A 56,225-nucleotide genomic window follows, 5' to 3' on the forward strand; every position below is an offset into this window, starting at 1 on the left:
GGCTGCGCAGGCTCAGGCCGGAGCGGTCCAGCACCTCGGCGACCTTGCGCCGGACCACCGGCAGCTCCTGCACACTGGTCCGGTACGCGGCGGTGGAGAACAGACCCAGGAAGCGCCGCTCGCCGACCACCTGGCCGGCCTCGTCGAAGATCTTGAAACCGATGTAGTCGAGGTACGCCGAGCGGTGCACGGTGGCCCGCGAGTTCGCCTTGGTGATGATCAGCAGCCGCTTCTCCATCACCTTCTCGTGCGCCTCGGGGGTCATCGACGACAGCGACCGGGCCTCCGGCGAGTCCGACCGCAGGATGCCCAGGCCGGTGCCGAGCACCGCCTCCAGCCCCGGGCCCCGCCCGTCGCCGTCGACCAGCCGGTACTCCCGGTAGCCGAGGAAGGTGAAGTGGTCGTGGGCCAGCCAGCGCAGCAGCTCCACCGAGTCGGTGATGTCCTTCTCCGGCACCGGCGGGCGGTTGTCGGAGGTCCGGGCGGCGGCCAGCTCGTCGGCGAGCGCCAGCGCCCGCTGGCGCATCTTCGGCCAGTCCTCCACGGCCTCACGCACATCGGTGAGCACCCGCTGCAACTCGCGACGCAGCTTCTCCCGCTCGTCCGGGTCGCGCACCGGGTCGATCTCGATCCGCATCCAGCTCTCGACCAGGTCGCCGGCGATCGCGTCGTCCGGCTCCACGTCGGCGGAGACCTCGGTCAGCCGGCCGAGCGGCTCCCGTCGCACCACGACCAGCGGGTGCACCAGCAGGTGCACGTCCAGGTGGTGGGAGTTCAGCAACGCGGTCACCGAATCGACCAGGAACGGCATGTCGTCCGTGACGATCTCGATGACCGTGTGGTGCTGCTCGGCGTCGGGCTCGTGGATCCGCAACTTCAACTCGCCCGGCACCCGTTGCTGGGCGAGGTCCCGGTGCGCGCGGGCCGCGTCGAGCATCTCCTCCGCGGTGAACCCGATCAGCTCCTCGTCCGGCGCGAAGCGCCAGAACCGGCCCACCAGTGTCGCCGCGTCGTGGTCGTCGCCGGCCAGCGCCACCGCCTGCGCCACCAGGCGTTCCGCGTTGGGCACCGGCTCGTCGAGTTCGGTGTCCTCCGCCTCGTCGCCGAGCGCCTCCATGGGCAGTCCCAGCTCGTAGAGGGTGTCGATACTCGAACCGGTCATCCCGGTCACTCCTGTGTCGAGTCGGCCGAAGCCGTCCCCGTCGGTCGCCGAATCGAAGCTGTCGTCCCGGCCGGTGTCAGCCTGCCGGAGGTCGGGTCCCGGTTTGATCGCCGGACGCCGGTCCATCGGTGCCACTCCCCTCGACCCACCGCGTTGTGGGTCACTCTGCCGCCCAGCCTAGGCCCTGCCGCTCTGTCCGTTCGTCGGCGGACCACCGGCCGGACGTCCGGTTCGGGACTCTGTCCTTTCACCCGTTGCAGACGCGTGGTCGGCCGGTCGCGGAGTACCCCGACTCGCGATGTTCATCACACTGCCGCGGGAGCCTGTTCACGCAGCGTGCGGCCGCGCGGGTCGGTGCGGCGGGCCGGACCGTACTAGCGTGCGAAGCGGCACCGTGACCGCGGAGGAGTAAGGCTTCATGACCCTGTCGTACCCGTACCGCCGTTTGCGCACGCGTCCCCGTCCGACACTCTCGGCGCTGGCCGTCACCGCGCTGCTGGCCGGCGTGCTCGTCGGGTGTTCCGACGGGGACGGGCCGGAGCGGACCGTGGACGCCTTCCTCGACGGCTGGCGCTCGGGGGACCTGAACGCGGTCGGCTTCATCGACCCGACCGGGGCGCGGCTGCCCGCCGCCGACGTCACGAAGGAGATCAAGGAACTCTCCGGCGAGTTGGCCGCCACCCCGCCCACCCTGCGCCGCACCGGCGAGCCCGAGATCACCAAGGACATCGCCACCGCGAAGATCCGGGTGGAGTGGAAGCTGCCCGGGGACACCACCTGGGCGTACGACCGGCCGGTGCGGCTGCGGCAGGGCCGCGACGACCAGTGGCAGCTGATCTGGGAGCCGACGCTCGTCCAGGAACAGCTGGAGAAGGGTGACCGGCTGACCGTACGCCGGGAGCGGCCCACCCGCGCGGCGGTGCTGGACGCCGCCGGGCAGCCGATCGTCGCGCCCCGGCCGGTGGTCCGGGTGGGCGTGCAGCCCTCCCAGGTCCCCGACCCGGCCGCCCTGGCCCGCCGGCTCGACGCCGCGTTCAAGGCGATCCGGCCGGCGATCACTCCCCCGGTGGACGTCTCCGACCTGCCCCGCCGCATGAAGGAGGCCGACCCGGACGCGTTCGTCGAGGTGGTCACCCTGCGGGAGGAGGCGTACCGGCAGATCAAGCCCCGCATCCACGACTTGCCCGGCACCCTGTTCCCCACCGAGCAGCGCGACCTCGCGCCGACCCGGGAGTTCGCCCGGGCCCTGCTCGGCTCGGTCGACGAGGCGACGGCCGACGACCTCGCCGCCCGCCCGGACGCGGTCGCCCGGGGCGACCAGGTGGGTCACGGCGGCCTCCAGGGCCGCTACGACGACCGGCTGCGCGGCGTCCCCGGGGTGGCCGTGCTGATCCAGCGGCCCGGTCCGGACGGCAAGCCGACCCCCGGCCCGGAGGTGCACCGGCAGGAGCCGCAGCCGGGGCAGCCGTTGAAGACCACCCTCGACGTCGCCACCCAGAACGCGGCCGACGGCGCGCTGCGCGGCGAGAAGCGCCGCTCCGCCCTGGTGGCGGTGCGGATCAGCGACGGCGCGGTGCTCGCCGCCGCCAACGGCCCCGGCGCGGCCGGCGAGAACCTCGCCTTCACCGCCCAGGTGCCGCCCGGCTCCACCTTCAAGATGGTCAGCGCGCTCGGCCTGCTGGACCGGGGCGCGGTCACCGCCGACACCGTCGTGGACTGCCCGAAGACCCGTGAGGTCGACGGTCGCTCGTTCAAGAACTCCGACGACTTCGTGCTGGGCAGGGTGCCGTTCCGGACGGACTTCGCGAAGTCCTGCAACACCGCCTTCGTCACGCTGGCGCCGCAGCTGGGGCCGGACGGGCTCGCCGTCACCGGCCGTACCCTCGGCCTGGAGGGGCAGTGGGAGCTCGGGATCGACGCGTTCACCGGCAAGGTCTCCGCCAACGGCGGCCCGACCGAGCAGGCCGCCGCGGCGATCGGCCAGGGCACCACCGTGGTCAGCCCGCTCGCCATGGCCGGCGCCACCGCCGCCGTGGCCCGGGGTCGCTTCACCCAGCCGAAGCTGCTGCTCGACCCGGCGCCGGCCAAGACGGCCGAGCCCGGCCCGCAGCTCAAGGCCGAGTCGGTCGAGCCGCTGCGGGCGATGATGCGCGAGGTGGTCACGGCCGGCACGGCGAAGGCGCTCGCCGACGTCGCCGGCGGCCCGGTGCACGGCAAGACCGGCACCGCCGAGTACGACGACAACCCCGCGCACACCCACGCCTGGTTCGTCGGCTGGCAGGGGGACGTGGCGTTCGCGGTCTTCGTCGAGCAGGGCGGGTCGAGCACGTCGAGCGCGGTCCCGATCGCCGACCGCTTCCTCCGCGCCCTGAACTGACCGTCCCGTCCCGTCCCCGGCCCGTCCCCGGTTTGCGGCGTGTCGCGGTGTCCCTCGGCCCGGGATACCGCAACACGCCGCAACCGGTGTGGATCAGTCGCCAGGACGCGGGCGGTGGTGGCCGGGGGGAGAGGGAGGGAGCTTGGCTCAGGCGATGCCGGCGGGTGGCTCGGTGGGTTCGTCGCCGGCCTCCGGGGGCGGCACCCGGCGCAGCAGGCCGGGCCCGGCCGAGGCGGGCGGCCCGACCGGCTCCACGACCACCGGGACCATCTCCGGTGGCGCGGCCGGCCTCGGCACCGGGCGGGCGTCCGGGCTCCCCGCCGCTTCGGGCACCGGATAGCCCGGCGCGGGGTCGACGTCGGCCGCCCTCACAGCACCGTCCGCCACCGCGCCGAGGCCGTCCGACAGCGCGCCCCGAGCGGCCGAGAGGGAAGCGCCCGGCGCGGCCGACCGGGAACCGGAGCCGGCGGGCGGGCCGGCGGGGTGACCGTCCGCCGCCGAGTCGGGGCCGGCGACGACGTCCGGCCGCCGCGCGGTCCGTACCCGGGGCACCGCCGACGGCGGCGGCAGCAGCCGGGGCGGCACCGCCTCCGGCGCCGAGACCGGGGCCAGCCCGGCGACCACGGTGTTGACGATCTCGGCGGCGTACGAGCCGTCCGGGTCGTAGTCGGGGTCGAAGACGGTCAGCTCGACGCCGAGGCAGTGCGGGGTGTCGACCAGGCCGGCGAGGAGGATCTCCAGCTCGGCGAAGGCGATCCCGCCCGGGTCCGGCGCGTCGACCGCCGGCATCACCGCCGGGTCCAGCACGTCCACGTCGATGTGCACCCAGTAGCCGGCGCAGTCGGCCAGCTGCTCGTGCGCCCACTGGGCGGACCGGGCCGCCCCCTCGGCGCGCAGCGCCGGCACCGGACGGGTGGTGATCCCGGCGGCCTGCAGGTCGAGGCGGTACTCGTCCTGGGCCCGGATGCCGAGCACCACCACGTCGATGTCGCGGAAGTAGGGACGCCGCCCCTCGATGGCCGCCAGGTCGGCCTGCCCGCGCCCGGTGACCAGGGCCAGGTCCTCCCCGGCCGCCGCGCCGACGTAGGAGGCGTTGCCGGGGTGCCGGAAGTCGGAGTGGCCGTCGACGAAGACCAGCCCGATCCGCCCGCCGACCGCCTCGCCGAGCCGGTGCATGGCCAACGCCGAGCCGAGCAGCACCGAGCAGTCGCCCCCGAGCACCAGCGGGAACTCGCCCCGGTCGATGATCGCGCCGATCCGGTCGGCGAGCGCCACCGAGTACCCGGAGATCTCCCGGGCGTGGCAGACCCCGTCACCGGGACGCCAGTCGCCCGGGTCGTACCGGGGCGGGGTGAGGCAGCCGGCGTCGCGGGCGCGCAGCCGGGCGAGCAGCCCGTGGTCGCGCAGCGCGCCGGGCGCCTTGGCGCAGCCGGGGACGGAGGTGGACGTGGGCGGGCGCAGTCCGAGGTTCGTCGGCGCGTCGAGGACGGCGATCCGGCGCATCATGGGCTCCCGTCCTCGGTGGTCGGGCGGGCCGGCGGTGCGCCGGCCCGCGCTGGCGTGCGACGAACTCAGAACAGTGCGCTGGCCAGGGCTCGGCGGGCCGAGGCGACGGCGGGGTCGTCCGGGCCGGCGACGGTGAAGAGCGAGACCAGGTGCTGGCGCACCTTCTCCCGGTCCTCGCCGGCGGTGCGCCGGACCAGGCCGACCAGGCGGGCGTACGCCTGCTCGGCCATGCCGCTGAGCACCTCGACGTCGGCGGCGAGGAGCTGGGCCTCGACGTCGTCGGGGGCCTGCGCGGCGGCGGCGAGCGCGGCCTGCGGGTCCGCGCCGGCGACCCGGCGGGCCAGCCCGACCTGGGCCAGGCCGGCCTCGGCCGCCGCGTCCGCCGGGGACTCGGCCAGGATCTTGCGGTACGCCCGCTCGGCGGCCTCCAGGTCACCGCTCATCAGGGCGTCGTCGGCCTCGTCGAGGCGGGGGTCCTCCGGCTCGGCGACGGCGACGCCGCCGGCCTTGAGGACGGCCTGGAGCCACTGGCGGAGCTGGGCCTCCGGCACCACGCCGGAGAACGCGTCGACGGGCTGGCCGCCGACGACCGCGTAGACCATCGGGATGCCCTGCACCCGGAACATCTGGGCGATGCGCGGGTTGGCGTCCACGTCGACCTTGGCGAGCACCCACGCCCCGCCACCCTCGGCGGCCAGCCGCTCCAGCACCGGGGAGAGCTGCTTGCAGGGCTCGCACCACTCGGCCCAGAAGTCGACGACCACGGGTGTGCTGAGCGAGCGCTCCAGGACCTCGGACTGGAAGGTCGCCTCGGTCACGTCGACCACGGTCACCGCGCCGCCTGCGGGGCCGCCCGGCAGGCCGGTGGGCGGACCGGCCTGGGCCGGTGTGGTGGGACGGGGGTTGGCCGGCGGTGTGCTGCGCAGTGCGCTGAGGTCGACCGCGCCGCGGGTGAAGATCGACGAAGTCATCCGTGGGTCGCTCATGGTTACCTAGTCTCGCACGGACCCCGCGAAACTCAGATCAACCGCGACGCCGACAGTTGCCACTCTCACCCCTGCTCATGAGCCCTCCGCACCGCCCGTGACCACGGCGGAGCCGGACCACCCCCGCGCCCGGACGACAGGCGTCGGGGAAAAGTCGCTGATGCGACATCCCACCCGGCGACGACGGCGCGACCGCGGGGGCGGCGGTGGTGGTCAGAAGCGGGCGGGCTCGCGGTAGACGCCCCACTCGGCCCGCAGGGCGTCGCAGATCTCGCCGAGGGTGGCCTCGGCCCGGACGGCGTCGAGCATCGCCGGGATCATGTTGCCGTCGGTGCGGCCGACCTCGACCATCCGGGCCACCGCCGCCTCGACCGCCGCCTCGTCCCGGGCGGCCTTGCGCTCGGCCAGCACCCGGCGCTGCTCCAGTTCCACCTCGTGCGAGATGCGCAGGATCTCGAGGTCCTTGGCGACCGTGCCGGTGTGGCAGTTGACCCCGACGATCTTCTTGTCGCCCTTCTCCAGCGCCTGCTGGTAGACGAAGGCCGACTCGGCGATGTGGCCGGTGAACCAGCCGTCCTCGATGCCGCGCAGGATGCCGGAGGTCATCGGGCCGATCTGGTGCGGGCCCTCGCCGCCGAGCTGCCGGATCCGGGCGAAGATCTCCTCCGCCTCGGCCTCGATCTTGTCGGTGAGCGCCTCGACGTACCAGGAGCCGCCCAGCGGGTCGGCCACGTTCGTCACCCCGGTCTCCTCCATCAGCACCTGCTGGGTACGCAGGGCGATCTCGGCGGACTCGTCGGTGGGCAGGGCGAGGGTCTCGTCCAGGGCGTTGGTGTGCAGCGAGTTGGTCCCGCCGAGCACCGCGGCCAGCGCCTCGACGGCGGTGCGCACCACGTTGTTGACCGGCTGCTGGGCGGTCAGCGACACCCCGGCGGTCTGCGTGTGGAACCGCAGCCAGAGCGCCTTCTCGCTGGTGGCGCCGTAGACGTCGCGCAGCCAGCGGGCCCAGATCCGGCGGGCGGCGCGGAACTTGGCGATCTCCTCGAAGAAGTCCACGTGCGAGTCGAAGAAGAAACTCAGGCCCGGGGCGAAGACGTTGACGTCCAGCCCGCGCGACAGCCCCAGCTCGACGTAGCCGAACCCGTCGGCCAGCGTGTACGCCAGTTCCTGCGCGGCGGTCGAGCCGGCCTCGCGGATGTGGTAGCCGGAGACGGAGAGCGGCTTGTACCGGGGGATCTCCCGGGCGCAGTACTCCATCAGGTCGCCGATCAGGCGCAGGTGCGGCTCCGGGTCGAAGAGCCACTCCTTCTGCGCGATGTACTCCTTGAAGATGTCGGTCTGCAGCGTGCCGTCCAGGGTGGACACGTCGACGCCCTGCCGCTCGGCGGCGACCAGGTACATGCAGAAGACCGGCACGGCCGGGCCGGAGATGGTCATCGAGGTGGTGACGCCGCCCAGGTCGATGCCGTCGAAGAGCACCTCCATGTCGGCGGCGCTGTCCACCGCGACACCGCAGTGCCCGACCTCGCCGAGCGACTGCGGGTCGTCGGAGTCCCGCCCCATCAGCGTGGGCATGTCGAAGGCGACGGAGAGGCCGCCGCCCCCGGCGCCCAGGATCATCTTGTAGCGCTCGTTGGTCTGCTGGGCGTTGCCGAACCCGGCGAACTGCCGGATCGTCCAGGTCCGCCCGCGGTAGCCGGTCGGGTGCAGGCCCCGGGTGTACGGGTACTCGCCCGGCCAGCCGATCCGGTCGAAGCCCGGGTACGCCACGCCCTCCGGCGGGCCGTAGACCGGGTCCACGGTCATCCCGGACAGGGTGGTGAAGTCCGCGTCCCGCTTGCGCGCGGCGTCGTAGCGGGCCTGCCAGCGTGCCCGTCCGGCGGCGATCTCGTCGGCGTTCATCCGCGGAGCTCCTCCTCGAGTCCTCGACTGCAGACCGAGTGTAGAACGGAGTCCTGAACGATCGCTAAGGAAGTTCGTACCCGCCGGTAACCTGATCAGGCCGGGGGCGCCTCCATGGCCACGTCGTCCACCCGGATGTTGATCTCGTCGGCCCGCAGCCCGTACGCCTCGACGGCCGCCGTCACCGCGACCCGCACCGCGTCGGTCACCTGCGGCACCGGGTGGCCGGCCGCGATCACCAGCACCAGGTTGACCACCGCCGCGCCGTTGCTGACGTGCGCCGAGCAGCCCCGCCGGGCGTCACCGACCTGGTCCAGGCCGACCCTGTCGAGCACCGCGTTGAAGAACCGGGCCACGTCGCCGCCGAGCTCGGCCACCCCGGGCACGGACTTCGCGGCGGCCACCGCGATCTTCTCCACCACCTCGTCGGAGACGTGCGTCGTCCCGCCCGCCATCGCGGCCGGGGTCACCGACAGTTCCTGGGTCGCCTCGTCAGCCATGCTCTCCCCACAACGTCGCACCGCCCCACGAAGAGCCGTGAGGCGGTGCGAGCGTACTAGGTGGACGGCGGGCTCAGGCCCCCAGTTGCGCGAGCAGCTCATCCGCCGCCGCGTACGGGTCGATCGCGCCCTCGGCCACCTTGGCGGCCAGCGTCGGCAGCTCCGTACCGTCGCGCAGCGAACCGATCCGGGCGCGGAGCACGCCGAGCGCGATCGCCTCGATCTCGGCGGCGGCCCGCGCCTCCCGGCGGCGGCGCAGCTCGCCGTGCTGCTCCAGCCAGCCGCGGTGCTTGTCGATCGCGGCGGCGATGTCGTCGATCCCCTCGCCACGCGCCGCGATCGCGCGGACCACCTGCGGGCGCCACTCGCCCGGCCCGCGCTCGCCGAGGGCGATCATGCCCTGGATGTCGCGGACGGTGGCGTCCGCGCCGTCCCGGTCGGCCTTGTTGACCACGAAGACGTCGGCGATCTCCAGGATGCCGGCCTTGACCGCCTGGATCGCGTCGCCCATGCCCGGGGCGAGCAGCACCAGCGTGGTGTCCGCCAGGGAGGCCACCTCGACCTCGGCCTGCCCGACGCCGACGGTCTCCACCAGCACCACGTCGCAGCCGGCCCCCTCCAGCACCCGCACCGCCTGGGGCGTGGCCGCGGAGAGGCCGCCCAGGTGGCCCCGGCTGGACATCGACCGGATGTAGACGCCCGGGTCGGTGGCGTGGTCCTGCATCCGGACCCGGTCGCCGAGGATCGCCCCGCCGGTGAACGGGCTGGACGGGTCGATGGCCAGCACGCCCACCCGGTGCCCGCGCGCCCGCAGCGCCCGGACCAGCTCGTTGGTGGTGGTCGACTTGCCCACGCCCGGGGAACCGGTCAGCCCGACCACCTGCGCCTGGCCGGCGTACGGCGCGAGGGCCGCCGCGACCTGCGGCAGCACCTCGTCACCGGACTCGACCAGGGTGATCAGGCGGGCCACCGCGCGGGGGTCGCCCGCGCGGGCCCGCTCGACGAGCATGGGCACGTCCCGGCTGCGGCGCACCGGAAAGGTGGCCGCCGCCGGGGCGTTCTCGATCGTTCCGCTCACTGGTTGGTCTCGGCGCCGTTCGGGACGTGGATGATCAGCGCGTCGCCCTGCCCACCGCCGCCGCACAACGCCGCCGCGCCGGTGCCGCCGCCCCGGCGCTTGAGCTCCAGCGCGAGGGTGAGCACCAGCCGCGCGCCGGACATGCCGATCGGGTGGCCCAGCGCGATCGCGCCGCCGTTGACGTTGACCTTGTCCGGGCTGATGCCCAGGTCGCGGGTGGACTGGATGCCGACCGCCGCGAACGCCTCGTTGATCTCGACGAGGTCGATGTCCTCGATGCTCAGCCCACCCTTCTTCAGGGCGTGGTTGATCGCGTTCGACGGCTGCGAGTGCAGGGAGTTGTCCGGGCCGGCCACGTTGCCGTGCGCGCCGATCTCGGCCAGCCAGGTCAGCCCCAGCTCCTTGGCCTTGGCCTTGCTCATCACGACCACCGCGGCGGCGCCGTCGGAGATCGGCGAGGAGCTGCCGGCGGTGATGGTGCCGTCCTTGGCGAACGCCGGACGGAGCTTGCCCAGCGACTCGGCGGTGGTGTCCGGCCGGATGCCCTCGTCCTCGCTGATCACCAGCGGGTCGCCCTTGCGCTGCGGGATGACCACCGGGGCGATCTCGTCGGCGAAGTGGCCGTTCTTCTGCGCGGCGGCGGCCCGCTGGTGGCTGGCCGCGGCGAAGGCGTCCTGCTCCTCGCGGGTGATGCCGTGCTTCGCGCCGTGCCGCTCGGTGGACTCGCCCATCGAGCAGCAGTCCCAGGCGTCGGTGAGCCCGTCGAGCGCCATGTGGTCCTTGATCGTGACGTCGCCGTACTTGTAGCCGGAGCGCTGCCCGAGCAGCAGGTGCGGGGCGTTGGTCATCGACTCCATGCCGCCGGCCACCACGATGTCGAACTCGCCGGCCCGGATGAGCTGGTCGGCCAGGGCGATCGCGTCCAGCCCGGAGAGGCAGACCTTGTTGATGGTCAGCGCCGGGGTGGACATCGGGATGCCGGCCTCGACGGCGGCCTGCCGGGCCGGGATCTGCCCCGCGCCCGCCTGGAGCACCTGGCCCATGATCACGTACTGCACCTGGTCCGGAGCGACGCCGGCCCGCTCCAGCGCCGCCTTGATCGCGACGCCGCCGAGCTTCGTCGCCGGAAGGTCCTTGAGGTTGCCCAGCAGGCGCCCCATCGGGGTCCGCGCGCCGCTGACGATCACCGAAGCCATTGCCTGCCTCCGAGGGGGTGCCGACCTGTACGCCTTAACGATTGTTCGGTCAGACTAGCGCCATGGCTGAGAACTCCCCCGTCGAGACCGCTGCCGACTATGTCACAGACATCGGCCTGCGCCGCATCGACCACGTCGGGGTCGCGGTCGCCGACCTCGACGCCGCGATCGACTTCTACCAGCGCACCTTCGGCATGCGCTGCGTGCACACCGAGACCAACACCGAGCAGGGCGTACGCGAGGCGATGCTGGCCGTCGGCCCGACCGCCGAGGGCGGCTGCGTGCAGCTGCTCGCCCCGCTGAGCCCGGAGTCGACCATCGCGAAGTTCCTGGACCGCAACGGCCCGGGCGTGCAGCAGGTGGCGTACACGGTGGCCGACATCGACGCGGCCTGCGCGGCGCTGCGCGAGCGGGGCGTACGGCTGCTCTACGAGACCCCGAAGCGCGGCACCGCCGACTCCCGGATCAACTTCGTGCACCCGAAGGACGCCGGCGGCGTCCTGGTCGAGCTGGTCGAGCCGGCCGCCGGGGGCCACTGACCTGCCCACCCGCGCGGGTCGGGGCGTCCGCGCGCCGCCCCGACCCGTGCGACCGACCGTCGACCACACCGGATCCCAGAAGATGGGAACACGAGCAGCATTGCGCGAATCGGCGTTCCCATGGACAGCTCCACGCACGGCGCAATGCACTTTTTCACACAGGACTTCCGGCCCTAGCTACCGTTCAGTAACGTCCGGCGGCACAGGAGCGCGACCGGTGCCGGATGTGTCGATTGCCGACATGGCGGTCGGTCGCACCGGCGCCGACGATGGCAACAGCCCGTGCCCGGCGTGCGGGTGCGGACGAACGGGAGGTCACCGTGCAGGACATCCTCGAAGCGATCATGGCAGCGGAGGGCTCGGACAAGCCGGAGCGCGAACTGGCCGGCCTCGCCGGCCTGCCCGTGCCGGAGAGCTACCGGGGCATGGTCGTCCGCGCCGACGAGACCCGGATGTTCGAGGGGTTGGCCACCCGGGACAAGGACCCGCGCAAGGCCCTGCACCTGCAGGAGGTGCCCACCCCGGAACTCGGCCCGGGCGAGGCCCTGGTCGCCGTGATGGCCAGCGCGATCAACTACAACACGGTCTGGACCAGCATCTTCGAGCCGCTGCCGACCTTCAAGTTCCTCCAGCGCTACGGCCGGCTCTCCGAGCTGACCCGCCGGCACGACCTGCCGTACCACGTGGTCGGCTCGGACGCCGCCGGCGTGGTGCTGCGCACCGGCCCCGGCGTGACCAAGTGGAAGGCCGGCGACGAGGTCGTCGCCCACTGCCTCTCGGTCGAGCTGGAGGACGCGGCCGGCCACGACGACACCATGCTCGACCCGCAGCAGCGGATCTGGGGCTTCGAGACCAACTTCGGCGGCCTCGCCGAGCTGTGCGTGGTCAAGGCCAACCAGCTGATGCCCAAGCCGCGCCACCTGAGCTGGGAGGAGGCGGCGAGCCCGGGCCTGGTCAACTCGACGGCGTACCGGCAGCTCGTCTCCCACCACGGGGCGAACATGAAGCAGGGCGACGTGGTGCTGATCTGGGGCGCCTCCGGCGGCCTGGGCGGCTACGCCACCCAGATGGCGCTCAACGGCGGCGCGATCCCGGTCTGCGTGGTCTCCAGCCCGGAGAAGGCCGAGCTGTGCCGGTCCATGGGGGCCGAGCTGGTCATCGACCGCTCCGCCGAGGGCTTCCGGTTCTGGAAGGACGAGCAGACCCAGGACCAGGACGAGTGGCGCCGCTTCGGCGAGCGGATCCGGGAGCTGACCGGCGGCGAGGACCCGGACATCGTCTTCGAGCACCCCGGCCGGGAGACCTTCGGCGCCAGCGTCTACGTGGCCAAGAAGGGCGGCACCATCGTCACCTGCGCCTCCACCAGCGGATACCAGCACCAGTACGACAACCGGTACCTGTGGATGCACCTCAAGCGGATCGTCGGCAGCCACTTCGCCAACTACCGCGAGGCGTGGGAGGCCAACCGGCTCGTCGCGCTCGGGCAGATCCACCCGACGGTGTCCAGGACCTACCCGCTGGAGCAGACCGGCCAGGCGGCGTACGAGGTGCACCGCAACGCGCACCAGGGCAAGGTCGGCGTGCGCTGCCTCGCCCCCACCGACGGCCTCGGCGTCCGGGACCCGCAGATGCGGGCCCGGCACGAGAGCGCGATCAACCGGTTCCGCGGCCGCTGAGCCGTCCGGGTGACGCCGGGTCGCCCATTGCGGTGAGGAGGGCATTGCCTTTCCACCGTGACCCGGACACCCATTCGAGTGAGGCCGGACAAAGGGCCGCGGGCACCGCCCGCGGCCCTTTTCCCGCTCACCGCGCGTGACGTCCGGCCCGCCCGGGAGCTGCCAAGATCGTCATTCGGGCGGGTCCGGAGGCACGGGCCGGCGGACCATGTAATGAGGACACGAAAGCTCGGGACCGCTCTTGCGAACGACCCCGGGGAGTCTGCGAGTATGTCCCAATGCCCCAGCAGCAGTCCTCCCCTCTGGCGTTCTTCGATAACGCGAACTCGCAGCCGGATTTCACCGTCGGTCTGCGCGGCTACAACACCCACCAGGTCGATGACTTCATCGGCCGGATGACCGCGGCGCTGACCCAGTCGGAGCAGGCCCGGGCCGAGGCCGAGCAGCGGATGAACGACGCCCAGCGTCGCCTCCGCCAGGCCGAGCAGCGCCAGAGCGCGCTCGAGCAGAAGCTCACCGACACCAACAAGCAGCTCGAGGAGAACAGCCGGCCCACCCTCTCCGGCCTGGGCACCCGGGTCGAGCAGATCCTCCGGCTGGCCGAGGAGCAGGCCAACGACCACCGCAACGAGGCCAAGCGGGAGTCCGAGGGGATCCTCTCCGCGGCGCGCCTCGAGGCGCGGGAGATCACCGACAAGGCGCGCGCCGAGGCCGCCGCCATGAAGGCCACCGCCGAGCGGGAGGCGGGCAACGTCCGCACCGCCGCCGAGCGCGAGGCCGCCGAGGTACGGGTGCAGGCCCGCCGCGAGGCCGACACGCTGCGCGCCGACGCGGAGCGGGAGACCAAGCAGCTGCGTACGGTCACCGCGCACGAGGTGGCCGAGCTGAAGTCCACCGTCGAGCGCGAGGTCGCCACCCTGCGGGCCACCGCCGAGCGGGAGATCACCCAGCAGCGGGCCAAGGCCGCCCGCGAGGCCGAGGAGAAGCGGGCCGAGGCGACCAAGCTGCTCACCGACGCCCGCGACAAGCGGGACAAGGACCTCCAGGCCCTGGAGCTCCAGCTCGCCGAGCGGCGCGAGAAGGCCGAGCGCGAGGAGTCGGAGCGGCACGCCGCCCAGGTCGCGCAGACCCAGAAGCTGGTCGGCGAGGCCGAGCAGCGCGCCCACGCCGCGCAGGAGCGGGCCAAGGAGATCGAGCAGCGGGCCGAGGCCCGCCGGGTCGAGTCCGAGCGCACCGCCGCCGAGACGGTCGAGAAGGCCAAGGCGCTGGCCGAGAAGACGCTGAGCGAGGCCAAGGCCGAGGCGAAGCGGCTGCTCACCGAGGCGCGCACCGAGGCCGAGCTGACCACCCAGGCCGCCCGCCGCGAGGTCGAGGACCTCACCCGCCAGAAGGACGCCGTCACCTCCCAGCTCGGGCAGATGCTCTCCGGCCTGGCCGGCATCGTGCCGGGCGTGCCGGCCCAGCAGCAGGCCGCCGCGCCGGCCAAGCCGGAGCCGGCCAAGGCCGACGCCGAGCAGAAGGCGACCGCCGGCTGACCCACCGCACGTCGGGGCATGAGTGATACGGCGCGGGGTGACACCGGGTGACCGGTGCTACCCCGCGCCGTATGCGTTGCGTCCCCCCTCCGGGACCGGCGTGCCGGAACCAGTGAAGTAGGTCCCAACAGGGGCGTCCGTATCGCCCCAGGAGGGCCGGATGCGTGTGAGGATGGGGGCATGTCGCACGGCGAGGAACTGTTCGCTCTCGGCGGGGACGTGACCACGGAGCCCAGCTTCGAGTCCGCCCTGCGGGGGTACGAGAAACGACAGGTCGACCGGTACGTCGCTCGTGCGGAGCACGAGATCGCCACCCTGACGGCCGAGCGGGAGCAGGCGTACACCCAGATCCACAAGCTGGCCGGTCAGGTCGAGCACCTCCAGCGCGACCTGGCCCAGGTGCGCAAACAGGCCGCCGTGGTGGACCGGGCCTCCTTCAAGCACCTCGGGCCCCGGGTCGAACAGATCCTGGCCCTCGCCGAGGAGCAGGCCGACGCCATCCTGGCCGCCGCGAACGAGGAGATCGACGCCCGTCGCGCCGCCGCCGAGCACATCATCGACGAGGCCCGGGAGCAGGCGGCCCGGGCACTGAAGGACTTCGAGATCGCGCTGGCCGCGCGGCGCTCCGAGGAGGAACGGCACACCGCCGCCCGCAAGGCCGAGGCGGACGCCGCCGTGAAGTCCGCCAAGGAGGACGCGGCCCGGCTGCGGGCGACCGCCCAGGACGAGTCCAACCGGCTGCGGGCCGCCGCGCAGGAGGCGCTGACCAAGGCCCAACAGGAGGCCACCCAGCTCCGGGACACCGCCAAGGAGATCCACAGCCGGGCCCAGCAGGAGGCCACCAAGCTGCGGGAGACGGCCAAGGAGGCCCTGGCCCGGGCGCAGCAGGAGGCCACCCAGCTCCGCGAGGCGGCCAAGGAGGTGCACGCCAAGGCGCAGCAGGAGGCCAAGCGGCTCACCGAGTCCGCGGCCGAGGCGGGGCGGGCCACCCACGCCAAGGCCCTGCAGGAGGCCAAGAAGATCGTCGACGACGCCGAGGAGGCCGCGAAGGGCACCCGGGGTCGGGCCCGACAGGAGGCGCACCGGCTGACCACCGAGGCGGCCGAGACGGCCAAGCGCAGCCGCGCCGAGACCGAGGCGTACGTGCAGCGGATGCGGACCGAGACCGAGGCGTACGTACAGCAGACCCGGGCCCAGACGCAACAGGAGCTCGGCGCCTGGCGAGCCGGGGTGGAGAAGGAGGTCAACGGCCGGCGGGAGGCCGCCGACCGGGAACTGGCCCAGCGCCGCGCCACCGCCGAGAGGGAGTACGCCAAGCGCCGCGACGAGCTGGAGAAGCAGTTCAAGTCCCAGCAGGACGAGTTGGCGCAGCAGCACCGGACCCGGCACGACGAGCTGGAACGGGAGTGGACGGCACGGCGCGACGAGATCGAGCGGGGCGCGGCCGAGGTCCGCCGGGCCGCCGAGGCGGACGCGCTCACCATGCGCCGTCGGGCCGAGGAGGAGGCCGCCGCGCTGCTCCAGCAGGCCGAGCAGGAGGCCGCCGACAAGCGCCGCAAGGCCGACGAGCACGTCGCCGCCTCCCGTCGGCAGTTCGAGGAGTACGCGGCCACCACCCAGCAGCACCTGGCCACCACCCAGCAGCACCTCGCCGCGACGCAGCAGGAGGCGGCGGCGAGCCGCCAGCAGCTCGCCCAGGTGATGCTGGAGATCGCCCAGGCCCAGCAGCAACTCGCCGACCTGCGGCAGGAGACCTGGCAGGCGCGGCAGGAGTCCGACGAGATCCAGCGGCAGATCACCGAGCTGAAGCTGCGGCGAATGGCCCCCGACGGGCTCGACGGCGGGTCGTCCGACGGCGCCCGGCCGCTGGTCGCAGTGGACGGCGGACGCCCGACGGCGACCGTGGACGGGAAGACCCCGGCGAACGGCGGCAAGCCGACGGCGGGCGCGGCCACCAGCGTGGACGGTGCGAACGCCGGCGTGACCAGCACCGCGGACGGCGCGAAGCCGGCATCGGGCGGCGCGTTGAAGGCCGAGCCGGTCGGCGGGGACAGCACCGCGGCCAACGGCGCCAAGCCCAAGGCGGAGCCGGTGACCACCGTCGACGGCGGGACCGCCAGCGCCGGGGTCGACGGCGAGCCGACCGTCGCGGCGGTGCCGGGCACCGGGGGCCGGGGGGCCACCCCCACGAAGATCACCAGCACCGGGGAGAGCGGCAAGCGGCCGACGAAGCCGACCACCGACGAGCGCAGCGCCAAGCCCAGCACGGTCACCGTCGAGACGGAGTGACGCCCTGAGCGGAACCGGCCACCACGCCGGGTGACGACGGGTGGCCGGCCGGTCCGGACGCCACTACCCTGCCGGGCAGGGCCCGCTGGCAGGGGTCCGCGGCGGCAGCCTCCGGCCCGGGGCCGGAGCGGGACCCGGGGAGGTCCGGTGGAACAGGACGGGCCGGCACGCGACGGCGTCGAGGGCGAGCCGACACGGGAGCACGGCCCGGCCGACGGGTCCGGCCGGGGCGAGCCGGGCGGGGCCGGCGGACCGGAGGTCGCCGGCACGGCCGGCGCGCCGGGCGAGGCCGGCGGATCCGCCCGGCACGGCGCCGACGGCGACGGGACCTCCGGTGGACGGGCCGGGCGGGAGCCCGCACCGGAGACCGGGGACGTCGACCCCACCGACTTCGAGGCGGCCGGCCCGGTGGCGAACGGCTCGGGCCGCTTCGGCCGGCCCGGGCGACCGCTGCGCCGCAGCAGCTTCCTGGTCGGCTTCACCGGGGCGCTCGGCGTGCTGCTGGCGTACACGGTCTGGCTGGGCGTCCGCAACGCCGGCGGCATCCTCGTCCTGGTGGTGATCGCGCTCTTCCTCGCGGTGGGGCTCAACCCGGCGGTGGGCCGGCTGCGCTCCTGGGGGCTGCCGCACGGGCTCGCCGTCGCGACTGTCGTGCTCACCCTGCTCCTGCTGATCACCGCCGGCCTGGTGGCGCTGGTCCCGCCGGTGATCACCCAGAGCGGCGAGTTCCTCGCCCAACTGCCCAGCTACGTCGAGGAACTGCGCCGCAACCGCGCGGTCAACGACCTGGTGGAGCGGTACGACGTGATGGAGCGGGTGCAGGCCGCGGCGAACGCCGACACCATCGGCCGGGCCCTCGGCGGGGTGCTCGGCGGCGCGCAACTGATCTTCGGCACCCTGTTCCGGGCGCTGACCGTGCTGGTGCTGACCATCTACTTCCTGGCCTACTTCGACCGGTTGCGCGACCTCGGGTACGCGCTGGTCCCCCGCTCCCGCCGGCAGCGGGTCAGCCTGATCGGGGACGAGATCCTGGCCAAGGTCGGCGCGTACATGGTGGGGGCGTTGAGCATCGCGGTGCTCGCCGGCGCGACCACCTTCACCTTCGCGCTGATCGTCGGGCTGCCGTACCCGTTCGCGCTGGCGGTGGTGGTGGCGGTGACCGACCTGATCCCACAGATCGGGGCCACCCTCGGCGCGGTGGTGGTGAGCCTGGTCGCGTTCGCCACCGGGCTGCCCGAGGGGATCGCGGCGCTGGTCTTCTTCGTGCTCTACCAGCAGGTGGAGAACTACCTCATCTACCCGAAGATCATGCGACGCTCGGTGCAGGTGAACGAGGTGGCCGCGCTGCTGGCCGCGCTGCTCGGGGTGGCCCTGATGGGGGTGGTCGGCGCGCTGATCGCGATCCCGACGGTGGCCGCCGGGCAGCTCATCCTGCGCGAGGTGGTGCTGCCCCGGCAGGAACGACGCTGACGCGGCGGGCTCAGTCGCGCTGCGGGCCGGGCACCGGGGTGTCGGCGAAGGAGGCGACGGTACGGTCGGCGTACGCGCTGACGTCGCCGGTCTCCATCGGGCCGTCCCAGGTGGTGGGCAGCGGCAGCGACGCCGCCGGGTTGACCCGCCGGACGATCTCGTCGAGCACCGTCTCGGCGTCGCCCACCCAGAGGTGCTTCGCGCCGGGCACCCCGACCACCTCGGCCTGCGGCACCACGGCGAAGCGCTCCCTGGCCTCGTCCGGACGCAGGTAGTCGTCGAACTCCGGCACCAGCGCGGTGAGCGGCGTGCCCCGCTCGGCCCAGACCGCCAGGTCCTCGGGCGTGGAGAAGCGCAGCGGCGGGGAGAGCAGGATCGCCCCGGCCACCGCCGGGTCGCAGCCGTACTTCAGCGCCAGGTCGGTGCCGAACGACCACCCGACCAGCCAGATGTTCGGCAACTCGTGGAACTCGGCGTACTCGATGGCGGCGTGCACGTCGAAGCGCTCGCCGACGGCGGCGTCGAAGGCACCCTCGCTGGTGCCCCGGACGCTGCTGGTGCCCCGGGTGTTGAACCGCAGCACCGCCAGGTCGGCCAGGGCGGGCAGCCGCCAGGCGGCCTTGCGGAAGACGTGGCTGTCCATCATCCCGCCGTGGGTGGGCAGCGGGTGCAGGCAGACCAGGGTGCCCACCGGCTCCCGGTCGACCGGCCGGGCCAGCTCACCGACCAGCCGCAGGCCGTCGGCGGTGTGCAGCTCGATGTCCTCCCGGTGGCCGGGGAGGATCGACGACGCGCGGATCGGTGTGCTCACCGCTCAAGTCTGGCGCGAACTCGCCGCCGCCGCCCGCCCGGGCGGAAACAGCGTGATCCAGATCGCTCAGCCGTACCGGGGGGCACCCCGCCCGCGCATCAGGTTGGGCCCCCGCCGGTCCCGGGCCCGCCAGCAGCCGCTGTGCCAGTGCCGCCGGTCGGTGAGGTCGCCCGTACCGTCGGCCGGCCAGGCCACCAGGTGCGCCACCCCGGGGCGGATCTCCTGGTCGCACCCCGGGCAGCGGTACGTCTTGGTGGACGCGCCGCCGCCGATGCCGCGTACCTGCCAGTCGCCGTCGCGCCACTGCTGGACCGTGGGCACGCCCTGGCGTACCCGGTCGGAGTCCAGGTGGGCGGCGTCGTCCCGGCGGGGACGGTTGCGACGGGGGCTCACATCGTCAAGATTACGGTCAGTTCCAGGTCGACGGCCTGCTGAGGTCGTCGGCCAGCCGCGCCCCGCCGAGCACGACGGCCGCGTCCGCCTCGGTGAACCCCCGGTTGGGCCAGCCGAAGCGGGCGGTGACCGACGCCTTGTCGACGCCGAGCAGCTCCAACTCCCCGCCCTGCGGCGGGACGTAGCCGGCCCGGTCACCGATCGTCCGGTTCCCCTCGGTACGGCCGCTCGGGACCTCGCGGTGGTACTCCAGCCAGACGTCGAGGCGCTGGTCGCCGGGGCGGGCGACGGTGAGGAGCACGTCCAGCGCGTCCGGGAAGCCGATCACACTGACCTCGCAGCCGGCCAGCGACGCGTCCGGCGGCAGGGTGGTCAACCGCAGCGGCGTCGCGCACCGGCGTGCCTCGTCCAGCCGCAGCGCCGCGACCGCCTCGCGCAGGCCGCCGTCGTCGTCGGCGACGGTGTGCACCCGGGCGTACAGGCCCGGGACCGGCTGCCAGCGCAGCAACCAGCCCGGCTGCCCGCCCGGCCCGGTCGACGGCACCCGCTGCACCCGCCCGTCGAAGCCGGCCGCGGTGGCCGGCGTGTCCGGGTAGGTCATCCCCTCGTGCACCGACCGCTCCACGGCGGCGGCGTCGGTGGACAGGTCGACCGCGACGATCCGGTCACCCCCCAGGTCGAGCCGGCCGCCCTCGACGCCCCCGCCGGTACGCCAGGTCAGCAGCCGGGCCCGGGCCGGGTCCACGCCGAAGTGCAGCAGGTTCGGGTCGGTGCCGACCAGGGTCGGATCGGCGAGTGCCCCCGGCACGCCGACGACGGGCGGCGGCACCGGTGGGGCAGCCGTCCACGCCGACCGGCTCGGCACCTCGCCCAGTTGGACGGTGGCCACGCCGAGTACGCCGACCAGTGCCAGCGCGGTGGCGGTGACCACCCGGCGGCGCAGTCGACGGCGGCGGCCCCGGGCCACCGAGTCCCGCAGCAGCCGGTGGCTGTCGACCGCCCCCTCGGCGTGCTCCCGCAGCGTGCTGGTGATCCGCTCGTCGAGGTCGGTCACGGCCGGCTCCCGTTCGTCGCCGGGGCGGCGAAGCGCTCCCGGAGGTGGGTGAGCGCCCGCATGGCGTGGGTGCGGACGGTGACCGGCGAGCAGTCCAGGATCTGCGCGATGGTGGTGTCGTCGAGGTCCTCGTAGTAGCGCAGCACCAGCACGGCGCGCTGCCGGTCGGGCAGGGCGCGGATCAGCCGCCACATCTCGTCCCGGTCGGCCGCCTCGCCGCCGAGGTCGCCGCGACCGGCCCGCTCGGCGAACTCGGCGGTGGCCAGTTCCCGGCTGGACCGGCGCCGCCACCAGGAGGTGTTCGCGTTGACCAGCATCCGGCGCACGTACACGTCGGGACGGTCGGCCCGGGCGATCTTCCGCCAGTGCAGGTACGCGCGGGCCAGCACGTCCTGGGTGAGGTCCTCGGCGCGGTGCTCGTCACCGGTCAGCAGCCGGGCCAGCCGGACGAGGGCCGGCCCGCGGCTGCTGACGTACTCCTCGAAGGTCACACCCTCAAGACGCCGTCACCGACGCGGTGTGTTGACCGGGGTCAGCGGCGGGTGTGGTCGCGGAAGCCACGACCGGTCTTGCGGCCCAGGTAGCCGGCGGTGACCAGGTGCTCCAGCAGCGGCGCGGGCGCGAAGCCCGGCTCGCGCAGCTCCAGGTACAGCTCCCGCTGGATGGCCAGCGAGACGTCCAGGCCGACCACGTCGAGCAGCTCGAACGGGCCCATCGGGTAGCCGCAGCCGAGCTTCATCGCGTGGTCGATGTCGTCGGCGGTGGAGTAGCTGGCCTCCAGCATCTTCACCGCGTCGTTCAGGTACGGGAAGAGCAGCGCGTTGACGATGAAGCCGGAGCGGTCGCCGCAGACCACGCCGGTCTTGCCGAGCGCCACGCAGACCGCCTTGGCGGTGGCGGTGGTCTCGGCGGAGGTGCGGATGGTCTGTACCACCTCGACCAGCGGCATGATCGGCGCCGGGTTGAAGAAGTGCAGGCCCACCACGTCGGCCGGACGCTGGGTGGCCATCGCCACGTCGATCACCGGCAGCGAGGAGGTGGTGGTGGCGAGCACGACGCCCGGCTTGCAGATCTCGTCGAGGCTGGCGAAGAGCGCCTTCTTGACGCTCAGCTCCTCGATCACGGCCTCGACCACCAGGTCGACGTCGGCCAGGTGCTCCAGCGTCGCGGACCAGTTGATCCGGCCCAGTGCGGCGTCCCGGTCGGCCTCGCTGAGCTTGCCGCGTACCACGCCCTTGTTGAGCGAGGTCTTGACCGCCTCGAAGACCTTGGCGGACTTCTCCGCGCCCCGGGTCACCGAGACGACCTCGTAGCCGGCCTTGGCGAAGACCTCGATGATGCCGGTGGCCATGGTGCCGGAGCCGACCACGCCGACCTTCGTGATGCCGCGGGTGCCGTCGGCGAGCGCCGACTCCGTGGCCACGGGCGTCTGCTCGTCGGGTACGACCACCGGAGAGCCCGGCCGCTCGTAGGTGTAGAAGCCCCGGCCGGACTTGCGGCCGAGCAGACCCGCGGTGACCATCTGCTTGATCAGCGGCACCGGGGCGTGCCGGCGGTCCCGCCCGCCGCGCCGGTACATGGTGTCCAGGATCTCGTACGCGGTGTCGAGGCCGATCAGGTCCATCAGGGCGAGCGGACCCATCGGCAGGCCGCAGCCGAGCTTCATCGCGGCGTCGATGTCCTCGCGGGTGGCGTAGTGCGACTCGAACATGCCCACGGCGTGGTTGAGGTAGCCGAAGAGCAGGGCGTTGGCGATGAAGCCGGCCCGGTCGCTGATGGTGACGTCGACCTTGCCCAGCCGCTTGCAGAGCGCCTCCACGTCGGCCACCACGTCGGCGGAGGTGACCACCGTGCGGACCACCTCGACCAGCTTCATCACCGGCGCCGGGTTGAAGAAGTGGATGCCGATCACCTGGTTGGGCCGGGTGGTGGCGACCGAGATCTCGGTGACGCTCAGCGAGGAGGTGTTGGTGGCGAGGATGGCCTCGGGCTTGCAGACCCGGTCCAGCTCGGCGAAGATCCGCTGCTTGAGGTCCAGGTGCTCGGGGACGGCCTCGATGACCAGGTCGACCGAGTGCAGGGCGTCCAGCCCGACCTGGAAGTCGACCCGGGACAGCAGCGCGTCCCGGTCGGCCTCGGCGAGCTTGCCCTTGGCGACCGCCCGGTCGGTGGAGCCGGTCAGGGTGGACCGGCCGCGCTCCAGGGCGGCCTCGGAGATCTCCACCGCGACGACGTCCACCCCGTTGCGGGCGAACACCTCGACGATGCCGGCACCCATGGTGCCCAGACCCACCACACCTACACTGGTGAACTCGCGCGCCACGACCGGCCTCCCCTGGATCGACTCCGCGGCCAACGACATGAACGGCCGCTAAGGTTATGCGCCGGAGTCTGCCACGTGACGCTACGTTGTCGAGACGCCGTGGGATATTTCACGCAGCGGTTCAGCCCGATGTCCGGACCCCGGCCAGCGCCAGCAGCTCCGCCACGAACTCCGCCGGCCGTTCCAGGTGCGGGCTGTGCCCGCAGCCGGGGAGCACCACCTCCCGGTACGACCCGCCGGCGGCGGCGTACCGCGCCAGCACCGCCCTGGTCTGCCCGACCATCGGTTGCGGCGGGCAGGCCCGCGCACCGGGCCAGTCCGGCACCATCCCCAGCGACCCCAGGTACGCCAGGTCGAACAGGGAGGTGTCGGAGACGATCACGTCGGCGTCACCGCGTACCCAGGTGACCGGCGGCTTGACTCCGACGGCGACCAGCTCGTCGGCGATCCGGAAGCGGGCGAGGGCGTTGAACACGCCCCGCTCCCCCGGCGCCGTGCCGGGCCAGTGCGGGGACGCCACCCCGGTGCCCGGGTAGTTGTCGTCGCCGACCACGGTGCTCAGGACGCTGTCGAGCAGCAGTTCCTCGTCGTCGCCGAGGCTGGCCGGGTCGGCGACGTACGCCGTCCGCAGCACGGTGCGCGGGCTGGTCGGGCCGTCGACGCCGCGGTCCTTCGCGGCGAGCCGGGCCACGAACTCGGGGTTGGCCGTGCCGCCGCCGGTGCCGGCGAGGTCGGGGCTGGTCGGGGTGCCGTCGAGGTCCCGGGTGCCACCGAAGCCGTACGGGGAGACGGGCGCCTCCAGCAGCAGGCCCGCCACCCGGTCGGGCCGGTCCACCAGCAGCCGCATCGCCACGCCCCCGCCGAGGGAGTGCCCGACCACCACCGGTCGCGCGCCGGACGGGTACAGCCCCGGGGCGTCGAGCAGGGCGGCCACGTCGTCGGCGAAGTCGGCCAGCCCCCGGCTCCCGTCCAGCGGGGCGGGCTCGGTGTCGCCGTACCCGCGCAGGTCCGGCGCGACCACCCGCAGCGTCGACGGCAGCCGGCGGACGAGCGGCTCCCAGAAGGCGGACGAGGAGACGTTGCCGTGCACCAGCAGCACCGGCACGCCGTCCGGCGGGCCGGCGACCCGGACCCGCTGGGTGATCCCGTTCGCCGTCACGGTCCGCTGCTCGGTCTCCATCCGCGGCATGCTGCCACGGCCGGTGACCCGGGTCCATGGTGCGGCCGACCATGATCGGCCGGCCGGACCTGGCGACCACCGCCGCGTCGCACGACGGCCTCGTCGGCCCGGCGGGCGACGCTGCGACGGCGGCGCGGCATGGCGGCGGCCGGGCCGGGCGGGCAGCTGCGGCCGGCTCCACCGCGCCGGCTCGGCCGCCGCCGGTACGCAAGCTCGGCCGGCGGGTCAGGCGGGGCCGTCGCCCCGGCCGACCGAGGCCACCGGCGTGCCGCCGGACGGCCAGGCGTCGGTCGGCCCGTTGGCCAGTCCACCCACCGGCAGCGGCACCGTCGGCCGGTGGTGGCGCCGCGCGTCGCCGCCCCCACCGCCGAGGAAGCGCAGCCCGACCGGGTCGGTCGTGGCCAGCCCGGGGTCGAAGAAGCGCAGCTCGGTACGGCCGAGCCGGATCACGTCGCCGTCGGCGAGCGGCTCCTCGCCGGTGATCCGCCGGTCGTTGAGCCAGGTCCCGTTGGTCGACCCCAGATCGACCAGGACCGCCCCGGCGTCGGTCAGCCGCACCTCGGCGTGCCGCCGGCTCAGGTGCGGATCGGGCACCACGATGTCGGCGTCGGGCGTACGCCCGATCACCTGTGGACGTGGGCTCAGCCGGAAGCTGGCCCCGCGCATCATGCCCGCCGTCACCGTCATCAGCGGCGTCAGTTCCGGATGTTCCTTCATGGACAGTCAGCTCCCCACCCACCGTCACCCCGGCTCAGCCTGCCAGTTGCGCACCACCACCTCACCACCCGGCCGGCCACCTCCGCGACCCCGGCCGGACAACTCACGTTGGCCGATCCGTGACCCGTCCGGACGACCCGCTCCGGCCCGCCACCGCTTCGGCGCCGGCGGCGGACGCTTCGACGGCCGTCAGCACCCCTACCGGTGAGTAATCTTCGGGTCTAGACTTCCGCCATGACGGCTGTGCATGTCCCCGGCACCCCGGTCATCGACGACGGTCACCTGGTCTCGACGAGCCCGGCGACGGGCGAGGAGGCCGGCCGGTTCCCCGTCGCCACCCCCGACGACGTCGCCCGTGCGGTGGACCGCGCCCGCGCCGCCGCCGACTGGTGGGCCGGGCTCGGCTTCACCGGGCGGCGGGAGCGGCTGCTGCGCTGGCGCGCCCTACTCGCCCGGCGGATCGAGGAGCTGGCGCAGCTGGTGCACGTCGAGGGCGGCAAGCCGGTCCCCGACGCGATCGTCGAGATCCTCACCGCCATCGAGCACATCGACTGGGCCGCCCGCAACGCCGGCCGGGTCCTGGGGCCGCGCCGGGTCCGCTCCCGGCTGATCCTCGCCGAGTTCACCGGCCACCTCGAATACCAGCCGTACGGCGTGGTCGGTGTGATCGGCCCGTGGAACTACCCGGTCTTCACCCCGATCGGCTCCGCCGCGTACGCCCTCGCGGCCGGCAACGCGGTCGTGCTCAAGCCCAGCGAGTACACGCCGGCCGTCGGGCAGTGGCTGGTCGACAGCTTCGCCGAGGTGGTCGGGGAGCAGCCGGTGCTGACCGCCGTGCACGGCCTCGGCGACGTGGGCGCGGCGCTGTGCCGCTCGGGCGTGGGCAAGCTCGCCTTCACCGGCTCGACCGCCACCGCGAAGAAGGTGATGGCCGCCTGCGCCGAGACGCTGACCCCGGTGCTGCTGGAGGCCGGCGGCAAGGACGCGATGATCGTCGACAGCGACGCCGACCTGGACGCCGCCGCCGAGGCGTGCGTCTGGGGCGCGCTGACCAACGCCGGGCAGACCTGCATCGGCATCGAGCGGGTCTACGCCGTCGACCCGGTCTTCGACGCGTTCGTCGGCAAGGTGGTCGCCAAGGCCGAACGGCTGACCGTCGGCGCCGAGGGCGCGGACATCGGCCCGATCACCATGCCGAGCCAGCTCGACGTGATCCGCCGGCACATCGACGACGCGATCGACGCCGGTGGACGCGCCGTGCTCGGCGGGCCGGACGCGGTGCGTCCCCCGTACGTGCATCCGACCGTGCTGGTGGACGTCCCGGAGTCCTCGGCGGCCGTCCGCGAGGAGACCTTCGGCCCCACCCTGACCATCAACCGGGTCCGCGACGCCGACGAGGCCGTACGCCGGGCCAACGCCCTGTCGTACGGCCTGGGGGGTGCGGTCTTCGGCCGCAGGCGGGCGGTGGCGATCGCCCGGCGGCTGCGCTCGGGCATGGCCTCGGTCAACTCGGCGCTCACCTTCGCCGGGATGTCCACCCTGCCGTTCGGCGGGGTGGGTGACTCCGGCTTCGGGCGGATCCACGGCGAGGACGGGCTGCGCGAGTTCGGCCGGGCCAAGTCGATCACCCGCCGCCGGGCCCGGTCGTTGCTGCCGTCGATGACCTTCGAGCGGACCGCGGGCGACGTCGCCCGCCTGGTCAAGGCCGCCAAGCTGATGTACGGCCGGCGCTGAGCGGGTGTCGGCTCAGAACAGGGTCAGCTCGTCGCGCTCGATGCCGCGCAGCTTGTCGTAGTCGACCACCACGCACCGGATCCCCCGGTCGGTGGCGAGGACGCGGGCCTGCGGCTTGATCTCCTGCGCGGCGAAGACGCCGGTGACCGGGGCGAGCAGCGGATCACGGTTCATCAGCTCCAGGTAGCGGGTGAGCTGCTCCACGCCGTCGATCTCGCCGCGCCGCTTCACCTCGACCGCGACCGCGCCGGAGTTGGCGTCCCGGCAGAGCAGGTCGACCGGGCCGATCGCGGTCATGTACTCGCGCCGGACCAGGGTGAAGCCCTCGCCGAGGGTCTCCGGGTTGGCGGCCAGCAGCTCCTGCAGGTGCGCCTCGACGCCGTCCTTGCGCAGCCCCGGATCGACGCCCAGCTCGTACGAGGTGTCCTGGAAGATCTCCTCCAGGGTGATCCGCAGTTCCTCGCCGGCCTTGTTGACCACGCGCCAGACGCCCGGGGCCTCCTCCAGCCGACAGGGCGGGCTCATCCAGTTCAGTGGCTTGTACGCCCGGTCGTCCGCGTGGATCGACACCGAGCCGTCCGCCTTCACCATCAGCAGTCGGGTGGCCGGCGGCAGGTGAGCCGAGAGCCGTCCGACGTAGTCCACCGAGCACTTCGCAATCACCAGCCGCACCCGACGAGGGTAGCCGAGGACCGGCCCGTCGCCGACGAGCGGCACTGGCGTGCCGGTGCGATGCTGAGACGGTGTTCGAAGTCCTCACCGGCACCGGGCTCGCCGCCTCGGCGGGCCTGAACGCCTACATCCCCCTGCTCACCATGGGGTTGCTCGCCCGCTACACCGACCTGATCGACCTGCCCAGCGGCTGGCAGTGGCTCGGCAACGGCTGGGTCCTGGCGATCCTGGCGGTGCTGCTCGCCGTCGAGGTCGTCGCCGACAAGGTCCCGGTGGTCGACCACGTCAACGACGTCGTGCAGACCGTGGTCCGTCCGACCGCCGGTGGCCTGGCCTTCGGTGCCGGTGCCAGCTCCGAGACGGTGACGGTCAGCGACCCGGGCAGCTTCTTCTCGTCGAACCAGTGGGTGCCGGTGGTGACCGGCGTGGTGATCGCCCTCGGCGTGCACCTGCTCAAGTCGGCCGCCCGGCCCGTCGTCAACGCCACCACCGCCGGCTTCGGCGCGCCGGTGGCGAGCACCGCCGAGGACGCGACCAGCGTGGTGATGTCCCTGGTGGCGATCATCCTGCCGGTGCTGGTGCTGGCGTTCCTGCTCGGCCTGGTGGCCTTCCTCTTCTGGTTCCTGCGCCGGCGGGGCGAGCGCCGCCGCGAACGCGAGGCGGCCCGCGCCGCCGGCTTCCGCGTCTGACCCCACCCCGCTGACCCGGCTCGGCCCGATACGCCGCTGGCCGGCACCCCTGTTCGGGGTGCCGGCCAGCGTTGTGTGGGTGGGTCAGCTGTTCCAGTGTTCGGCGACGAGGTCGGCGGCCTGCTGCTCCCACTGGGCGTAGTGGTCGGGGTAGGCCGAGACCTGCACGGTCTGGGCGGCCTCGGTCAGCGGCATGTCCTGCCAGCCGTCGACCTGCTTGAGACCCTTCAGGAACGCCAGGGTGGAGTACTCGGGGTCGGTGATCTGCTCGACCGTGCCCCAACCGCTGGAGGGGCGCTGCTGGAACAGGCCCTGCGAGTCGTGATCGTTACGCTCACCCAGGTGGCCGAGGTTCTCCAGCTTCGACTCCTGCAGCGCCGTGGCGATCGACACCACCGCAGCCCGCTCGTCCATGCCCGCCTTCTTGGTGGCGGCGATGATCGCCTTGACGTTGCCGACCTGCTCATCGGACAGGTCGATACGCGACTGCGCACCCTGCACACCGTGCGGAATCAGCTTGCCCTTGTCCACGGCCGGCTTGTCAGCGGCCATGACAGCGACGGTCTTCACATCGGCAGCCGGGGCGGCGTGCGCCTCGGTCACCGGACCGGCGAACACACCACCGGCGAAAGCCAGACCAGCAATACCCAGAACGCTCTTACGAATGATCATGGTGTTCATAGCAAAGCTCCATCCGGGGGTCGACACACACGCGTCGCCGGGGGACGACACCGCATGCGGGGCACCTCGACAGGCGCTCACACAACAAAGGGGGAAAGTCGATGTCCGGCTCCTCGCGAACCCGAGGGGTTCGCGGTCACGCCAAGCACGGGGGGCTTGCGGCGCCGGGACCATGTGTAACGACCGGCGGGCCACCAACATTCCAGGCCCCGCACCCCCGGGTCAGGCCCCGGGATCAGGGCCGGTACAGCCGGGTGTGCTGCTGCGATCGTCCAGAGAATGTAACGACCCCGCCCCCGCCACCATTCCGCCACCCGAGTGCCCCCGACCACAGGACCCCGCACACCAACCAGGCACCAACCGAACAAGGACCCACCACCCCGGCACCCCTGAACCGGACAACCAGCCACAGACTGACCGACCCGCACACCACCCTCGGGTGCAGTTGTCCTCGCCAGGGCAGCAACAACCGCACCCGAAACCGGCCAACTAACCGCGTGACCCGAGGCGAACACCCCGGCCCGCGTACCCGAAACGGACACCACGGACCTCACACGCACGGACGACGGCCGACCACCGACGCGCGGCGGAGGCCGGATGCATCAGCCGGCGCGAAGACCCGCCCCCGTACCCGAAACGGACACCACGGACGCCGCACGCCCGCACGACGGCCGAACACGACGGTGGTGTGGCCCGACCGTGACCGGCGCAGGGATCAAGCCTGACCGCCCGGAGCCGGGCACGGTCGGGCCACACCACCCCCGACCACCGACAGCTCCGGCAGGCACAGCGCCCGCCCCGGCCGCCCCCTGTCGCGGCCAGCCGCACCAGTCACGGCCCCGCCACCACACGGCGCACCACCACACCACCCGGGGAACCGCGCCACACCCACAGACGCAGCCGAACAGGGACCGTTCGGGGGCCACCCACACCCCCACCGCGCTGCGATCATCACCCGGTGCACGTGAAGAATCCCCGCATCCCGCTCGCCGCCGCGGCAGCCGCGCTCGTCGCCGTCCTCGCGCTGCTCCTCGCCCCGACCCCGCTGCGGAGTCGGGTGCAGGCGACCGCCCTCGACCCGGCCACCACGACCCCGGCCGGCACAGCGCCGGCCACCACGACCCCGGCCGGCAGCCCACCCCGCCCCACCACGCCGGGCGGCACCACCACGGACCCCGGGAACACCGCCGCGGACCCGGGCAGCACCGTGGCGGACCCGGGCCGGACGGGTGACGACGCCCGACTGCCGGGCGCGACGGAGCCGGGCACCCTGCCGCCGGTCGTCGACCACGGGCCGCGTACGGGTGGGAAGGTGGCGCTCACCTTCGACGCGGACATGACCGACGCGATGCGCCGCCAGCTGCACGGCCCGAACCCGCCGTCGTACGCCAACCTGGCGATCGTGGAGCTGCTGGAGCGGCAGCGGGTGCCGGCGACCTTCTTCCTCACCGGCAAGTGGGTGCGGGAGTACCCGGAGCTGACCCGGCGACTGGCCGCCAACCCCCGGTTCGAGCTGGCCAACCACACCTACGGGCACGCGGCGTTCACGTCGGACTGCTACCACCTGACGCCGCTGCCCCGGCGGGAGATGACCGCCGACGTGGCGCGCACCTTCGACGTGATCGCCCCGTACGGCGGGCGGCAGACCCGGTACTTCCGCTTCCCGGGGCTCTGCCACGACCGGACGGCGCTGGCCGAGCTGGCGCCGTTGGGGCTGACCGTGGTGGACGGTGACGTGGTCAGCGGCGACCCGTTCGCAAAGTACTGGCAGCCGATCGTCCGGGCGGTGCTGAGCCAGGTCCGGCCCGGGTCGGTGATCATCCTGCACGTGACCGAGGCGAACGCGCCGATGACCGACGAGGCGCTGCCGCACATCCTGGCCGGGCTGGCCGAGCGGGGGCTGGAGCCGGCCCCGCTCTCCGAGGTGCTGGGCGACCCGGCCCGGGTTGCGCCCCGGTCCTAGCCTGCGGCCATGACGTACGAGCCGGCCACAGCGCCGAGGAGCAACCGTCGCACGCTGCGGATCGTCCTGGTCGTCGTCGGCGTCGTGCTGGCGCTCTGCTGTGTCGGCGGCGCGGTCGGCGGCTACCTCGTCTACGGCGCGGTCAAGGAGGCGGTCGGGCCGGTCAGCGACGCCACGACGAGCTACCTGGACGCCGTCCGGGCGGGCGACCACCAGCGGGCGTACGGCCTGCTCTGTCGGGAGCGACGGGAGCGGACGCCGCTGGCGGAGTTCACCCGGCAGCAGGAGGCCCAGCCGCGGTTGGTCGGCTACGAGGTCGGCGGCGTCAACGTCACCACCACCAACGGCCGGGTCCGGGGCAGCGCGACGGTACGGCTGACCACGGAGACCGGCAGCGCGAGCACGCAGGTGTTCACCCTGGTCAAGGAGGACGGCGCCTGGCGCGTCTGCGGATGACGGCGGGCGGATGCGGGTGACGACGGGCGGAAGCGGCCCGACAAATCCTCCCAAACGCCTACCATCGGGGCAGAGCCGAGAGGGAGGGTCGTCATGACCGCCGCGATGGAGATGCCCCGCGTCCAGGACTGCGCTGCCTCGTCCTGCGCCTACAACCACACCAACGACTGCCACGCGTTCGCCATCACGATCGGCAGCAGCGACCACGCGCACTGCCACACGTTCATCGAGATGCCGGTACGCGGCGGGTTGGAGCAGGCGATCGCCCAGGTCGGCGCGTGTCAGCGGGCCGACTGCCGGCACAACGCCGAGCTGGAGTGCCACGCCCCGGCGATCAGCGTCGGCGGGTCCATGGACATGGCCGACTGCATGACGTACCAGAGCCGCTGAGGCGGTCGGGGGACGCCCGCCGGCCCCGGGGACGCGGGGCCGGCGGGTCGCTCAGCCGGCCAGCCCGTTGGCCTCCCGGATCACGGTGACCAACTCGTCGATGATCCCGGTCAACGCGAAGTCCTTCGGGGTGAAGACCCGGGCCACCCCGGCGGCCCGCAGCGCGTCGGCGTCCCCGGCGGGGATGATGCCGCCGACCACCACCGGCAGGTCGCCCCGCCCGGCGGCGCGCAGCCCGTCCAGCACCGCCGGCACCGCCGCCAGGTGCGAGCCGGAGAGCACCGAGAGGCCGACCAGGTCCACGTCCTCCTCGACGGCGGCGGCCACGATCTGCCCGGCGGTCAGCCGGATGCCCTGGTAGACCACCTCGAAGCCGGCGTCGCGGGCGCGTACCGCGATCTGCTCCGCGCCGTTGGAGTGCCCGTCCAGGCCCGGCTTGCCGACCAGCAGCCGCAGCCGGCCGCTGCCCAGCTCGCGGGCGGTGGCGGCGACCCGCTCGCGGACCGCGCCCAGGGTGGCGTCGCCGCCGGCCCCGGCCGCGCCGGCCAGCCCGGTCGGCGCCCGGTACTCGCCGAAGACCTGGCGCAGCGCGCCGGCCCACTCGCCGGTGGTCACCCCGGCCCGCACGCACTGCAACGTCGCGTCCATCAGGTTCGTCGTGGTCGCGGCGTCCGCGCGGAGCCGGGCCAGCGCGGCGTCCACCGCCGCCGTGTCCCGACCGGCCCGCCATTCGCGTACGGAGGCGGTGGCGGCCGCCTCGACGGCGGGATCGACCTGCTCGACGGCCTCGGCGCCGGCCGCGGTCAGCGGCGACGGCTCGGTCTCGGTGAACCGGTTGACGCCGACCACCACGTCGGCGCCGGACTCGATCCGGCGACGCCGGTCGGCGAGCGAGGCGACCAGGGCGCTCTTGAGGTAGCCGGTCTCCACGGCGGCGACCACGCCCCCCATCTCCAGCACCTTCTCCAGCTCGATCCGCGCCCCGGTGACGATGTCGTCGACCAGCGCGGTCATCACGTGCGAGCCCTCGAAGAGGTCCGGGTACTCCAGCAGGTCCGACTCGTACGCCAGCACCTGCTGCATCCGCAGCGACCACTGCTGGTCCCAGGGCCGGGGCAGGCCCAGCGCCTCGTTCCAGGCGGGCAGCTGCACGGCGCGGGCCCGGGCGTCCCGGGAGAAGGTGACGCCGAGCATCTCCAGCACGATGCGCTGGATGTTGTTCTCCGGCTGGGCCTCGGTCAGGCCGAGCGAGTTGACCTGCACGCCGTAGCGGAACCGACGCTGCTTCGGGTTCGTCACCCCGTAGCGCTCGCGGGTGATCTCGTCCCAGAGCGCGCCGAAGGCACGCATCTTGGCGATCTCCTCGACGAAGCGCACCCCGGCGTTGACGAAGAACGAGATCCGCTGCACCACGTCGCCCATCCGCTCGGCGGGCACCTGGCCGGAGTCGCGCACCGCGTCGAGCACGGCCACGGCGGTGGAGAGCGCGAAGCCGACCTCCTGCACCGGCGTGGCCCCGGCCTCCTGGAGGTGGTACGAGCAGATGTTGACCGGGTTCCAGCGCGGCATCTCGCGCAGCGTGTACGCGATGACGTCGGCGGTGAGCCGCAGCGACGCCGCCGGCGGGAAGATGTACGTCCCCCGGGACAGGTACTCCTTGATGATGTCGTTCTGGGTGGTGCCGGCGCAGCGGGACAGCTCGGCGCCCTGCTCGGCGGCGACCGTGCCGTAGAGCCCGAGCAGCCACATCGCCGGCGCGTTGATGGTCATGGAGGTGTTCATCTCGGCGATCGGGATGCCGTCGAAGAGGGCCCGCATGTCGCCGAGGTGCGCCACCGGCACGCCGACCCGGCCGACCTCGCCGGCGGCGAGTTCGTGGTCCGGGTCGTACCCGGTCTGGGTGGGCAGGTCGAAGGCGACCGAGAGGCCGGTCTGCCCCTTGGCCAGGTTGCGCCGGAAGAGCGCGTTGGTGGCCGCGGCCGAGGAGTGGCCGGCATAGGTGCGCATCACCCAGGGGCGGTCGCGCTCGGGCAGCCGGCCGGGGAGAGCCTTCTCATCCATGGCCGGAGTTTAAGTTACCGTTCAGTAAAACGGGTTGTGGAAAACCACACAGGTCCATGGAGCGGACCACCGGGTACGCGGGGCGCGACATGGCCGACACCACCACACCCCCGGCAGCCGGCCGGCCCCGGCGGGCCGCACACTTGACGTCATGGATGACCAGCTCGCGATCTCCGTACGGGGACTGCGCAAGGCGTACGGCGACACCGTCGCGGTGGCGGGAGTGGATCTCGACGTCCACCGGGGCGAGGTGTTCGCCCTGCTCGGCCCGAACGGCGCGGGCAAGACCACCACGGTGGAGATCCTGGAGGGCTACCGGCGGCGCGACGCCGGTGAGGTACGCGTGCTCGGCAGCGACCCGGCCGACCCGGACGCCCACCACCGCTCCCGGGTCGGCATCGTGCTCCAGGGCACCGGCGAGTTCGACGAGCTGACCGTCGCCGAGGTGGTCCGGCACTTCTCCGGCTTCTACGCCGACGCCGACGACCCGGACAAGGTCATCGAGCGGGTCGGGCTGGCCGGCAAGGCGACCGCCCGCACCCACACCCTCTCCGGCGGTCAGAAGCGCCGGCTCGACGTGGCGCTGGGCATCATCGGCCGCCCCGAACTGCTCTTCCTCGACGAGCCGACCACCGGCTTCGACCCGGAGGCGCGGCGCGAGTTCTGGGAGCTGATCCGAGACCTGGCCGCCGCCGGCACCACCATCGTGCTCACCACCCACTACCTGGACGAGGCGGAGGCCCTCGCCGACCGGGTCGGGGTGATCGCCGCCGGACGGCTGGTCGAGGTGGCCCCGCCGAACCGGCTCGGCAACCGGCAGGAGGCGCTGGCGACGGTCTCCTGGCGTACCCCGGACGGGACGCCGGAGACCGCGCAGAGCGCGACGCCGACGGCGCTGGTGGCGGAGCTGGCCGCGCGCTTCGGCGGCGAGGTCCCCGGGCTGACGGTGACCCGGCCGACCCTGGAAGACGTCTACCTGAAGATGATCGGACACTGATGACCACCACCACGAAGCCGGCGGCCCGGGCCGCCGCCGTGCCCGCCCGGCGGCTGGGCGCGGGGACGCTCGCCCTGCGGCAGGGCCGGCTGGAGATCACCCAGTTCCTGCGCAGCCGGGAGTCCGTCGTCTTCACGATGGGCTTCCCGATCATCATGATCCTGATCTTCGCGGCGATCTTCAGCGACGAGATCGCCCCCGGGGTCAGCTACACCCAGTACTTCATCACCGGCATGATCGCCACCGGCCTGATGACGGTGAGCTTCCAGAACCTCGGCATCTGGATCCCGATCGAGCGGGACCGGGGCGTGCTCAAGCGCTACCGGGGCACCCCGATGCCGAAGTGGGTCTGGTTCGCCGGCAAGGTGATCATGGTGGTGGCGATCGGGATCGCCGAGACCGCGCTGCTGCTCGCCGTCTCGGTGGCCCTGTTCGACCTCGACCTGCCGGGCACCGCCGGCAAGTGGCTCACCTTCGGCTGGGTCTCCGTGCTCGGCGTGACCGCCTGCACCCTCTGCGGCATCGCCATCTCGTCGCTGGCCCGCACCGCCCGCAGCGGCTCGGCGGTGGTGACGCCGGTGGCGCTGGTGCTCCAGTTCATCTCCGGCGTGTTCTTCGTCTTCACCAGCCTGCCCAGCTGGATGCAGCAGGTCGCGGCCCTGTTCCCGCTCAAGTGGATGTGCCAGGGGCTGCGCGCGGTCTTCCTGCCCGACAGCTTCGGCGCCCGGGAGCCCGGTGGCTCGTTCGAGCTGGACCGGGTCGCCCTGGTGCTCGCCCTGTGGTGCGTGATCGGCCTGGTGCTCTGCCTGACCACCTTCCGCTGGACCACCAAGCGCGACGGCTGAGACCGCCGGACGTGACCGGGGCCGGACGCGTCAGCGTCCGGCCCCCGTCGTCGTCGCGGCCGTCGCACCGGGTGCGGCGGCGCGGAGTCGCGCTCAGTACTGGTAGAAGCCCTGGCCGGTCTTGCGGCCCAGGTCGCCGGCGGTGGCCATCCGCTGGAGCAGCTCCGGCGGGAAGAACTTCTCGTCCGCGGTGTCGGTGTAGATGTTGCGGGTGGCGTTGAGCAGCACGTCCACGCCGGTCAGGTCGACCGTGGCCAGCGGGCCCATGGCGTGGCCGAAGCCGAGCTTGCAGGCGGTGTCCAGGTCCTCGGCGGAGACCACGCCGGACTCGACCAGCTTGACCGCCTCCATGGCGAGCGCGCAGATCAGCCGGGTGGTGACGAAACCGGCGATGTCCCGGTTGACCACCACGACGGTCTTGCCGATCCCCTCGGCGAACGCCTTCGCCGTCGCGATCGTCTCGTCGCTGGTCTTGTAGCCGCGCACCAGCTCGCAGAGCTTCATCATCGGCACCGGCGAGAAGAAGTGCGTGCCGACGACCGCCTCCGGCCGCTCGGTGACCGTGGCGATCTGGGTGACCGGGATGGCCGAGGTGTTGGTGGCGAGCACCGCGTCGGACTTGCAGATCTTGTCCAGCGCGCGGAACACCTCGTGCTTGATCTCGATCTTCTCGAAGACCGCCTCGACGACGATGTCCGCGTCGGCCGCCGCCTCCAGGTCGGTGGTGGTGCTGATCCGCGCCAGGGTGGCGTCGACCTCGGACGGGTCGAGCTTGCCCTTCTCGGCGAACTTCTCCAGCGACTTCCGGATGCCGTCGACGCCGCGCCTGGTGGCCGCGTCGTCCAGGTCCCGCAGCGTCACCTGCCAGCCCGCCTGCGCCGCCACCTGGGCGATACCCGAACCCATCAGCCCGGCACCGACGACCGCGAGTCGACCCGCCATCTGCTTCTCCCTCGCTGCGATTGAGTGTCTGACTGCACCCTAGTGGGCGAGCCTGAACGAGGGCTAAGGCACCGGCGGCGCTCCATTCCTCTCACCCCTTGCGGCGTGTCGCGGTATCCCAGGGCCGAGATGCCGCAACACGCCGCAAACAGCGGCGGTGTCCACCACCGGCGGGAACGGGTCCGGGCGTTCAGATGGTCAGGTCCGGGGCCTGTGGGGCGGTGCCCCGCTCGACCTCCACGCCGAGCGCCCGCAGGTCGGCCGCGAAGTCCGGGTACCCCCGGTCGACGTGGTGGACGTGGGAGACCTCGGTGACCCCGTCCGCGCAGAGCCCGGCGATGATCAGTCCCGCGCCGGCCCGGATGTCGGTGGCCCGCACCGGCGCGCCGGAGAGCCGGTCGCGGCCCCGGACCACCGCGTGGTGCCCGTCGGTCTTGATGTCCGCGCCGAGGCGCATCATCTCGTTGGCGAACATGAACCGGCCGTCGAAGATGTTCTCGGTGATCAGCGACGCCCCGTCGCTCACCGCGGCCAGCCCGATCGCCATCGGCAGCAGGTCGGTGGCGAAGCCCGGGTAGGGCAGGGTCACCACGTCCACGGCCGCCGGCCGGTCGTCGGCGCGTACCCGGAAGGCGTCGCCGCGGGTCTCCACCAGCGCGCCGGCCGAGACCAGCTTGTCCAGCGCCACCTCCAGGAACGCCGGGTCGATGCCGGTGACCGTGACGTCCCCCCGGGTCATCGCCGCGCCGAACGCCCACGTCCCGGCGACGATCCGGTCCCCCACCGTGGCGTGCCGCACCGGACGCAGCCCGGACACCCCGACGATGCGCAGCATCGAGCTGCCGGCGCCGGAGATCCGCGCGCCCATCTGGTTGAGCATGGTGCAGATGTCGACGATCTCCGGCTCGCGGGCGGCGTTGTCGATCACCGTCACGCCCCGGGCCAGCACCGCCGCCATCACCAGGTTCTCGGTCGCCCCGACGCTCGGGAAGTCCAGCACGATCTCCGCGCCGTGCAGCCCCTCGGGGGCGGCGGCGATGACGAAGCCGTGCTCGCCGGAGATGTCCGCGCCCATCCGGGCCAGCCCGGCGATGTGCATGTCCAGGCCCCGGGAACCGATCGCGTCACCGCCCGGGTGGGCCACCCGGACGTAGCCCCGGCGGGCCAGCAGCGGGCCGAGCACGCAGATCGACGCGCGCAGCCGCCGGACCAGGTCGTAGTCGGCCTCGGTGCCCGGCCGCTCCGGCACGTCGATGACGACCGAGCGGGACCGGGCCGTTCCGCCGCCCGCCACCATCGGGTCGACCGGGTCGTCCGCCTCGAAGCGCACCTCGCAGCCGAGACGGCGCAGCACCTCACCCATGATCGCGATGTCGGTGATCCGGGGGACGTTGGTGATCACCGTGCGCCCGGGGGCCAGCAGCGCCGCCGCCATCAGCTTCAACGCCGAGTTCTTCGCGCCCACCACGTGCACCGTGCCGGCCAGCCGGGCGTCACCGGCCACCCGGATGACGTCGACGTCGGTGACCGCCGGGTCACCGGCGTCGCCCGGCCCCACCCCGGCGGGCCAGCCGGCGGCCGGGTCCGGCCGGGCCGGGATCGTCAGGTCCGGTATCCGTAGGCTGTGCGTCATGGCCGTCCACCTCACGCGCATCTACACCAAGGCCGGCGACGCCGGCATGACCAGGCTGAGCAACAACGAGCAGGTGCCGAAGACCGATCCGCGCATCGCCGCGTACGCGGATGTCGACGAGTGCAACGCCGCGATCGGCGTGGCGCTCGCGCTGGGGCAGCTCGACGACGAGCTGCGGGCGGTGCTGAGCTCAATCCAGAACGACATGTTCGACGTGGGCGCCGACCTGGCCACCCCCGTCGAGCCGGACCCGAAGTACCCGCCGCTGCGGGTCACCGAGGAGTACGTCGAGCGTCTCGAGGGCTGGTGCGACGAGTACAACGCGCGCCTTGGCAAGCTCGACTCCTTCATCCTCCCCGGCGGCACCGCTGGCGCGGCGCTGCTGCACGTGGCACGGACGATCGCCCGGCGCGCCGAGCGGGCGGCCTGGGCACTGGTCGCTCACGATCCGGATCGCACCAGCTCCCTTCCGGCAAAGTATCTCAACCGCCTCTCCGACCTGCTGTTCATCCTGTCAAGGTCGGCAAATCCGGGCGGAGATGTGCTATGGGTGCCGGGCGGCAAGCGCTGACCGTCGGGGCGCTGCACCACGTCGAGGTCTGGGTACCCGATCTCGACGCCGCCACCACGAGCTGGGGCTGGCTCCTCGGCGAGCTGGGCTGGACGCCGTACCAGGACTGGCCGGCCGGCCGGTCCTGGCGGCTCGGCCCGACGTACCTGGTGCTGGAGGAGTCCCCGGCGCTCTCCGGGCGGGTCCACGACCGGCTCGCGCCCGGCCTCAACCACCTGGCTCTGCACGCCGGTCCGCCCGCCGAGGTGGACCGGCTGGTGGCGGCCGCGCCGGCGTACGGCTGGACGCTGCTCTTCCCCGACCGCCACCCGCACGCCGGCGGCCCGGGCACCTACGCCGCGTACCTGACCGACAACCAGGGCTACGAGGTCGAACTGGTCGCCGGGGGCGACTGAGCGGTCAGCACCGGTCGAGGGCGCCGCGCCGCGCCGGCGCCCCCCGCCGTCCGCCGGGCCGCCGCGAACCCCCCGGCCCGGACGGCCGGCGGGCGTGCCGCACCGGACCCGGACAGGACCGCCGGCGGGCCCGCCGCCGGCGCACGGCCACCACCGCCGTGCCGACCACGACCAGCCCGAGCCCGGCCAGCGCCGGGACGCCGGTCGGCACCGTGCCGACCGCCCATCCGAGCAGCACCGTCCCCGGCACCCAGACCAGCACCGCGAGCCCGTCGAAGAGCACGAACCGGGAGTACGGCAGGCCGGCCGCGCCCGCCACCCGGGGCATCAGGGTACGCACGAACGCCGTCCACCGGCCCAGCAGCACCGCCGGCCCGCCCCGCCGGGAGATCAGCTCCTCCGTGCGGCGCCACCGGTCCGCCTCGATCCACCGCCCCATCCGGCCCTCGCGCAGCCGTGACCCGAGCAGCCGCCCCTCCAGGTAGCCGAGCTGGTCCCCGGCGAAGGCCGCGGCCGTGGTCACCGCCAGCGCCGTCGGCAGCTCCAGCTGCCCGGCCCGGGCCAGCAGCCCCACCGTGAGCATGGTGGTCGCCGCGGGCAGCAGGACGCCGACGAGCAGCCCCACCTCGGCGGCGAGCAGCAGCGCCGCCACCAGCAGGACGACGCCGGGCGGGAGGGTGCCGAGCCGGTCGAGCAGAGAATCGAGGACTGTCACCTGTCGAGCGTGCCGGGCGGGGAACGCCCCGCCGGTCCTCCCGCCGGTCGCCGGCCCTCCTCCCAGTGGCCGGACGTCGCCCTAGGGGGCACCCGGGTCCGGCACCGGGCGGAAGTCGTCGTCGACCAGCCCCAACCGGTGGGCCACCACCGCCGCCTGCACCCGGTTGCGCAGCTCCAGCTTCTCCATGGCGGCGGAGACGTGCGTCTTCACGGTCGTCACCCCCAGGTGCAGCCGGACGCCGATCTCCGCGTTCGACAGCCCCGCCCCGACCAGCGCCAGCACCTCACGCTCCCGGAGGCTGAGCAGACGCCTGCCGGACTCCGCCGCCGGCCCGGGGTGTACCTCCTGCTCGTGCGCGGCGACCGCCCGCCGGACTATCCGGGCCAGCACGTCCGGGGCGAGCAGCGACTCGCCCCGTGCAGCCCGGCGCACCGCGTCGATCAGGTCCTCCGGCGCGCCGTCCTTCACCAGGTAGCCGATCGCGCCCGCGCCCAGCGCGCCGTAGACGTTCTCGTCGTCGGCGAAGGTGGACAGCACCACCACCCGCGCGCCCGGGTGCCGGTCCAGGATCCGCCGGGTCGCCTCGATACCGTCCAGGCGGGGCATCCGCAGATCCATCAGCACCACGTCCGGTCGCAACCGCTCGGTGAGCCGGACCGCCTCGGCGCCGTCGCCGGCCTCGCCGACCACCTCCAGGTCGCCGGCGGTCCGCAGCAGCAGGCCGACACCGGCGCGGACCAGCGCCTGGTCGTCGACGACGAGCACCCTGATCACGTGTTCTCCCTGATCGGCAGCCGGACCCGCACCCGCCATCCACCACCGGGTGTGGGGCCTGCCGTGAGCGTGCCACCGAGCAGGCCGACCCGCTCGCGCATCCCGGCCAACCCGTACCCGGAGGGCGGCAGCGCCGGCCGTGGCCGCTCCGGGCCGCTGTCCCGCACCTCCACCAGCAGGGCGCCGTCGGCGACCCGGATGTCCACCGAGGCGACCGCCCCGGGGCCGGCGTGCTTCAACGTGTTCGTCAGCGACTCCCGTACCACCCGCGCCGCCGTCGTCCGCAGCACCAGCGGAGTGGCGGACAACGCCGGGGACATCGTCGTACCGACCGCCACACCCGCCTCCCGGACCACCTGCTCGGCGTCTCGGATGAGCTGCTCCGGTTCGAGCTGTCCGGCGGCCGGCTCGACCGTCTCCGGGTCGCGCAGCACGTCCAGTAGTTCCCGCAGCTCGTCCAGCACGTGCGCGGCGGTGTCCCGCAGCTCGCCCAGCGCGGTGACCGCCTCGTCGGTCCGGCCGGTGTGCTGCACCGCGTACCGGGCGGAGCCGGCGCGCAGCGCGATCGCACCGATGTGGTGGGCGAGGATGTCGTGCAGGTCGCGGGCGATCATGGCCCGCTCGGCCAGCCGGGCGGCCAGCGTCTCCGCCGCACGCCGGCTCTCCGCCTCCCGGACCCGCTCCTCCGCCACCCGGGCAGCGGTCCGCACCCCGCGCAGGTAGCGGCCGAAGGCGACCGGCGCGGTGACCATCGCGGCGAGCATGACCAGCCGCACCGCCCCCGCGCCGCCGGCCAGGATCTGCTCGTTGCCCGGATCGATGACGTTGACCAGGGTCACCGTCCAGAAGAGCAGCAGCCCGGCGACGGTGGCCGCCCAGCCCGTCCGGTACGCCACGAAGCCCAGCGCGATCCCGGCCGCCAGTTGGGGGTTGTCCGCCCCGGTGGGGGTCACCGTGTCGGCCACCAGCAGCAACACCGACTCCACCGCCAGCACCGCCCACGGCGCCCGGCGTACGCCGACCAGCACCAGCCCGGCCGCGACGGCGAACGCGCCGGCCCACTCCTCCCGGGGCACCGCGGGCACCGTCAGCCGGGTGGTGGCGTAGCCGAGCACGGCCGTGGTCAGCCCGAGCAGCAGCTCCGGCCACCAGCCACGTAGACGTCCCACCCGGCCACCCTACGGATGCCGGACCGGGTCCCCGGTCCTCCCGCCGGTCGCCGCCCCTCCTCCGGGTGGCCGGTCCGGGCCCTGCGGGTGGCCGGGAGCGCGCCCGGCGGCACGAGGCCGGCGGATCACCGGCGGCATAGCGTCGATCAGCATGATCGCCGACACCGCCACCTTCCTCGGCCAGTTCACCCGGCACCCGTTGTCCGTGGGCGCACTGGTGCCCAGCAGCGCCACGCTGGCCCGGGACATCACCGCCGCGGTGCCCCGCACGGGCTGCCCGGTCGTGGTCGAACTCGGTCCCGGCACCGGCGCCTTCACCCGGGCGATCCAGGAGCGGCTGGACGGGCGCGGCCACCACCTCGCCGTGGAACTCAACCCGACCTTCGCCGCCGCCCTCGCCGCGCGCCACCCTGGCGTCGAGGTGGTCACCGGTGACGCGGCCGACGTCGACACCCTGCTCGCCACCCGGGGGCACCGGCGGGCCGACGTGGTGGTCAGTGGGCTGCCGTGGGCGGTCCTCGGGGCGGCCCGGCAGCAGACGATCATGGGTGGGGTCCTGCGTACGCTCGACGCGGACGGTGTCTTCACCACGTTCGCGTACCGGCACGCCCTGGTGGCGCCGGCGGCCCGGCGGTTCCGCGGGCTGCTGGCCGGACGCTTCGACGAGGTCACGGTGGGGCGGACGGTGTGGGGGAACCTGCCCCCGGCCCTCGTCTACCACTGCCGCCGGCCGCTGAGCCCCGGCCGCTGAGCGGATCCGTGCGGCGTCCCGCCCGACCCCCGGGTGGGATCAGGCGGCGGGCCAGTCCTGGGAGGCCAGACGCGGCGAGGCCGCCCCGGGCGGGGCGGCCTCGAGCCAGGACAGGAATCCGGTGACCGTGGAGCGCGCCATGGCGATCTCGACGGGCGCGTGCTGACTGGTACAGCGGAGGATCACCCAGTCGGCCGGCATGGAGAAGCGCTCCTGCCCCTCCGGCAGCCGACGCCGCTCCACGATCAACTCCTTGCGGGAGAGCACCCGCTTGGGTCGGAGCGCGAAGCTGAACAGCCGGTACCACCGGAGTTCGTCGCCGACGAAACGACCGAATCCGGGAGACCAGCCGCGACCGTCGAGGACCGTGGTGACCCGTACGCCGAGCCGGATGATGCCCCCGCTACGGGTGACCACCGCCCGACGGACGAAAAGGATCAGGATTGCGGCGAGGACCACCGCGATGCCGATTCCGATCCCTTCCACGATCTCCATCGGCGGATCGGCTCAGCGGGCCGGAGTGGCCGGGGTGGCGCTCTCGGCGAGGACGGTCACGCCCTCACCGGTCACCGACAGGAAGCCGCCGGCGACGTCGTAGGCGACCTGCTCGCCGCCGGCCTGCTTGATGCGGACCTGGCTGGGCTCCGCGAGCTGGCCGAGCAGGGGCGCGTGCCCCGGCAGCACACCCAGCTCACCCTCGGTCGTCCGGGCGACGACCATCTCGGCCTCGCCGGACCAGACCTTCTCCTCGACGGCTACGAGCTCGACGTGAAGCTGCTGTGCCACGCTGTCTCCTTGCTGCGGCGGCGGATTGTCGAAAGTCTAGTCCCGCCACCGTGGGCGACCCAACGCGGGTGGCGAGACCTGCGCCACCGCGCCGTCGACACGCCAGAGCGGGCCGGCACCGCGCCGGCCCGGTCGGGGCGGGGGGGTCACTTGTTCCGGTTGCGGAACTCCGGGTGCTCCAGCAGGAAGGCGTCGAGCTGCTCGTTCTTGAGGGCGGTGAAGAAGTCCTCGGCGACGGGCAGCAGCCGCTCCCCCCGGTACGCCGAGCCGGTGCCGATCCCCTCCCCCGGCAGCTTGATCAGCTCGACGTTCTCCGCCCGGACGCCCTTGAGGGCGAGGGCGAAGTCGACGACGCTGTTGCCCCGGCCGTTGAAGGTCAGCGACTGCCCGGCGGCCCGGACCACCCGGTCCAGCTTGATCGGGTTGGTCACCACGTCGGCGCTGAACGCCTGCTTGACCATCGCCTTGACGAACTGCTGCTGGTGGCGCTGGCGGCCGTAGTCGCCGTCCGGGACGCCGTTCTTCGGATAGCGCTGCCGCACGTAGTCCAGCGCCTGCCAGCCGTTCAGGTGCTGGTTGCCCTTCTTGTACTCCGCCTGCGGGCCGATGTAGCCCTCGCCGTACGGGTTGCCCTTGCGGTGCTTGCCGTCCGGCTCGCGGTGCTCGGACTTCACGTCCCGCTCGATGTACATGTCGACGCCGCCCATCGCGTCGACGATCTTCTGGAAGCCGGTGAAGTTGATGATCGCGCCGGCGTCGAAGCGGTCGATCCCGGTGACCTGCTGGACGGTCTTGGCGAGCAGCTCGAAGCCCTGGGCGACGCTCGGGTTCTGCCCCTGCACGATGCTGCCGTGCGACATGGCCCCGTTGAGCTTGCCGCTGCCGCCGCCGTAGTTGGCCTTGTCGAACTTCGGGATGTCCACGTACAGGTCACGCGGCATGGAGAAGAGGTACGCCCGGTCCATCGACTCCGGCACGTGCAGCACCATGATCGAGTCGGCCAGCGGCGGGGTCTCCGGCTTGCGCGGGTCGACCCCGACCAGCAGGATGTTCAACGGGCCCTTGATGTCGCTCTTGCGCTCCTGCGCCCCGGCCGCCTGGTCACCGAAGAGGTCGGCCTTGCCGACCGCGCCCTCGTAGCGGGCCAGCAGCGCCTCCGAGCCGACCAGGACGGCGCCGCTGAGCAACATGAGCACGGCCCCGAAGACGGTGCACGCGCGGGCCCACCGCGGCACGCCCGCCCACACGGACGATTTGCCACCGCCCTTGCCGGCCTTACCCACGAGCATCTCCATTCGTCGTCACGCCCACGACTCAGGAGACGGGCGAACGATGGCGAAACGTTGCACGGGATCGACGTCCACTCGTGGACGCCGCGCTCGAAACGGTACCGCGCCGACGGGGGAATCGCTTACCCGGGAACCGGACGCCGGGCACGAACAGCGGTGGAAAGGCCGAAGGCCACCCCGGCGGTCGCCGGGGTGGCCTTCACGGATGTGGTGGAGGTCTCAGCCCTCCGCCATCAGCTCCTTCGCCTTCTTCTCCAGGTCGTCCAGACCGCCGCACATGAAGAACGCCTGCTCGGGGAAGTGGTCGTACTCGCCCTCGCTGATCTTCCGGAACGCCTCGATGGTCTCCTTGATCGGGACCGTCGAGCCCGGGACGCCGGTGAACTGCTCGGCGGCGTAGGTGTTCTGCGACAGGAAGCGCTCGATCCGCCGGGCCCGGCCGACGGTGAGCTTGTCCTCCTCGGAGAGCTCCTCGATACCCAGGATGGCGATGATGTCCTGCAGGTCCTTGTACTTCTGCAGGATCCGCTTCACCTCGGTGGCCACCGCGAAGTGCTCGGCGCCGACGAACTCCGGGGCGAGGATCCGGGACGAGGACGCCAGCGGGTCCACGGCCGGGTAGATGCCCTTGTCGGAGATCGACCGCTCCAGGTTGGTGGTCGCGTCCAGGTGGGCGAACGTGGTGGCCGGCGCCGGGTCGGTGTAGTCGTCGGCGGGCACGTAGATCGCCTGCATCGAGGTGATGGCCTGGCCCCGGACGGAGGTGATCCGCTCCTGGAGCTCGCCCATCTCGTCGGCCAGGGTCGGCTGGTAACCCACGGCGCTCGGCATCCGGCCGAGCAGGGTGGAGACCTCGGAACCGGCCTGCGTGAAGCGGAAGATGTTGTCGATGAAGAGCAGCACCTCCTGCTTCTTCACGTCGCGGAAGTACTCCGCCATGGTCAGCGCGGAGAGGGCGACCCGCAGCCGGGTGCCCGGCGGCTCGTCCATCTGGCCGTAGACCAGCGCGGTCTTGTCGATGACGCCGGACTCGGTCATCTCGGCGATGAGGTCGTTGCCCTCACGGGTCCGCTCACCCACACCGGCGAAGACCGAGGTACCACCGAAGTTCCGGGCCACTCGGGTGATCATCTCCTGGATGAGCACCGTCTTGCCCACGCCCGCGCCGCCGAACAGGCCGATCTTGCCGCCCTTGACGTACGGGGCGAGCAGGTCGATGACCTTGATGCCGGTCTCCAGCATCTCGGTCTTCGGCTCCAGGTCCGCGAAGGCCGGGGCCTTGCGGTGGATACCCCAGTGGTCATCCGGGGTGAGGGTCTCGCCCTCGGTCAGGTTGAGGCACTCGCCGATCGCGTTGAACACGTGGCCCTTGACCGCGTCGCCCACCGGCACCGTGATCGGCGAGCCGGTGTCGCGCACCTCGGTGCCGCGGACCAGGCCGTCGGTCGGCTGCATCGAGATCGCGCGGACCATGTTGTCACCCAGGTGCTGGGCGACCTCCAGGGTCAGCGTCTTCTCACCGCCGGACAGGTTCACGTCCACGTGCAGGGCGTTGAACAGGGCCGGCATGGCGTCGCGCGGGAACTCGGCGTCGACGACCGGGCCGATGACCCGGACCACGCGACCCGTGGCCGTCTTGGTCTCTACTGGGGCAGTCATCACACTTCACTTCCCGACGCGGCGAGCGCGTTCGCGCCGCCGACGATCTCGCTGATCTCCTGGGTGATCCCGGCCTGGCGGGCCGAGTTCATCTCGCGCGTGTACTTCTCGATCATCTCTTCGGCGTTGTCGGTGGCGCTCTTCATCGCCCGCCGCCGGGCCGCCGACTCGCTCGCCGCCGACTCCAGCAACGCCGCGTAGATCCGCGTGTTGATGTACCTCGGCAGTAGCGCGTCGAGCAGCGCCTCCGCCTCCGGCTCGAACTCGTACGCCGGCAGCAGGCCCTCGGACCGCGGACGGTCCTCGACCTGCATCGGGCCGATGATCTTCGTGACCGGGTTCTGGGTCATCAGGCTGTGGAACTCGGTGTAGACGATGTGCAGCTCGTCGATCCCGAGCACACCGTCCGCCCCGGCCTCGCCGTCCACGTCGTCCGCGCCGGCGGTGAACGCCTTGATCAGCGTCTCGCCCACCTCACGCGCGGCGTCGAAGGTCGGCTGCTCCGAGAAGCCGGTCCAGTTCGCCGCCATCTCCCGGTCGCGGAACCGGTAGTACGAGACGCCCTTGCGGCCGATCACGTACAGCACCGGGTCCTTGCCGTCCGCCTTGAGCCGGGCGATCAGCGACTCGGCCGTCTTGATCGCGTTGGAGCTGTAACCGCCGGCCAGACCACGGTCGGAGGTGACGAGCAGGACACCCGCCCGCCGCACCCGCTCGCGCGGGGTGAGCAGCGGGTGGTCGATCCGGGCGTTCGAGGCCAGCGCCGTGAGCACGCCGGTGATGGCCTGGGCGTACGGCAGCGACGCCTCCACCCGGGCCTGGGCCTTGGCGATGCGGCTCGTCGCCACGAGCTCCATCGCCTTGGTGATCTTCTTCATCCCCTTCGCCGAGCGGATCCGTTGACGAAGAACGCGTACCTGGGCCGCCATGAGTCAGCCCTACTGCTTCTCGGTGTCGTCGGCGTACCGGGTCACCGTCTCGCGGCTCTCCTCGCCCTCCAGCGGCTTGGCCGGGGCCTCGTTGATCCGCCGCTCGTCCTCCTTGCCCAGGAAGATCTGCTTGAACTCGGCGATGGCCGAGTCGAGCGAGCCGATGATGTCGTCGCCCCACTTGTTGTCGGCGATGGCCGCCAGGACGCCCTCGTGCTTGTGGCGCAGGTACTGGAGGAACTCCGACTCGAAGCGACGGATCTCGCCCACCGGGATGTCGTCCAGCTTGCCCTCGGTGCCGGCCCAGACCGAGACGACCTGCTCCTGCACCGGGTACGGCGAGTAGTTCGGCTGCTTGAGCAGCTCGACCAGGCGGGAGCCCCGCTCCAGCTGGGCCCGGGAGGCCCGGTCCAGGTCGGAGGCGAAGGCGGCGAACGCCTCCAGCTCGCGGTACTGGGCCAGGTTCAGCCGCAGCGAGCCGGCGACCTTCTTCATCGGCTTCACCTGCGCGGCGCCACCGACCCGGGAGACCGAGGTGCCGACGTTGATGGCCGGCCGGACGCCCTGGTTGAACAGGTCGGTCTCCAGGAAGATCTGGCCGTCGGTGATGGAGATGACGTTGGTCGGGATGAAGGCCGAGATGTCGTTGGCCTTCGTCTCGATGATCGGCAGACCGGTCATCGAGCCGCCACCCAGCTCGTCGGAGAGCTTGGCGCAGCGCTCCAGCAGGCGGGAGTGCAGGTAGAAGACGTCACCCGGGTACGCCTCACGGCCCGGCGGGCGACGCAGCAGCAGCGACACGGCGCGGTACGCCTCGGCCTGCTTGCTCAGGTCGTCGAAGACGATCAGGACGTGCTTGCCGCCGTACATCCAGTGCTGCCCGATGGACGAGCCGGTGTACGGGGCGAGGTACTTGAAGCCGGCCGGGTCGGAGGCCGGGGAGGCGACGATGGTGGTGTACTCCATCGCGCCCGCCTCCTCCAGGATGCCCTTGATCGAGGCGATCGTGGAGGCCTTCTGGCCGATGGCGACGTAGATGCAGCGGACCTGCTTCTTCGGGTCGCCGGAGCGCCAGTTGTCCCGCTGGTTGAGGATGGTGTCCAGGGCGACCGTGGTCTTGCCGGTCTTCCGGTCACCGATGATCAGCTGACGCTGGCCACGGCCGATCGGGGTCATGGCGTCGACGGCCTTGATGCCCGTCTGCAGCGGCTCCTCGACGGACTGCCGGGCCATCACGTTCGGGGCCTGGAGCTCCAGCTCGCGGAAGCCCTCGTTGGCGATGTCACCGAGCCCGTCGATCGGCTGGCCGAGCGCGTTGACCACGCGGCCGAGGAAGGCGTCGCCGACCGGCACGGAGAGCACCCGGCCGGTGCGCTTGACGCGCTGCCCCTCCTCCAGCTTGGCGGAGTCACCGAGAACGACGACACCGATCTCCCGGACGTCGAGGTTCAACGCCACGCCGAGCGTGCCGTCCTCGAACTCCAGGAGCTCGTTGGTCATGGTCGAGGGCAGGCCCTCGACGTGGGCGATGCCGTCGCCGGTGTCGGCGACGGTGCCGACCTCCTCGCGGGAGACGTCGGACGAGTAGGAGGAGACGTAGCGCTCCAGGGCGCCGCGGATCTCCTCCGTCGAGATGGTCAGCTCGGCCATCCTCTGCTTCCTTAAGTATCAGGGGCCCGGGATACCTAGTACCGACCGGTCCGAATGGCGTCGATCAAAGGGCTGCGAGGACGCTGGTCAGCGCTTCGCGAGCGCGTTGCGGGTCTCGTTGAGGCGGCGCAGAACGGTGCCGTCGTACAGGTCGGAGCCGACCCGCACGCTCACCCCACCGAGCACCTCCGGGTCCACCGTCTGCTTGACGGAAACCTCTCGACCGTACATCGCGGAGAGGCGGGCACCGAGGCGTCGCTCCTCCTCGTCACTCAGCGGGGCGGCCACGGTCACGTACGCGACCTGCCGGTCCCGCCGGTCGGCGGCCAGCTCGACCAGCCGGGTGAGCGCCCCGCTGAAGGAGCGTCCCCCGAACCCGCCGAGGGCGACCCCGACGAGGTAGCCGGTCACCGGGCGGGCCTTGCCGGCGAGCAGCTGGTCCACCAGGGTGGCCCGCCGCTCGGCCGGGACCATCGGGTCGGAGAGCGCGTTGGACAGCTCCGGCGAGCCGGAGACGACCTGCCCGAAGCGGAACAGCTCGTCCTCGACCTCGCCCAGCTCGCCGGCGGAGTCGGCGCTGGCCAGCAGCGCCTCGACGCCGAGCCGCTCGGTGCCGTCGAGCAGCTCCGAGGGCACCGACCAACGGCCGGAGACCAGCGTGACGAGCAGGTCGAGCGCGTCCGCGCCGATCCGGCCGCGCAGCATCTCACCGAGCAGACCGGAGCGGTCCGCGCCGGAGCGCGCCGGGTCCGACAGCGCCCGACGCAACCGCGGCTCGCGCCGCAGCAGCGCGGCGACGGAGAGGATGTCGTCGGCGGTGGTGGCCACCGCCGACGGCTCCGCGCCGCGGACGTACGCGTCGAGGCGCTCGGCCGCGACCTTGTACGACTCCCGGCTGGCGGCCTGCATCAGCGGGCCCCCGTGCTCTCGAGACCGCTCAGGAACCGGTCCACGGTGCCCTTGCGACGCGCCTCGTCGGCGAGCGACTCACCGACGATCTTGCTGGCCAGGTCCACCGCGATGGTGCCGACCTCCGTGCGCAGCTCGCGCACGATGGTGGCCCGCTCGGCGGCGAGCTGCTCCTTGCCGGCCGCGATGATCCGGTCGGACTCCTCCCGCGCCTTGGCGAGGATGTCCTGCCGGATGCCCTCCGCGTCGGCCCGGGCGTCGTCCCGGATCTTGGCGGCGTCGGTCCGCGCCTCGGCGAGCTGTGCCCGGTACTGCTCGAGGAGCTGGTTGGCCTCGGCCTGGGCGGCCTCGGCACGCTTGATGCCACCCTCGATCGCGTCGACCCGAGCCTGGAACGTCTGCTCCATGCGCGGGAAGACGAACTTCATCAGCACGATGCAGAGCAGGATGAAGGCGATACCACCGACCACGATCTCCTGCCAGATCGGCACGATCGGGTTGTGGGTCGACTCACCACCCTCTGCGGCGAGGAAGAACATGGAAGACCTCCCGGTCGAGGGGCCGAATTAGAGGTTGCCCTGCCAGATGAAGCCGAAGGCGATGCCCAGCAGCGCGAGGGCCTCGATGACGGCGAAGCCGATCCAGACGTACGGCAGGGTCATCCGCGACGACTCCGGCTGGCGGGCGGTCGACTGGATGTAGGCGGCGAAGACCAGGCCGACACCGATGCCCGGGCCGATGGCCGCGAGACCGTAGCCGATGGCGGCGGTGCTGCCCTCTACCGCGGCGTAGATGTCCATTAGTGGGTTCCTCCTGGTTATCACGCGTGACGGTCACGCGGGACGACAACTGTTGGTACTGAGGTGGACCAGTGTTCGCTCGCGAGCACCCGCCCGGTGGATCAGTGCTCGTCGGCGAGCGCGCCCTGCACGTAGCTGGCGGTCAGCACCGTGAAGACGTACGCCTGCAGGACGATCACCAGGAACTCGAGGAAGGTCAGGGCGACGGTCATCGCCCAGGACAGCACCGAGACGGGCGCCAGCCAGACGTTGGCGTTGAGCATCGCGAAGCCGCCGAGCGTGAAGACCAGCAGGAGCATGTGGCCGGCGAACATGTTCGCGAAGAGACGCACGGCCAGCGAGAACGGCCGGACGAGGAAGGTCGAGAAGAACTCGATCGGGATCAGCAGCGGCAGGATGTACCAGGGCGCCGGCGGGATCAGGGAGTTCTTGAAGAACTTGCCGAAGCCGTGGTGCCGGATGCCGACCCAGATGAACATCACGTAGCTGATCACGGCGAGGAAGGCCGGGAAGGCGATGTGCGAGTTCGGCGAGATCTGGAACAGCGGCACGATCGCGAAGAAGTTGGTCAGCAGGATGAAGCAGAACAGCGTGGTGAAGTACGGCGCGAACCGCACACCCGCGTGCCCGATCATGTCGACCGCGATGTTGTTGCGCACGAAGCCGTAGATCGACTCGGCGAGCCACTGCTTCTTGGTCGGGACCAGCTGCGGCTTGCGGTAGCTGGCCAGGAAGAAGACGATCAGGACGCCCACCGCGATCCAGACCATGGCGGTGATCTTGGTGAACCAGTACGAGTTCTCCGCACCCCAGGGCAGGATGCTGGGCAGGTAGAAGTCCTCCACGCTGGGTGGGAATGCCGCCTGGCCCGCTGCCAGGACGTTCGCCTGTCCGAACACCGCGTCCCTTCCTAAGTAGGCGTGCCGAGTCGGCGGACGACCAGGATGATCCCCCCGGCCATGCCGAGCACGACGCCGATCCCGGTGGCGATGCCCCCGGTGTCGAGCCACTGGTCGACCAGCCAGCCGATGAAACCCCAGACGAGCATGCCCCCGATGAGGTACGAGAGCGCGGTCCAACCCTGGCCGGCTCCGGGCGGAACGTCGTCCGGGCCGCCGGTGGGTCGGGGGTTTTGGTCACCAGCCATGACGGGGCGAACGATATCAGCCGGGGAGACGAGGCTGTGCCTCACCCCCCGCACAACCGTCGTTGTGTGGGCGCATGGCGGGTCACGTCGTCTGGGGGCACGCTACTCCCCTTCCGCCACCCAGAAAACGACCGAACGCCGACAGTGCGGTGCGCCGTCCGACAGGTGGGACGCTCAGCGGGCCGAGTCGCGGGAATGCACCCTGGTCAGCCACCAGATGTGCACCCCGGTCCAGACCACCACGCCGGCGGCGATGCCGACACAGAGCGGAATCAAACCGTCCCAGCCGGTCGAGGCCACCGCCACCATCACCACGCCGAGGAGGGTGAACTTCGCCGCGTACAGGCCGAGTCCGAAGGGGAGCACCAGCTGCGGGTTGATCGCGTCGGCCCAGGCCAGCACCACTGTGGTCAGGGTGTAGCTGACCACGGTCACCGCCACCCCGGCCGCCGCACCGAGCGCCGCGTCGGCGCCGCCGGTCAGCCCGCCGACGAGGCCGGCCACCCCGCCCAGCACCGCCGAGGCCAGCAGCAGCACCGGCAGGTGCCGCAACCGCCAGCGCCGGTCGTCGCCCGTCCGCACCGCGCGCACCCCGGGCTCAGCCACGGGGGTACGCCGGGAAGGCGGCGACCAGCTCGGCGACCTCGCCGGCGATCCCGGCGAGCGTGTCGGCGCCACCGGGGGCCGACGGGTCGGTGCGGACCGCGCGGGCGATCAGCGCGGCGACCTGCCGCATCTGCCCCTCCCGCATGCCCTGGGTGGTGACGCTCGGGGTGCCGACCCGGATGCCGGAGGCGACCATCGGCTTCTGCGGGTCGTACGGGATGGCGTTCTTGTTCAGGGTGATGGTCGCGGCGTCGCAGCGGGCCTCGGCCTCGGCCCCGGTCACCCCGGTCTCGCGCAGGTCGACCAGGGCCAGGTGGGTGTCGGTGCCGCCGGAGACCGGCCGCATCCCCTCGGCGGCCAGCCCGGCGGCCAACGCCTGCGCGTTGGTGACCACCTGGGCGGCGTACGCCCGGAACTCCGGCTGCGCCGCCTCGCGCAGCGCGACGGCCTTGGCCGCGACGGCGTGCATCAGCGGGCCGCCCTGGGTGAACGGGAAGACCGCCTTGTCGATCCGCTGGGCCAGCGACTCCCGGCAGAGGATCATGCCGCCGCGCGGGCCGCGCAGCACCTTGTGGGTGGTGAAGCAGACCACGTCGGCGTGCGGCACCGGCGACGGGATCGCCTTCCCGGCGACCAGGCCGATGAAGTGCGCGGCGTCCACCATCAGGTACGCCCCGACCTCGTCGGCGATTTCCCGGAACCGGGCGAAGTCGATCAGGCGGGGGTACGCGGTGGCCCCGCAGATGATCATCTTGGGCCGGTGTTCCCGCGCGAGGTCGCGCACCTCGTCGTAGTCGATCAGCTCGGTGTCCGGTCGGACGGTGTAGCCGACGGTGTGGAACCACTTGCCGGAGAAGTTCACCCGGCTGCCGTGGGTGAGGTGCCCGCCGTGCGGCAGGTCCATCGCCAGCACGGTGTCCCCCGGCTGCACCAGGGCGGCGTACGCGGCCAGGTTGGCGCTGGCCCCGGAGTGCGGCTGGAGGTTGGCGTGCTCGGCCCCGAAGAGCTCCTTCGCCCGGGCGATGCCGATCTCCTCGGCCCGGTCCACCTCGGCGCAGCCGCCGTAGTACCGCCGGCCCGGATAGCCCTCGGCGTACTTGTTGGTGAGGGTGGAGCCGAGCGCCGCGAGCACCGCCGGGGAGGTGAGGTTCTCGCTGGCGATCAGTTGCAGGCCGCCGCGCAGCCGGTCCAGTTCGCCGAGCACCACCCCGGCGATCTCCGGGTCGACGGTGCTGAGCTGCTGGAAGTCCGGCCCCCAGAAGGTGTCCCTCGCGTTCTCCACAGCGAAGGAGTCTATGGGGCCGCACACTGGGAGCCGTGAGATGCCTCGTCACCGGAGCCACGGGTTACATCGGCGGACGGCTCGCGCCCCGACTGCTCGCCGAGGGCCACGAGGTGCGCTGCCTGGCCCGCAAGGCCGGCCGGATGCGGGACGTGCCGTGGGCGGCGCGCGCCGAGATCGCCGAGGGCGACCTGCGGAAACCGGAGACCCTGCCGGCCGCCTTCGCCGGCGTGGACGTCGCGTACTACCTGGTGCACTCGCTCGGGCAGGCCGGATTCGAGGCCGCCGACCGGGAGGCCGCGACCCACTTCGCCGAGGCCGCCGCCGCAGCCGGCGTACGCCGGATCGTCTACCTGGGCGGGCCGGAGCCGAAGGAGGACGGCGAGCTGCCCTCACCGCACCTGCGCTCCCGCGCCGAGGTCGGCCGGATCCTGCTCGCCAGCGGCGTGCCGACGGTGGTGCTGCGGGCCGCGGTCATCATCGGCTCGGGCTCGGCGTCGTTCGAGATGCTGCGCTACCTGACCGAGCGGCTGCCGGCCATGGTCACCCCGCGCTGGGTGCGCAACCGGATCCAGCCGATCGCGGTCCGCGACGTGCTGCGCTACCTGGTCGCCTGCGCCACCCTGCCGCCCGAGGTCGACCGGGCCTTCGACATCGGCGGCCCGGACGTGCTCACCTTCCAGGAGATGATGCAGCGCTACGCCCGGGTCGCCGGCCTGCGCCGCCGGATCATCCTGCCGGTGCGGCCGTTGACCCCGTCGCTCTCCTCGCACTGGGTCGGGCTGATCACGCCGGTGCCCAACAGCATCGCCCGACCGCTGGTGGAGAGCCTGATCCACGAGGCGGTGGCGGGCGAGCACGACATCGCCCGCTGGATCCCCGACCCGCCCGACGGGCTGACCGACTTCGACCAGGCCGTCGCGCTGGCGCTGGCGAAGGTGCGCGACGCCGAGGTGGAGACCCGCTGGTCGACCGCGAGCGGGCCGGACGCGCCGGCCGAGCCGCTGCCCAGCGACCCGCAGTGGTCCGGGGGCACGGCCTACACCGACGTCCGGGAGCGGACGGTGGCCGCCCCGCGCGACGCGCTCTGGCGGGTCATCGAGGGGGTCGGCGGCGAGCACGGCTGGTACTCCTTCCCGCTCGCCTGGTCGGTGCGGGGCTGGCTGGACCGGCTGGTCGGCGGGGTGGGGCTGCGCCGGGGCCGGCGCGACCCGCACCGCCTCCAGGTCGGCGAGGCGCTGGACTTCTGGCGGGTCGAGGAGATCGTCCCGGGCGAGCTGCTGCGGCTGCGCGCCGAGATGCGCCTGCCGGGGCGGGCCTGGCTGGAGATGCGCGCCGAGCCCGCCGGTGACGGCCGCAGCCGCTACGTGCAGCGCGCCGTCTTCCTCCCCCGTGGCCTCGCCGGACACCTCTACTGGGGTGCGGTGGCCCCGTTCCACGCCGTCGTCTTCGGCGGCATGGCCCGCAACATCGCCCGAGGCGCCGCCCACTCGCGCTGACCTCCGGCGCCCGCGCGTCCAGCGCGCAGGGGCGGCATGGGTGGACGGCGTGCTTGCGGCGTGCGTCGGCGGTGTGCGGCGAGCTTGCGGTGCGCGCCGGCGGCGTGCGGCCTGCCTGCGGCGCGCGTCAGCGACGTGCGGCGAGCTTGCGGCGTGCGGCGGCGGGCGTGCGGCCTGCCGGCGACGCGCGGCGGCGGGCGTGCGGCCTGCCTGCGACGCGCGGCGGCTGCGGTCGACCACGCGCGGCGGCGGTCAGTTGCCGTCGCGGGGGCCGCCGACGCGGTAGGCGACCGCCTCGCTGGGCGGGACGAAGTCGCGCACCGGCTGCTCGCGCAGGGACTGGTCCAGGATCTCCCCGATCGCCGCGACCATCCGGCTCTGCACCGTCCGGCCGACCGGGTCGCGCGGGTCGTCGGGGTTGGCGGCGATCTGGGCGACCACGAGTTGCGGGGTGAAGGCCACCACCGACGTCGTCTCGTTCCGCTCCGAGGTGCCGGTCTTGCCGGCCACCGGCCGGCCGAGCGCCCGGCGCAGCCGCTCCGCCGTCCCGCCGTCGCAGCGGCCGTACATGGACTGGTCGCCGACCGGGCAACGGGCCGCGTCGGCCGCCGCCCGGGCCACGTCCGTGTCGACGACCTGCCGGCAGTCCGGACGCCCGGCGGCCACCTCCTGCCCGGCGCTGTCGGTGATCGACAGGACCGGCAGCGGGGCGCACCAGGTGCCCTCGGCCGCCACGGTGGCGTACGCGTTGGCGAGGTCGAGCGGGGTGGTGGAGGAGACCCCGAGGGTGAACGCGCCCCAGTCCCGGGCGCCGCCACGGGCCAGTTCGGCGTCACCGTCGGCGCGGAACACGATGCCCAGCCGCTGGGCCATCTCCACCACCTTCTCCGCCCCGACCCGCTCGGCCAGCCAGGCGAAGTAGGTGTTCACCGAGCGGCCGAAGGCGGTCCACATGCTGTGGTAGCCGTCCATGTACGACGGGGAGGCGTTGACCGGGCACCACTGGCCCCCGCAGCTCGCCCGTCCCTCGTCGGCCGGGAAGCGGGTGAGGATCCGGCTGGGGGCGTGGAAGCCGGTCTCCAGCGGTAGCCCCGACTCCAGCGCGGCCAGCAGGGTGAACAGCTTGAACGTCGACCCGGCCTGGTAGCCGTCGATGCCGTTGCCGCCGCCGACGAGCTGGTTGACCGTGTTCGGGTGGTTCTTCCACCCGGGTGGGTTGCCGGCCACGCTGTAGTTCCGGTTGACCGCCATGGCCAGCACCCGGCCGGTGCCGGGCTGGACCACCGCCGTGGGCACCGCGTGCCGCTCGTCGCGGTCGTAGATGTCGAGCACCTGCCGCATGGCGGCCTGCTGCACGTCGGGGTCGAGCGAGGAGACGATCCGGAAGCCGCCGCGGCGCAGGGTGTCCTGCCGTTCCGGAGCCGACCCGCCGAAGGCCGGCTGGGCGCTCCACCACTGGGTGAACCAGTCGCAGAAGAACCCCCAGTCGTTGCGCTCCGCCGGCACAGCGGTGCAGTCGTTCGGCGTCTCGCTG

At 72.9% G+C, this 56,225-nt stretch carries 53 protein-coding genes (2 of these 53 only partly in view); 17 read left to right on the forward strand and 36 right to left on the reverse strand.

What is annotated here, in order from left to right; genetic code table 11:
* Positions 1-1,288 carry the beginning of an NAD-glutamate dehydrogenase gene (locus tag GA0070614_RS10395; RefSeq protein WP_088975765.1) on the reverse strand. It extends 3,761 nt beyond the left edge of the window, so 1,288 of the gene's 5,049 nt are visible here — the first part of the coding sequence; it begins with the start codon at positions 1,286-1,288; its stop codon lies beyond the left edge, outside the window.
* Between the two features lie 292 nt (positions 1,289-1,580).
* Here GA0070614_RS10395 and GA0070614_RS10400 point away from each other — a divergent pair, with 292 nt between their 5' ends.
* On the forward strand, positions 1,581-3,539 hold the full coding sequence (locus tag GA0070614_RS10400; RefSeq protein WP_088975766.1) for a penicillin-binding transpeptidase domain-containing protein: 1,959 nt from the start codon (positions 1,581-1,583) through the stop codon (positions 3,537-3,539).
* A gap of 147 nt (positions 3,540-3,686) precedes the next feature.
* Here the strand turns inward: GA0070614_RS10400 and GA0070614_RS10405 are convergent, their stop codons facing one another.
* The 6 genes from GA0070614_RS10405 to GA0070614_RS10430 all read right to left on the reverse strand — a co-directional run bounded on the left by GA0070614_RS10405 (position 3,687) and on the right by GA0070614_RS10430 (position 10,707).
* Positions 3,687-5,045, reverse strand: coding sequence for an arginase family protein (locus GA0070614_RS10405; RefSeq protein ID WP_408630745.1), 1,359 nt, complete (start codon positions 5,043-5,045; stop codon positions 3,687-3,689).
* 65 nt (positions 5,046-5,110) lie between these two features.
* Entirely contained in the window at positions 5,111-6,031 is a 921-nt protein-coding gene (locus GA0070614_RS10410; protein ID WP_088975767.1) for a tetratricopeptide repeat protein, read from the reverse strand.
* 213 nt (positions 6,032-6,244) lie between these two features.
* Positions 6,245-7,933 (reverse strand): acyl-CoA mutase large subunit family protein, encoded by a 1,689-nt coding sequence (locus GA0070614_RS10415; protein ID WP_088975768.1) that lies wholly within the window; start codon positions 7,931-7,933, stop codon positions 6,245-6,247.
* 95 nt (positions 7,934-8,028) lie between these two features.
* Positions 8,029-8,433, reverse strand: coding sequence for an Asp23/Gls24 family envelope stress response protein (locus GA0070614_RS10420; protein ID WP_088975769.1), 405 nt, complete (start codon positions 8,431-8,433; stop codon positions 8,029-8,031).
* Positions 8,434-8,506: 73 nt separating this feature from the next.
* Positions 8,507-9,442: a methylmalonyl Co-A mutase-associated GTPase MeaB gene (gene meaB / locus GA0070614_RS10425; protein WP_231933676.1), complete on the reverse strand. Its 936-nt coding sequence runs from the start codon at positions 9,440-9,442 to the stop codon at positions 8,507-8,509.
* A 65-nt stretch (positions 9,443-9,507) separates the two neighbouring features.
* Entirely contained in the window at positions 9,508-10,707 is a 1,200-nt protein-coding gene (locus GA0070614_RS10430) for an acetyl-CoA C-acetyltransferase (protein ID WP_088975770.1), read from the reverse strand.
* 62 nt (positions 10,708-10,769) lie between these two features.
* On the opposite strand from GA0070614_RS10430, the gene mce reads away from it, so the two are divergent.
* The 5 genes from mce to GA0070614_RS10455 all read left to right on the forward strand — a co-directional run bounded on the left by mce (position 10,770) and on the right by GA0070614_RS10455 (position 18,216).
* A complete protein-coding gene (gene mce / locus GA0070614_RS10435) occupies positions 10,770-11,246 on the forward strand; it encodes a methylmalonyl-CoA epimerase (protein ID WP_088975771.1) in 477 nt (158 codons plus the stop codon).
* A 320-nt stretch (positions 11,247-11,566) separates the two neighbouring features.
* Complete coding sequence (gene ccrA / locus GA0070614_RS10440; protein WP_088975772.1) at positions 11,567-12,922, forward strand: crotonyl-CoA carboxylase/reductase; 1,356 nt, start codon at positions 11,567-11,569, stop codon at positions 12,920-12,922.
* Between the two features lie 278 nt (positions 12,923-13,200).
* Positions 13,201-14,457 carry a coiled-coil domain-containing protein gene (locus GA0070614_RS10445; protein ID WP_088975773.1) on the forward strand — a complete coding sequence of 419 codons (1,257 nt, stop codon included), beginning with the start codon at positions 13,201-13,203 and terminating at the stop codon, positions 14,455-14,457.
* A gap of 180 nt (positions 14,458-14,637) precedes the next feature.
* Entirely contained in the window at positions 14,638-16,746 is a 2,109-nt protein-coding gene (locus GA0070614_RS10450; protein WP_088975774.1) for a coiled-coil domain-containing protein, read from the forward strand.
* A gap of 408 nt (positions 16,747-17,154) precedes the next feature.
* Positions 17,155-18,216 carry an AI-2E family transporter gene (locus tag GA0070614_RS10455; RefSeq protein ID WP_088979355.1) on the forward strand — a complete coding sequence of 354 codons (1,062 nt, stop codon included), beginning with the start codon at positions 17,155-17,157 and terminating at the stop codon, positions 18,214-18,216.
* A gap of 10 nt (positions 18,217-18,226) precedes the next feature.
* Here GA0070614_RS10455 and GA0070614_RS10460 read toward each other — a convergent pair whose 3' ends face one another.
* The 7 genes from GA0070614_RS10460 to GA0070614_RS10490 form a co-directional block, all read right to left on the reverse strand.
* The gene (locus GA0070614_RS10460; protein ID WP_088975775.1) at positions 18,227-19,027 is read right to left on the reverse strand and encodes an alpha/beta hydrolase; all 801 of its coding nucleotides are present in this window, start codon (positions 19,025-19,027) and stop codon (positions 18,227-18,229) included.
* A 66-nt stretch (positions 19,028-19,093) separates the two neighbouring features.
* Complete coding sequence (locus tag GA0070614_RS10465) at positions 19,094-19,420, reverse strand: hypothetical protein (RefSeq protein ID WP_088975776.1); 327 nt, start codon at positions 19,418-19,420, stop codon at positions 19,094-19,096.
* Positions 19,421-19,436: 16 nt separating this feature from the next.
* Positions 19,437-20,474 (reverse strand): hypothetical protein, encoded by a 1,038-nt coding sequence (locus tag GA0070614_RS10470; protein ID WP_088975777.1) that lies wholly within the window; start codon positions 20,472-20,474, stop codon positions 19,437-19,439.
* Complete coding sequence (locus GA0070614_RS10475; RefSeq protein WP_088975778.1) at positions 20,471-20,965, reverse strand: SigE family RNA polymerase sigma factor; 495 nt, start codon at positions 20,963-20,965, stop codon at positions 20,471-20,473. The genes GA0070614_RS10470 and GA0070614_RS10475 overlap by 4 nt, the downstream gene beginning before the upstream one ends.
* 41 nt (positions 20,966-21,006) lie before the next feature.
* On the reverse strand, positions 21,007-22,797 hold the full coding sequence (locus tag GA0070614_RS10480) for a 3-hydroxyacyl-CoA dehydrogenase family protein (protein ID WP_088979356.1): 1,791 nt from the start codon (positions 22,795-22,797) through the stop codon (positions 21,007-21,009).
* Between the two features lie 121 nt (positions 22,798-22,918).
* On the reverse strand, positions 22,919-23,977 hold the full coding sequence (locus GA0070614_RS10485) for an alpha/beta fold hydrolase (protein WP_088979357.1): 1,059 nt from the start codon (positions 23,975-23,977) through the stop codon (positions 22,919-22,921).
* A 225-nt stretch (positions 23,978-24,202) separates the two neighbouring features.
* A complete protein-coding gene (locus GA0070614_RS10490) occupies positions 24,203-24,694 on the reverse strand; it encodes an FHA domain-containing protein (protein ID WP_088975779.1) in 492 nt (163 codons plus the stop codon).
* A 234-nt stretch (positions 24,695-24,928) separates the two neighbouring features.
* Here GA0070614_RS10490 and GA0070614_RS10495 point away from each other — a divergent pair, with 234 nt between their 5' ends.
* A complete protein-coding gene (locus GA0070614_RS10495; RefSeq protein ID WP_088975780.1) occupies positions 24,929-26,428 on the forward strand; it encodes an aldehyde dehydrogenase family protein in 1,500 nt (499 codons plus the stop codon).
* 12 nt (positions 26,429-26,440) lie between these two features.
* Here GA0070614_RS10495 and nucS read toward each other — a convergent pair whose 3' ends face one another.
* Positions 26,441-27,100, reverse strand: coding sequence for an endonuclease NucS (gene nucS / locus GA0070614_RS10500; RefSeq protein ID WP_088979358.1), 660 nt, complete (start codon positions 27,098-27,100; stop codon positions 26,441-26,443).
* Between the two features lie 71 nt (positions 27,101-27,171).
* Here nucS and GA0070614_RS10505 point away from each other — a divergent pair, with 71 nt between their 5' ends.
* Positions 27,172-27,789, forward strand: coding sequence for a DUF4126 domain-containing protein (locus tag GA0070614_RS10505; RefSeq protein WP_088975781.1), 618 nt, complete (start codon positions 27,172-27,174; stop codon positions 27,787-27,789).
* Between the two features lie 84 nt (positions 27,790-27,873).
* Here GA0070614_RS10505 and GA0070614_RS10510 read toward each other — a convergent pair whose 3' ends face one another.
* Positions 27,874-28,470 (reverse strand): hypothetical protein, encoded by a 597-nt coding sequence (locus GA0070614_RS10510; protein WP_088974259.1) that lies wholly within the window; start codon positions 28,468-28,470, stop codon positions 27,874-27,876.
* A 958-nt stretch (positions 28,471-29,428) separates the two neighbouring features.
* On the opposite strand from GA0070614_RS10510, the gene GA0070614_RS10515 reads away from it, so the two are divergent.
* The 3 genes from GA0070614_RS10515 (at position 29,429) to GA0070614_RS10525 (ending at position 31,279) form a co-directional block, all read left to right on the forward strand.
* Entirely contained in the window at positions 29,429-30,433 is a 1,005-nt protein-coding gene (locus tag GA0070614_RS10515) for a polysaccharide deacetylase family protein (protein WP_088975782.1), read from the forward strand.
* Positions 30,434-30,442: 9 nt separating this feature from the next.
* Complete coding sequence (locus GA0070614_RS10520; protein ID WP_088975783.1) at positions 30,443-30,889, forward strand: Rv0361 family membrane protein; 447 nt, start codon at positions 30,443-30,445, stop codon at positions 30,887-30,889.
* Positions 30,890-30,982: 93 nt separating this feature from the next.
* Entirely contained in the window at positions 30,983-31,279 is a 297-nt protein-coding gene (locus GA0070614_RS10525; protein ID WP_088975784.1) for a DUF1540 domain-containing protein, read from the forward strand.
* Positions 31,280-31,330: 51 nt separating this feature from the next.
* Here the strand turns inward: GA0070614_RS10525 and GA0070614_RS10530 are convergent, their stop codons facing one another.
* Positions 31,331-33,340 carry a protein meaA gene (locus GA0070614_RS10530; protein ID WP_088975785.1) on the reverse strand — a complete coding sequence of 670 codons (2,010 nt, stop codon included), beginning with the start codon at positions 33,338-33,340 and terminating at the stop codon, positions 31,331-31,333.
* A 151-nt stretch (positions 33,341-33,491) separates the two neighbouring features.
* Here GA0070614_RS10530 and GA0070614_RS10535 point away from each other — a divergent pair, with 151 nt between their 5' ends.
* Positions 33,492-34,337 carry an ABC transporter ATP-binding protein gene (locus GA0070614_RS10535; protein WP_088975786.1) on the forward strand — a complete coding sequence of 282 codons (846 nt, stop codon included), beginning with the start codon at positions 33,492-33,494 and terminating at the stop codon, positions 34,335-34,337.
* Positions 34,337-35,182: an ABC transporter permease gene (locus GA0070614_RS10540; RefSeq protein WP_088975787.1), complete on the forward strand. Its 846-nt coding sequence runs from the start codon at positions 34,337-34,339 to the stop codon at positions 35,180-35,182. The genes GA0070614_RS10535 and GA0070614_RS10540 overlap by 1 nt, the downstream gene beginning before the upstream one ends.
* Positions 35,183-35,275: 93 nt before the next feature.
* Here GA0070614_RS10540 and GA0070614_RS10545 read toward each other — a convergent pair whose 3' ends face one another.
* Together GA0070614_RS10545 and murA are read right to left on the reverse strand one after the other, a co-directional pair.
* Positions 35,276-36,124: a 3-hydroxyacyl-CoA dehydrogenase family protein gene (locus GA0070614_RS10545; RefSeq protein WP_088975788.1), complete on the reverse strand. Its 849-nt coding sequence runs from the start codon at positions 36,122-36,124 to the stop codon at positions 35,276-35,278.
* Positions 36,125-36,314: 190 nt separating this feature from the next.
* Positions 36,315-37,757: a UDP-N-acetylglucosamine 1-carboxyvinyltransferase gene (gene murA / locus GA0070614_RS10550; protein WP_088975789.1), complete on the reverse strand. Its 1,443-nt coding sequence runs from the start codon at positions 37,755-37,757 to the stop codon at positions 36,315-36,317.
* On the opposite strand from murA, the gene GA0070614_RS10555 reads away from it, so the two are divergent.
* Positions 37,756-38,328 carry a cob(I)yrinic acid a,c-diamide adenosyltransferase gene (locus tag GA0070614_RS10555; protein ID WP_088975790.1) on the forward strand — a complete coding sequence of 191 codons (573 nt, stop codon included), beginning with the start codon at positions 37,756-37,758 and terminating at the stop codon, positions 38,326-38,328. The two genes, murA and GA0070614_RS10555, sit on opposite strands and share 2 nt — an antisense overlap.
* Complete coding sequence (locus GA0070614_RS10560) at positions 38,304-38,723, forward strand: VOC family protein (protein WP_088975791.1); 420 nt, start codon at positions 38,304-38,306, stop codon at positions 38,721-38,723. Before GA0070614_RS10555 ends, GA0070614_RS10560 begins: the two co-directional genes overlap by 25 nt.
* A 4-nt stretch (positions 38,724-38,727) precedes the next feature.
* Here GA0070614_RS10560 and GA0070614_RS10565 read toward each other — a convergent pair whose 3' ends face one another.
* The 3 genes from GA0070614_RS10565 to GA0070614_RS10575 all read right to left on the reverse strand — a co-directional run bounded on the left by GA0070614_RS10565 (position 38,728) and on the right by GA0070614_RS10575 (position 41,384).
* Positions 38,728-39,438: a DedA family protein gene (locus GA0070614_RS10565; RefSeq protein ID WP_088975792.1), complete on the reverse strand. Its 711-nt coding sequence runs from the start codon at positions 39,436-39,438 to the stop codon at positions 38,728-38,730.
* Between the two features lie 81 nt (positions 39,439-39,519).
* On the reverse strand, positions 39,520-40,215 hold the full coding sequence (locus GA0070614_RS10570) for a response regulator (protein WP_088975793.1): 696 nt from the start codon (positions 40,213-40,215) through the stop codon (positions 39,520-39,522).
* The gene (locus GA0070614_RS10575; RefSeq protein ID WP_088975794.1) at positions 40,212-41,384 is read right to left on the reverse strand and encodes a sensor histidine kinase; all 1,173 of its coding nucleotides are present in this window, start codon (positions 41,382-41,384) and stop codon (positions 40,212-40,214) included. Before GA0070614_RS10575 ends, GA0070614_RS10570 begins: the two co-directional genes overlap by 4 nt.
* A gap of 151 nt (positions 41,385-41,535) precedes the next feature.
* Between GA0070614_RS10575 and GA0070614_RS10580 the strand changes: the two genes are divergently transcribed.
* A complete protein-coding gene (locus GA0070614_RS10580) occupies positions 41,536-42,135 on the forward strand; it encodes a class I SAM-dependent methyltransferase (RefSeq protein ID WP_088975795.1) in 600 nt (199 codons plus the stop codon).
* Between the two features lie 39 nt (positions 42,136-42,174).
* Here the strand turns inward: GA0070614_RS10580 and GA0070614_RS10585 are convergent, their stop codons facing one another.
* The 13 genes from GA0070614_RS10585 to GA0070614_RS10645 form a co-directional block, all read right to left on the reverse strand.
* Positions 42,175-42,630 (reverse strand): DUF2550 domain-containing protein, encoded by a 456-nt coding sequence (locus GA0070614_RS10585; protein ID WP_088975796.1) that lies wholly within the window; start codon positions 42,628-42,630, stop codon positions 42,175-42,177.
* A gap of 12 nt (positions 42,631-42,642) precedes the next feature.
* On the reverse strand, positions 42,643-42,921 hold the full coding sequence (locus tag GA0070614_RS10590; RefSeq protein WP_088975797.1) for a F0F1 ATP synthase subunit epsilon: 279 nt from the start codon (positions 42,919-42,921) through the stop codon (positions 42,643-42,645).
* A gap of 146 nt (positions 42,922-43,067) precedes the next feature.
* Entirely contained in the window at positions 43,068-44,210 is a 1,143-nt protein-coding gene (locus GA0070614_RS10595; protein WP_088979359.1) for an LCP family protein, read from the reverse strand.
* A 219-nt stretch (positions 44,211-44,429) separates the two neighbouring features.
* Complete coding sequence (gene atpD, locus GA0070614_RS10600) at positions 44,430-45,869, reverse strand: F0F1 ATP synthase subunit beta (RefSeq protein ID WP_088975798.1); 1,440 nt, start codon at positions 45,867-45,869, stop codon at positions 44,430-44,432.
* A complete protein-coding gene (locus GA0070614_RS10605; RefSeq protein WP_088975799.1) occupies positions 45,869-46,798 on the reverse strand; it encodes a F0F1 ATP synthase subunit gamma in 930 nt (309 codons plus the stop codon). The genes atpD and GA0070614_RS10605 overlap by 1 nt, the downstream gene beginning before the upstream one ends.
* A 9-nt stretch (positions 46,799-46,807) precedes the next feature.
* Positions 46,808-48,448, reverse strand: a complete 1,641-nt coding sequence (gene atpA, locus GA0070614_RS10610; RefSeq protein ID WP_088975800.1) for a F0F1 ATP synthase subunit alpha — start codon at positions 48,446-48,448, stop codon at positions 46,808-46,810.
* 87 nt (positions 48,449-48,535) lie between these two features.
* A complete protein-coding gene (locus tag GA0070614_RS10615) occupies positions 48,536-49,357 on the reverse strand; it encodes a F0F1 ATP synthase subunit delta (protein WP_088975801.1) in 822 nt (273 codons plus the stop codon).
* The gene (locus GA0070614_RS10620) at positions 49,357-49,896 is read right to left on the reverse strand and encodes a F0F1 ATP synthase subunit B (RefSeq protein WP_088975802.1); all 540 of its coding nucleotides are present in this window, start codon (positions 49,894-49,896) and stop codon (positions 49,357-49,359) included. The genes GA0070614_RS10615 and GA0070614_RS10620 overlap by 1 nt, the downstream gene beginning before the upstream one ends.
* Positions 49,897-49,923: 27 nt before the next feature.
* On the reverse strand, positions 49,924-50,157 hold the full coding sequence (locus GA0070614_RS10625) for an ATP synthase F0 subunit C (protein ID WP_088975803.1): 234 nt from the start codon (positions 50,155-50,157) through the stop codon (positions 49,924-49,926).
* Between the two features lie 101 nt (positions 50,158-50,258).
* On the reverse strand, positions 50,259-51,056 hold the full coding sequence (gene atpB / locus GA0070614_RS10630) for a F0F1 ATP synthase subunit A (RefSeq protein WP_088975804.1): 798 nt from the start codon (positions 51,054-51,056) through the stop codon (positions 50,259-50,261).
* A gap of 11 nt (positions 51,057-51,067) precedes the next feature.
* The gene (locus GA0070614_RS10635; RefSeq protein WP_088979360.1) at positions 51,068-51,304 is read right to left on the reverse strand and encodes an AtpZ/AtpI family protein; all 237 of its coding nucleotides are present in this window, start codon (positions 51,302-51,304) and stop codon (positions 51,068-51,070) included.
* A gap of 174 nt (positions 51,305-51,478) precedes the next feature.
* Entirely contained in the window at positions 51,479-51,910 is a 432-nt protein-coding gene (locus tag GA0070614_RS10640; RefSeq protein WP_088975805.1) for a hypothetical protein, read from the reverse strand.
* The gene (locus GA0070614_RS10645) at positions 51,903-53,192 is read right to left on the reverse strand and encodes a serine hydroxymethyltransferase (RefSeq protein WP_172892406.1); all 1,290 of its coding nucleotides are present in this window, start codon (positions 53,190-53,192) and stop codon (positions 51,903-51,905) included. Before GA0070614_RS10645 ends, GA0070614_RS10640 begins: the two co-directional genes overlap by 8 nt.
* Before the next feature lie 35 nt (positions 53,193-53,227).
* Here GA0070614_RS10645 and GA0070614_RS10650 point away from each other — a divergent pair, with 35 nt between their 5' ends.
* Positions 53,228-54,691, forward strand: coding sequence for an SDR family oxidoreductase (locus GA0070614_RS10650; RefSeq protein ID WP_088975807.1), 1,464 nt, complete (start codon positions 53,228-53,230; stop codon positions 54,689-54,691).
* 252 nt (positions 54,692-54,943) lie between these two features.
* Here GA0070614_RS10650 and GA0070614_RS10655 read toward each other — a convergent pair whose 3' ends face one another.
* Positions 54,944-56,225 carry the 3' portion of a transglycosylase domain-containing protein gene (locus GA0070614_RS10655; protein WP_088975808.1) on the reverse strand. It continues 836 nt past the right edge of the window, so the window shows 1,282 of its 2,118 coding nt (coding positions 837-2,118); its start codon lies beyond the right edge, outside the window — the gene reads right to left on this strand; its stop codon occupies positions 54,944-54,946.

This window comes from Micromonospora coxensis (genome assembly GCF_900090295.1).
Taxonomy (GTDB): Bacteria; Actinomycetota; Actinomycetes; order Mycobacteriales; family Micromonosporaceae; genus Micromonospora; species Micromonospora coxensis.

Bases quoted from the DNA above. Each gene is read 5' to 3' on its own strand.
- GA0070614_RS10400 (WP_088975766.1), top strand. From the start codon at position 1,581: ATGACCCTGTCGTACCCGTACCGCCGTTTGCGCACGCGTCCCCGTCCG.
- GA0070614_RS10405 (WP_408630745.1), bottom strand. From the start codon at position 5,045: ATGATGCGCCGGATCGCCGTCCTCGACGCGCCGACGAACCTCGGACTG.
- GA0070614_RS10410 (WP_088975767.1), bottom strand. From the start codon at position 6,031: ATGAGCGACCCACGGATGACTTCGTCGATCTTCACCCGCGGCGCGGTC.
- GA0070614_RS10415 (WP_088975768.1), bottom strand. From the start codon at position 7,933: ATGAACGCCGACGAGATCGCCGCCGGACGGGCACGCTGGCAGGCCCGC.
- GA0070614_RS10420 (WP_088975769.1), bottom strand. From the start codon at position 8,433: ATGGCTGACGAGGCGACCCAGGAACTGTCGGTGACCCCGGCCGCGATG.
- meaB (WP_231933676.1), bottom strand. From the start codon at position 9,442: ATGCTCGTCGAGCGGGCCCGCGCGGGCGACCCCCGCGCGGTGGCCCGC.
- GA0070614_RS10430 (WP_088975770.1), bottom strand. From the start codon at position 10,707: ATGGCTTCGGTGATCGTCAGCGGCGCGCGGACCCCGATGGGGCGCCTG.
- mce (WP_088975771.1), top strand. From the start codon at position 10,770: ATGGCTGAGAACTCCCCCGTCGAGACCGCTGCCGACTATGTCACAGAC.
- GA0070614_RS10445 (WP_088975773.1), top strand. From the start codon at position 13,201: ATGCCCCAGCAGCAGTCCTCCCCTCTGGCGTTCTTCGATAACGCGAAC.
- GA0070614_RS10450 (WP_088975774.1), top strand. From the start codon at position 14,638: ATGTCGCACGGCGAGGAACTGTTCGCTCTCGGCGGGGACGTGACCACG.
- GA0070614_RS10485 (WP_088979357.1), bottom strand. From the start codon at position 23,977: ATGGAGACCGAGCAGCGGACCGTGACGGCGAACGGGATCACCCAGCGG.
- GA0070614_RS10490 (WP_088975779.1), bottom strand. From the start codon at position 24,694: ATGAAGGAACATCCGGAACTGACGCCGCTGATGACGGTGACGGCGGGC.
- GA0070614_RS10495 (WP_088975780.1), top strand. From the start codon at position 24,929: ATGACGGCTGTGCATGTCCCCGGCACCCCGGTCATCGACGACGGTCAC.
- GA0070614_RS10510 (WP_088974259.1), bottom strand. From the start codon at position 28,470: ATGAACACCATGATCATTCGTAAGAGCGTTCTGGGTATTGCTGGTCTG.
- GA0070614_RS10520 (WP_088975783.1), top strand. From the start codon at position 30,443: ATGACGTACGAGCCGGCCACAGCGCCGAGGAGCAACCGTCGCACGCTG.
- GA0070614_RS10525 (WP_088975784.1), top strand. From the start codon at position 30,983: ATGACCGCCGCGATGGAGATGCCCCGCGTCCAGGACTGCGCTGCCTCG.
- GA0070614_RS10530 (WP_088975785.1), bottom strand. From the start codon at position 33,340: ATGGATGAGAAGGCTCTCCCCGGCCGGCTGCCCGAGCGCGACCGCCCC.
- GA0070614_RS10535 (WP_088975786.1), top strand. From the start codon at position 33,492: ATGGATGACCAGCTCGCGATCTCCGTACGGGGACTGCGCAAGGCGTAC.
- GA0070614_RS10540 (WP_088975787.1), top strand. From the start codon at position 34,337: ATGACCACCACCACGAAGCCGGCGGCCCGGGCCGCCGCCGTGCCCGCC.
- GA0070614_RS10545 (WP_088975788.1), bottom strand. From the start codon at position 36,124: ATGGCGGGTCGACTCGCGGTCGTCGGTGCCGGGCTGATGGGTTCGGGT.
- GA0070614_RS10555 (WP_088975790.1), top strand. From the start codon at position 37,756: ATGGCCGTCCACCTCACGCGCATCTACACCAAGGCCGGCGACGCCGGC.
- murA (WP_088975789.1), bottom strand. From the start codon at position 37,757: ATGACGCACAGCCTACGGATACCGGACCTGACGATCCCGGCCCGGCCG.
- GA0070614_RS10560 (WP_088975791.1), top strand. From the start codon at position 38,304: ATGGGTGCCGGGCGGCAAGCGCTGACCGTCGGGGCGCTGCACCACGTC.
- GA0070614_RS10580 (WP_088975795.1), top strand. From the start codon at position 41,536: ATGATCGCCGACACCGCCACCTTCCTCGGCCAGTTCACCCGGCACCCG.
- GA0070614_RS10585 (WP_088975796.1), bottom strand. From the start codon at position 42,630: ATGGAGATCGTGGAAGGGATCGGAATCGGCATCGCGGTGGTCCTCGCC.
- GA0070614_RS10595 (WP_088979359.1), bottom strand. From the start codon at position 44,210: ATGCTCGTGGGTAAGGCCGGCAAGGGCGGTGGCAAATCGTCCGTGTGG.
- atpD (WP_088975798.1), bottom strand. From the start codon at position 45,869: ATGACTGCCCCAGTAGAGACCAAGACGGCCACGGGTCGCGTGGTCCGG.
- GA0070614_RS10605 (WP_088975799.1), bottom strand. From the start codon at position 46,798: ATGGCGGCCCAGGTACGCGTTCTTCGTCAACGGATCCGCTCGGCGAAG.
- atpA (WP_088975800.1), bottom strand. From the start codon at position 48,448: ATGGCCGAGCTGACCATCTCGACGGAGGAGATCCGCGGCGCCCTGGAG.
- GA0070614_RS10615 (WP_088975801.1), bottom strand. From the start codon at position 49,357: ATGCAGGCCGCCAGCCGGGAGTCGTACAAGGTCGCGGCCGAGCGCCTC.
- GA0070614_RS10620 (WP_088975802.1), bottom strand. From the start codon at position 49,896: ATGTTCTTCCTCGCCGCAGAGGGTGGTGAGTCGACCCACAACCCGATC.
- GA0070614_RS10625 (WP_088975803.1), bottom strand. From the start codon at position 50,157: ATGGACATCTACGCCGCGGTAGAGGGCAGCACCGCCGCCATCGGCTAC.
- GA0070614_RS10635 (WP_088979360.1), bottom strand. From the start codon at position 51,304: ATGGCTGGTGACCAAAACCCCCGACCCACCGGCGGCCCGGACGACGTT.